Origin of the sequence: Acetobacter aceti NBRC 14818 (assembly GCF_000193495.2) — a bacterium.
Classification (GTDB): Bacteria; Pseudomonadota; Alphaproteobacteria; order Acetobacterales; family Acetobacteraceae; genus Acetobacter; species Acetobacter aceti.
Map to the genome: position 1 here is coordinate 3,511,730 of NZ_AP023410.1, position 57,671 is coordinate 3,569,400.

Consider the following 57,671-nt stretch of genomic DNA (forward strand, 5'->3'; position numbering starts at 1 on the left):
ACAGGCCGTGATACGCACTGTGACAGAGAGAAAGTTAAGGAATCAAGCTAAAAACGTGGTCTCTGACATTTTTTCGCCACAAAAAATTCCCGGTTGGGTCTCTGGTATTGAAACAGAACGTGAAGAAGACCTCACACTTAAGATATTCCGGCGGAATTCAGCCCTGTTTCGGTATGGATCTGGCGCTGGCCGAAGCCCGTTCCGCCGCCCGGCGCGGGGAAGTGCCGGTGGGTGCCGTCATTCTGTCGGCAACAGGTCTTCCGCTGTCTGTCGCCGGAAATGAAGTTGAGGCGCGGCACGATCCGTCAGCTCATGCCGAAATGCTCGCCATGCGAAAGGCGGCTCAGGTCATTGGCTCGACACGACTGGATGATTGCACGCTTGTTGTCACGCTGGAGCCTTGCCCGATGTGTGCGGCGGCGGCGGTGCATTTCCGTGTGAAGCGAATCATTTTCGGCGCGTATGACCCGAAAGGCGGTGGGGTCGATCATGGACCGCGTGTCATTGATCACCCAACCTGCCTGCGTCACCCGGAAATTATCGGTGGTGTGCGAGAGAGAGAGAGCAGCCTGCTCCTGAAAGATTTTTTCAGGCAGCTGCGTGGCTGAGATCAGTGTAACTTTCAGACCCCGACGTTCCGGGATGACCAAACATTAATACTTGTTCGTAACGGATCATTGTGCCCGGGGCGACCGGGTTTTCCGGGAATTTATCCCACTTTCCGGTGCAATCGCGCCCGCGGGAAGTAACGGACGTTTCATCTGGCCGTATGGATGACGTTTGGTGATCTGCGGCAATTTCCCTTTTGTATCAAGGAGACGGATTGCTCTTGCGAGCATCTCCGACCATCATCGCTCGGGGTCGCAAGACGACCCGGTTCAAGGGATTTATCGGAAAAGACATGCCAGTAAAGAATTCGTCGATCCGCCAGACCCGCAAGCGTTTCATGACGACAGCCGCCGTCATGGCGGGTCTCGGAACCATCGCGCTTGCATCACCTCTCGTTCCTGATCTGATTCCATCGGCTCTCGCCGACGCTCCCGGTCCCATCCAGCCGACCAGTCCAAACCGGACCATCCCCGATTTTGTGATGCTGGTGAAACAGGTGAAACCTGCTGTCGTGTCCATCACAGCCATGATCCGTCCGGATGCTGGCGAGGGCGAAGAGCAGGGCATGCAGCAGTCGCCTTTTCCCTTTCCTTTTCCGTTCCAGATGATGCCGCAGCAGCGTCAGACGGTGGAAGCGCGCGGCTCGGGCTTCATCCTTTCCGCTGACGGTTATGTCGTGACCAACAATCATGTGGTCAAAGGAGCGACAAAGGTCACGGCCACGCTTGATGACGGCACCACCCTTCAGGCCCGCGTGATCGGTCGTGATCCGAAAACCGATATCGCGCTGCTCAAGCTGAACAGCACCAGAAAGCTGCCGTTCATCGAGCTTGGTGAGTCCGATGATGTGCAACCGGGCGAATGGGTCATCGCCGTGGGTAACCCTTACGGGCTGGGCGGCACCGTCACGGCGGGTATCGTTTCCGCACTGGGACGCGATATCGGTGATGGACCGTACGACAATTTCTTCCAGGTCGATGCGCCGATCAATCGCGGCAACTCGGGCGGCCCGCTCATCACGCAGGATGGCAAGGTTGTTGGCGTGAACACCGCCATCTTCTCGCCATCAGGTGGGTCAATCGGCATTGGTTTCGCCATTCCTTCCGATACCGTGAAAACGGTGGTGTCGCAGCTTCAGAAGACCGGCCATGTGACGCGCGGTTATCTCGGGGTTGAGGCGCAGGTCATTTCGCAGTCCATGGCGAGCGCGCTGAACCTGACACCGGCCAGCCCGGGTGCGCCGCCTGCCGGTGCGCTTGTCGCCAACATCACCCCCGACAGTCCTGCCGCCAAGGCAGGCGTGAAAGCAGGCGATGTGATCGTCAAGCTGAACGGCAAAACGGTTGAGACGCCGCATGCCCTCGCCGTGAAGGTTGCGGCCATCACGCCGGGAACAGACGCAACGCTCACGGTGCTGAGGAATGGTGTGTCGAAAGATCTCACTGTTCATATCGTGAATCAGTCCACTGCCAACAGTGCTTCTTCTGCTGGTGCGGGGGCGCATGGTGAGAAGATCGGCGTGAGCCTGCAACCGCTGACCAGCGATATCCGCCAGCAGCTTGGGCTCGATCATTCCGTGCATGGCGTGGTGGTGTCGGATGTGCAGCCCGGCTCCCCTGCCGATCAGGCTGGTCTTCGTCCCGGTGATCTGATTCAGGCAGTCGGAGAACAGGCGGTGGAAACGCCATCCGCGACCGTTTCCGCTGTCTCGGCAGCCTTGAAGGCGCGTCACGCCGTCATGCTGCGGATTCTACGCGATGGTCAGTCGCTGTTTGTCGCTGTTTCTCTGGATGGAAACTCTGACAACAACGCCCCGTCCTCTGACGACGACGGTCAGTAAAATATAGCGGGTCTTCCCTTCTGTTTGAGGAGGGAAGGCTGGTTTTCAAAGTGGTGGGCGCATAGAGCTTTTCTGTGCGCCCATTTTTTTTTACACACCGGGATCAAAGGGACTCTGTCTCTTTGTAGGGTTCGGGGTAAAGCCCCAAAACCGTGCTCTCCGATGCGCCTGAAAGAGGTTTCGTATCGGCTTACCGTAAAACTGGCACTGCTGCCGCATCATGGGGTAGGGTCATGCCATACGTCTCGCCATAGCGTGCGGCGAAGGCCTCCCGTTCCAGTCGTTCGCAGTAATCAAGATAGCGGAGCAACGCCCGCTCGGCCCGTGGCGTGCGCCCGTAAATCCGTTTGTAGTGTCGCCAGAGGATCATCACGTTGACCGACCATGCGTCATAAGCATGTTCTGTCACGCGCCTGCGGATGCTCACTGGCAGCGCTTCGAAAGCCGCCCAGTCATCCCCGTCTTAACGACGCCACATCTCGTGGCGAAGGGTCCGTTCGTTACTGGTTGTGCTTTCAGGCATCTTCCAGTGCCTCCTGCTGCCCCCAGGTCGGGAAAGGGTCAGGCAGATGCGCGAAGAGCAGTGGATCGAACCGGTCTTCTTTCAGGTCAGGCACAAGGCAGGCGTTCAGGGCGGCGCTGATAGCGGCCTCGTCCATCTCTGCTGTGCCGATAAAGACGATTTCCTGTCGCCGATCTCCGTAAACCGGGTCCCACTTTGAAAAAAGATGGTCGCGCCAATCCGTGTCGTCAGGCCAGTGCTCTTTCGGGATGGTTGCCCACCAGCGTCCGAGCGCCTGTGTGCGCACCAGTGCGCCCGCCTGACCCAATTCGCCCACCCATTCAGGGCGTGTCGCCAGCCAGAAATGGCCTTTTGCCCGGATGACGCCCGGCCATATGTTGTCGATGAAGGTTTTGAAGCGTTCCGGCATCAGAGGACGGCGCGCCCGCCAGACAAAGGTGCGGATTCCGTATTCTTCCGTTTCAGGAATATGGTTCTGAAATCCGAACAGTTCCTTGTACCACAGCGGATGCTTGTGGGCCTTGTCGTAATCGAACCGATGGGTGTCCAGAATCTGTGCGGAGGGGACGACGCCGTGATCCGCTTCGACGATGTCGGCATCGGCGTTGAGCGCCTGAATGATCTTCCAGGCCGCATCACGCTGTTCCGGTGTGGCGCTTGAAACCTTGTTCAGCACGACGACATCGGCGAATTCGATCTGTTCGACCAGAAGATCGACAAGCGCGCGGTCATCGCCTTCGCCAGCGGTCTCGCCACGGTCGTGCAGAAAATCCGTCGAGCTGTAATCTTTCAGCAGGTTCACGGCGTCCACGACCGTCACCATTGTGTCGAGGCGGGCAATGTCGGACAGACTTTCGCCGGCTTCATCACGAAATTCGAAGGTCGCCGCGACCGGAAGAGGTTCCGCAATGCCAGTCGATTCAATCAGCAGGTAATCGAAGCGGCCTTCCTCTGCGAGCCGCCGGACTTCCTGAAGCAGATCGTCGCGCAGCGTGTAGCAGATACAGCCGTTGCTCATTTCGACCAGCGTCTCGTTCGTGCGCGACAGATCGCTGCCGCCACGCACCAGATCGGCGTCGATGTTCACGTCGCTCATGTCGTTGACAATCACGGCGACCTTCCGGCCTTCGCGGTTGTTCAGAACATGGTTGAGAAGCGTGGTTTTGCCCGCTCCCAGAAAGCCGGAAAGAACGGTTACCGGAAGTCTTTCGTCCATGACGGCCTGCCTCCTTCGATAGCAATCTGCTGATTATTATATGTTATGTTATAACATAACAATGCACGGCAGCTATCGAATTGAGATGGATCAGAGGCGGACGATTTTTTGGAAGGAAATCTGCGAACACGAACCTGCATTGGTTCGTGTTCGCAGCGGGATGGATCAAGCGGATCAGTGACTGCTGGCCAGCTTCCAGGGGAAAGCTTTCGGGCTGGCGAGGCCGATTGCGATGCCGAGCACCACGATCGAAAGTGATACAGGCGTCAGCACACTAAACCCGGCAAGTGACAGAATCTGCCCGCCTGTCGCGGAGCCCAGCAGAATACCAACGTTGCTGGCGCTGTTGACGGCCGCTCCAGCAACGTCAGCCTGTGTGGCGTTGGCGCGGATGGCCCCCGACATCACGAACGGCACGATGGCGGAGAAGCCGATGCACCAGATGGCGATAGCGACGACGCACTCCCATCCGCTCAGAATATGTCCGAACATCAATCCCATGCCGACCAGCATCAGACCGCCGGCGCAAAGCAGTCCCAGAGCGGGGCAGCGGTCCACCATCAGACTCGCCATCCACAGTCCGACGATGCTGAGGCTGCCTGTAATGAGCAGAACAACACTGAGATCGTTTTCAGCCACACCATGTTGCAGGAGGAGGGGCGTCACATAGGTGTAGAGCAGATTGTGAGCGAAGAAGAAGACGACGTTTACAAGTATGACGAGGCCGAAATTCCGGAAGGCCTGACGGGAGCGGATTGTCGGAACGCCACCGGGTACGGACGAGGATGGTGCCGCAACCGGCGGCAGTTTCAGGGCGATGAAGACCAGAAGCACAACCGCCAGACCGGTCATGATGAACATGGCGATGCGCCAGCTGGCGAAATGTCCGATCGCAGCTGAACCCGGCACACCAAGGATCGCGCCCAGAGATGTGCCACCATAGACAAAGGAGATGGCGCGTCCGGTCATGTCCGGGGAAACGAGCCGCGCCGCGTAGGCCGCGACGACGGACATCAGCACCGCATGGGCAAGACCGCCGATCATGCGCCCCAGACAGAGGACAAGAAAGGTGGGCGCCAGTGCGACAACCAGATTGGAGACGATGTAACCGCCGAGAGACATCAGCACCAGCAGCTTGCGGTCCATTTTGCCCGTAGCGATGGTCAGCGGCACGGCGCCGAAAGCCACCATGAGGGCGAAGGCGCTGACCGCCAGTCCTGCCTGCCCTTCCTGAATGTGAAAGGCCTGCGCCATGTCCACGAGAAGGCCGACAGGGGCGACTTCACTTGTCAGGGCAGTGAAGGTGCACGCGAAAAGCGCGCACAGACCAACTAGTGTCGAGCCGGAAAGCGATTTGAAGAGCATGTTGTCCTTGAAATGAATACGTACATGCCTGCGGACACAGGACCACTTTCAGCCATAACTCAGAATCAGGGACAATGTTTATATTTTATGTTGATATCCGGGCTGTTTTTACAGAAACGCCCTTCACTGTATCTTTACTGATGTTGTTCGGTCTTGACGTCGTCATGCGTCAGGGAGTGCAGGGTGTTTTTCAGGATCGTTGACGCCGGGAGAGTGTCGGGGCTGGCTGGAAAGGCTAATGTCAGGACAGCCCAGACAATCACAAGGAAGACCGCCGCAATGACAAACGGCGTAAAAGTAGGTCCCTTGCGGACAGGACGCTTTTCGGGAGCCTGCCCGTGAGAAGGCTCGAAAAGCGCATCATTCTCAGCCATGCAGCACCTTCTGGAACTCGTCCCATTCGCGCCGTGACAGGCCGGAATTTTCCTGAGTCACCGTTTCACCTGCGAGCATCTTGCGCAGCAGGACGACCATGGTGGCAGAGAAGGTCACCGCACCAACACGATACTCCTTGAACGCGGCAGCCGCGATCGGCACCCAGGCTTCCAGCATGGACAGCATGACTTCAGCATAGGCACGGATTTCGTACTGCGCGTGCGGATCAATGCGCAGGGACAGGAAATGCATCAGGTTGTGCAGATCCACCTTCCAGTACCACTGGGTGTAGGTGTTCAGTGTCAGATTCATCCGCGCCAGTTCACGCGCCAGTCCCGGCCCATTGTCTGTGTCGAGCAGGTTTTCATAAGTGTCGTAGCAGCGGATAGCGTCGTCACGCAGCAGGTGCATGACCTTTGTAGCCGTCTCGGCATCCAGCACATCACCGCGGCCCTGCCGGTTGCTGGCGCTCTGGGCGGCCATATGCTCGGGTGAGGGAAGATAGAATTCCCGGTCTAGGATCGAGTAGCGCGCAGAATATTCATTCACATTGGCCGTGCGATGGCGAATCCACTGACGGGCGATGAAGATCGGCAGTTTAATGTGGAACTTGATCTCGCACATCTCGAACGGGGTCGAATGGCGGTGACGCATCAGGTAGCGGATCAGGCCGGTGTCTTCCGACACCTTGCGGGTACCGCGTCCATAGGACACGCGGGCGGCCTGCACGATGGCGGCATCGTCGCCCATATAGTCGATTACACGAACAAAACCGTGGTCCAGAACCGGGTGCGCCCTGAAGAGAATCTCTTCCAGTGCGGGCACGGTCGGGCGCTTGGTCGTGGCTGTTGTCTGGCCATGCTCTTCGATTTCGGTGCGCTGCGCGTCGGTCAGGGGCATGGTCTTCCGGCCTTGTGTCTTGGGTCTGAATCGGATGGCTGCGAGGCCCGCAGCACTATGGGGCGAGGGTCTAGCACACGCCGGGGCTGTCCAGACAAGAACTTAGGGAAAAGGGTTTCGATCTGCCTGCAGAACGAGAGATAGATACGATAAAAAGAATGTTTGAACCTGAATTTTCCAATAAGCAGCCGGCTTCCACTTGGTGGCCTTACAAAGACCTTGCGGAAGGGAAGACATACACCTATCTTCGTGGGTGCAGGAGGGTTCGACCCTTGGCTATGGCGATAAACGGAATTTGGAATAAGCGTTGTGGACCCGGGGGCGGTACCCGGCGTCTCCACCAAGAAAACTCCCGGCCAGTCCGGGATTGTGGGGACGAAACAGGCTCGACACGCGTGGTAAAGACTTTCCTTTTGCCCGGCATTGTACCGCCGTCATCGGGCTAACTTACAAGTGCCAACGATAACTCAGAGGTGCTCGCTGTCGCTGCATAAGCGATAAGCGCGGTTCGGGAGGGCACCGGGCAACAGAAGCCCTCCCACCTCAAAGAAAATTCCATTCAGGATGCTTCACCTCTCTGTGACCAGACAGCGATGCAGGTGGGTTGCCTTCCTTCTGCCTTTGCCTCATCCATGCCGCCGCGATAACCTTTCACGGGACAGGTGTGGTATACAGGCGCCGCACTATGGAGCGGGCAGAATACAGGGGATTTTTCCATGACCGACAATCAGGATGGCGGCGGACCGGGCGGCGATCTGCCGGAGAGCATGCTGCCGTATGACGTCTGGATGGAAGACGCCTACCGCGATGTCATGCTGCGTGCGCTCGAACATGTGAGCCGGGAAGGGCTTGCAGGCGGCCATCATTTCTATCTGTCTTTCCGGACCGACTGGCCGGGCGTGGATATTCCATCGCGTCTGCGCGCCCAGTATCCGCATGAGATGACGATCGTGTTGCAGCATCAGTTCTGGGATCTGAAAGTGGACCGTGAACAGCGCTGTGTCTCGGTCGGCCTGTCCTTCGGAGGAGTCGGCTCGATACTCACGATCCCGGTGGCGGCCATCACCGGCTTCGCGGACCCGCATATCCAGCTTTCAATGCGCTTTAACCCGACGGAAAAAGCCCAGCACGAAGCAGAGGTTGCGGAGGCGGAGGCTATTCCTGAACCAGCGCCGGAAGATCTGGCCCCGAAAGGGGACGCCGCTGTCGTGAGTCTCGATGCCTTTCGTAAAAAGGGTCCCAAGCCGAGCTGACGCCGCAAGGCCCAGCCGGACGCCCGATCGGAGACTGAGACGATGACTGCTGACACCACCGCGCCGAAAGCTCCGGCGCAGAAGGCTGCGTCCAAGACACCAGCGATCAAGGATTTTTCCTATGCCCCGCTGTTTCAGCTGGGCAAGGATGAAACGCCGTACCGTAAACTCGATCTCGGTGGGGTCAGCACATCGAAGGTCGGTGACAAAACCATCCTGCATGTCGAGCCGGAAACCCTGTCCGCGCTGGCGGCGGAGGCGTTCAACGATATTGCCCACCTGCTGCGGCCCTCGCATCTCCAGTCTCTGGCCAATATTCTCAAGGACCCAGAAGCGTCTGATAACGACCGTTTCGTGGCGCTCGACCTGCTGAAGAACGCCTGCATCGCCGCTGGCGGCGCGCTGCCGATGTGTCAGGACACGGGAACGGCCATCGTTGTCGGCAAGAAGGGCCAGCGCGTCTGGGTCGAAGGCAATGACGACGAAGCCTTCGCTCGCGGCGTCTACAAGACCTACACGACGACCGCCCTGCGCTATTCGCAGATGGCGCCGCTGACGATTTTTGATGAGAAAAACACCGGTACCAATCTGCCCGTGCAGGTCGATGTCGCCGCCAATCCGGGCGATTATCATCCGGAGGAATTCGATCTTCTGTTCGTCGCCAAGGGAGGCGGCTCAGCCAACAAGACGTTCCTGTTTCAGGAAACGCGGGCACTGATCTTCAACAAGGAGACGCTGCTGAAATGGCTGGAGACCAAGCTCCGTACGCTCGGCACGTCAGCCTGTCCGCCGTATCACCTTGCCATCGTTCTGGGCGGCATGTCCGCTGAGCAGACGCTCAAGACCGTCAAGATGGCCTCCACGCACTATTACGATTCGCTGCCCGACAAGGGGAACGAAAACGGACAGGCATTCCGTGACAAGGAAATGGAAGCCGAAGTCCTGAAGCTGACCCAGAAGCTTGGCATCGGCGCGCAGTTTGGCGGCAAGTATTTCTGCCACGACGTGCGGGTCGTGCGTCTGCCTCGTCACGGGGCGTCTTTTCCGGTTGGCATCGGTGTGTCCTGCTCGGCAGACCGTCAGGCCAAGGCGAAGATCACGGCGGAAGGCGTGTTCCTCGAGCAGCTTGAGCACGATCCGGCCCGCTTCCTGCCCGAGACGACCGACGAGCATCTGGAAGGCGAGGCGGTCAATATCGACCTCAATCGTCCGATGGACGAGATCCGCAAGGAACTGTCGAAATATCCCGTCAAGACGCGCCTGTCCCTGACCGGCACGATGGTCGTGGCGCGCGATATCGCCCATGCCAAGTTCAAGGAACGTCTGGAGAAGGGCGAAGGACTGCCGCAATATCTCAAGGATCATCCGGTCTATTATGCTGGTCCGGCCAAGACTCCGGCGGGGATGCCGACCGGCTCCTTCGGTCCGACCACGGCAGGCCGTATGGACTCGTATGTCGCCGAACTCCAGAAGGCTGGCGGCTCCTACGTGATGCTGGCCAAGGGCAATCGCTCCAAGGCCGTGAAGGACGCCTGCCAGACCTATGGCGGCTTCTATCTCGGCTCAGTCGGTGGCCCGGCGGCGCGTCTGGCCAAGGACTGCATCCGCAAGGTCGAGGTTCTGGAATATCCGGAACTGGGCATGGAAGCGGTCTGGAAAATCGAAGTCGAAAACTTCCCGGCTTTCATCGTCATCGATGACAAGGGCAACGACTTCTACGCCGGTCTCACCTGATCTGCCGATAATCCGCTCTGTGCCGGGGGAGGGCTTGCTTTCCTCCGGCAACGCCGTTCAATAGACATTATGAAAGCGACGCCATGTCCTCGGCGTCGCAAGGCGGATACGCTTCAGAGTAAGGCATTGTCTCATGCGCTTCACCGTTGATCGACTGGACCACGTTGTTCTCACTGTCCGTGATATTGAGGTCTCGGCGTCCTGGTATCAGCGTGTGCTCGGTATGGAACGGGAAGAGTATGGGCGGCACAATCGAACGGCGCTGAAGTTCGGCGGTCAGAAGATCAACCTGCGGCCGGAAGGCATGGAGGGGTGGGAAACCGCACAGTTCGCGTCCTGCGGCACCAATGATCTCTGTTTCATCGCTGCCGTTGCGAGTGAAGATGTCATTGAGCATCTCAAGGGCTGCGGTGTGAAAGTGGTTGAAGGCCCGGTAGCCCGTCTAGGAGCGCTTGGTCCGGTGACATCAGTCTATTGCCATGACCCGGATCAGAACCTGATCGAAATTGCGTCTTATCAGGGGTAGTTTGCGCTGTTTGCGTTTCTGGTCGTGTTTGTGAGGTTCTAGTTGGATTTTACATCCAACAGGTCAGAAATGCTTATTTCCAGAGCCTTGCAAATATTCAGCAATTCCTCGGCGTCAGGTCTTTCCTTGCAGCTTTCGAAAATTTCCAGGCGATCTTTATCTATACCGGAGGCCACGGAAAGCTGCTCAAGCGTTAGATTGCGATCCTGACGCAGTTTTTTCATGGTCGTGCCAATAATTATTGTTAATTGGTTTTGCATCCCATTTTTTCCAATGCTTTTGATATCTCTCGGAAGCGCATAAAGAAGTACATAAGTCGCATGTTTTTTAATAGAGATACATAAAAACATCGCCATCATAAATCTATGTCTTTGGAAACATTTTTACTTCGTCTTTAAAATAAAACAAGAATATTAACGGATTTTTAACGATTTCTGTCCCGAATCGTGTAAAATATTATATAGCGTTTTGAGGCTAAAAAGCTGTTACCGGCAGCTAACGCTTAGTTGTCTCAACCGAATTTTGAAGGCTGCTAGCTTGAAGTATTTTACGAGATGCCTGATTGTTCTGGCTGATGAGGCCTATAAAAAAGGCGATCATAGAATTGCCGTAGCATGCATCAATGCAATTTATCAGTCGTATGATGGAGATACAGATATTGCTCTTCGGGTAATAAATTATCTATCTGATGGCTCTGTTATTTCAGAGTTGCAGGATGCTGCATGACTTATAAAAGAAAAACTCCAGAAATATTATCTATTATATTTCTGGAGTAAGAGCTTCTGGAGAGCAGGAGTTGTGTAAAACTACACGGGCTGCACCAGAATATGATGCTTCTTGCCTGATGAAAGCTTGATCGAGCCGTCTACGGCATCCGCCAGCGAGACGATCTGTCCTTCGTCCTTGATCTGTACATCGTTCACACGTGCGCCACCGCCACGGATCAGGCGGCGTGCCTCGCCATTACTGGTTGCGAGACCCGCTTCCGTGAAAATCCTGAATGCAGGCAGACCCGCTTCAAGATCGGCACGAGGCAGCGTGCGGGTCGGCAGGGCGGTCGCTGTCGTGCCTGCCTCAAAAACCTTGCGGGCTGTTTCTTCGGCTTCTTCTGCCGCCGCGCGACCGTGACACAGGGCCGTGGCTTCCGTGGCGAGGATCTTCTTCGCCTCGTTGATGCTCGCACCTTCAAGTGCGCCGAGACGGTCGCACTCTTCAATTGGCAGATCTGAGAACAGCTTCAGGAAACGGCCAACATCGGCGTCTTCCGTGTTGCGCCAGAACTGCCAGTATTCGAACACCGGCAATTTCGCGGCTGACAGCCAGACTGCACCCTTTGCGCTTTTGCCCATCTTCGCGCCGGAAGCCGTGGTCAGGAGTGGAGCGGTGAGGCCGAACACCTGCTTGCTGTCGGTGCGCCGGACAAGGTCTATGCCCGAGACAATATTGCCCCACTGGTCCGAGCCGCCCATCTGAAGCGTCACGCCGTAACGGCGGTTCAGTTCGCGGAAATCGAAGGACTGCAGGATGGAGTAATTGAATTCGAGAAACGTCAAACCCTGCTCACGTTCCAGACGGGAGCGGACAGAGTCGAAGGAAAGCATCCGGTTGACCGAGAAATGCACGCCTACTTCGCGTAGCAGTTCGATGTAGGAAAGCTTGTCGAGCCAGTCGGCGTTGTTGGCCAGAACCGCATCGGATGGGCCTTCTCCAAACGTCATCATCTGACGGAGACTGCCTTCGATACCTGCGATGTTTTTGGCGATGGTGTCGTCCGACATCAGCGAACGCGCTTCCTCGCGGAAAGACGGATCGCCGATCTTCGCTGTGCCGCCGCCAAGAAGGGCGACCGGACGGTGTCCGTGCTTCTGAAGCAGACGCAGCAGCATGATCTGGGTGGCGGAGCCGACATGCAGACTGTCAGCCGTCGGATCAAAACCGATATAGCCCGTGACAGGTCCGGCGAGCATGGCCGCATCAAGTGCTTCCGCATCCGTGCACTGGAAGAGGAAGCCGCGAGCCTGAGCTTCGCGCATGAAAGGGCTACGGAAATCTGTGGGAGAGGTCTGCTCTGTCATCACCGGTCCTGTTCGTCTCGCGGCGTTGCTTTACCACGAGGGACCGGCGGACGGAACCGCAGGACAGCGCCAGAGTTGCACTGTCCTGCGAAAGTTCGATCAGTCTGCGGCGAGGGCCAGACTGCGACGGGCCATGACGGTGCTGACATGGTCTTCAAGCGCGTCAACGACCTGATCGGCCTGCTTGGCGAAGATATGGTCGGCATCCGGGAAGATGCGGTAATCGACCTGTACGTTCTTCTGCGTGTTCAGCTTGTCCACCAGCTTGTGGATGGCGGGCTCAGGCGCGAGATCGTCCTTGCCACCGGCAATCATCAGACCACCGCAAGGGCAGGGAGCCAGAAAGCCGAAGTCATAATGCGCGGCCGGAGGGGCCACACTGATCCAGCCCGTGACTTCCGGCCGACGCATCAGCAACTGCATGCCGACAAACGCGCCGAAGGAATAACCGGCGATCCAGAGCGCACCAGCGTTCGGGTTGACGGCCTGCATCCAGTCGAGGGCCGCAGCGGCATCGGAAATTTCTCCGATACCACCGTCATAACGTCCCTGCGAACGACCAACGCCACGCGAGTTGTAGCGCATGACGGAAAAGCCCATTTTTTCAAATGAACGATACATCGCATAGGTGATGCGGTTGTTCATGGTTCCGCCGTGCAGCGGGTGGGGGTGGAGCACGAGGGCGAGCGGCGCATTCGGCTCGCTCGAGTGATGGTAACGTCCTTCAAGGCGGCCATCAGGGCCGGCGAACATAACCTCAGGCATTATGTTTCCGCAATTTTCTGGCTTCCGTCCCTGGGCATGACTGGAAACCTGTTTAGAGGACTCTGTCCGGAAAGAAGCGATGCCTCGCATTCCCTGCCGGGTTCGAAATCAAAAACACCCCTGATACCAGAGGTACAAACCGGCTTTTCGGAGACATTCACCTCTTCCGGAAAGCCGTCATAATGTTTTCACTTGCGTGACATGGTGGGACGCTTAATCTAGCACTATTCGGGTCGGAATGTGCGCATAACCTGCGTCAGTCGGGTAAACCGTGCGTTGCACCGGTCGCAATCCTTGTTCCTTTGCGGCGTTCAACAGCCACTCTGGTGTGTCTGGCCGACAGCCTGTCAACCAGAGTTGACTCGGCGGCAGGACCATCCATTATGGTCTCCGGGCTGCGGCATTGCTGCAACATGCGCCGGGCTTGGCGGACCCGATCAATGTTTCCCACGAATCGTGTCCCTTGAGCCACATATAGCGGTTTGAGAACGCAGTTTGCCACATAAATCGTATAATTGTGATCAAAGTCATTGAAAACGGTGGAGAAACCACTCCCGTCCCGTCTTCCGATCCTGAGTGAAAAGCCCGATTGCCATGATTTATCTTGATGCCAACGCGACAGAGCCGTTGCGTCCGGAAGGACGGGAGGCGGCCATGGAAGCGATGGCTGTTGTCGGCAATCCTTCATCGCCTCACAGCGCTGGAAGGCAGGCTCGCGCCATTCTGGATCACGCCCGCCGCAGCATCTCGACTCATCTCGGTGTGCATCCGGACAACTGCATCTTCACCTCTGGTGGCACCGAGGCTAACACGCTGGCCGTGAAAGGTTTGGGAAAAGGACGCCGCCGCCTTGTCGGCGCTACGGAACATGATGCCGTGCGCAAGGCGTCCGATGATGCGGACCGGGTGGAAGTGCTGCCCGTTCTGCCCGATGGGCGGATCGACCTCGCTGTTCTGGAAGAAAAGCTGTCAGACCGGTCTCAGGAAACGCTTGTCTGCGTGATGCTGGCCAATAACGAAACCGGCGTTATCAATCCCATGAGCGAGGTCAGCCGTCTCTGCCGCGCCGCACAGGCGAAGCTGCATGTCGATGCTGTTCAGGCTGTGGGTCGTCTGCCGGTCAGTCTCACTGAGTTGGGAGCGGACAGCGTCGCTCTCTCAGGACATAAATTCGGGGGACTAAAAGGGACCGGTGCTCTGGTGCTGGCTGGGAACGGGCCGGTTGTGGTGCCGCCCATGCAGGCTGGAGGCGGGCAGGAACGGGGACGGCGAGGCGGGACACAGGCGCTGCCTGCCATTGCCTCCATGTCGGCTGCTCTGGATGCTGCTCTGGCGCAGCCTGTCGAACTGAGTGCACTGCGCGACAGGCTTGAGGCGGCGGTTTTGCAACAGGGGGTGGTGGTCTGTGGCGCGGATGCTCCCAGACTGACAAATACAGCCTGCCTTGTGCTGCCTGGTGTTCGCAGTGAGGCGCAACTGATTGCGCTGGATCTGGCCGGATTCTGCGTCTCGGCAGGATCAGCTTGTTCGTCAGGCAAGGTTGGCGGTTCGCATGTGTTGCATGCGATGGGACTGGGTGATCTGGCGGGAAATGCGCTGCGTGTGTCTTTGCCGTGGAACGTAGAAGCCAGTCATATCGATGAATTTATCGAGGCCTACACCATGATGGTCATCCGACGGAAAGCAGACTGAGAGAAGATGTTTCTCCGCCTGTCAGCGGGAAAGATCGCTCCAGCCGATCAGATCGGTATGTGAATCGGCCAGACCGGCCCGAAAGCCGGGACTGCACAGCGCTGCCAGTTCGGCTTCATGCTCATACGTTGGCATCAGCTTTTGAAGCAGTGCGTTCTTGTGCGTGGCGGGGTGGAAATAGATTTCCGAGACGCCATCGGGGAGATGTGCCGCCAGTGCCGCGACCCGGTCCGGCGTCATGTGCCCGCTCCACTCGATGCCGAAACACCAGTCGTTCGTCACCATGCCAGCGGAGCGCGCCTGCCAGCGCAGCAGTCTTGTCCAGTGACGGAGGGCTGCCGCGCCAAAGCTGTCAACATAGGTGCCCGCCGCCATGAGTGGCTCAGACGGTTCCAGTGGCACACGCACGGCACGGAGCCCGTGCCGTTTGCCGCTTTCGATCATCAGCTTCCCGACGGTCGGGTGCAGATGCATGTGCTTGTGGGCATTGGCATGGTCGAGCGTAAGGCCCGTTCGTGCAAAAGCCGCAAACTGTGCCTCGATTTCGGCTGCGAGCTGTTTCCGGACTGCGGGCCGGAAGAAATAGTTGATGCCCAGCTTCAGCTGATCGGACGGAAACTGTCCGTCAGAAGAAACCAGCAGCGGAATTTCGGATGGGGGAAGGACGCACGGCCCTTCGATCACCACCAGATGAAGCCCGACTTTCAGTGTCGGGATTCGTCTGGCGCGTTCGATGGCATCCTCGACCGCAGGACCGGCCATCATCAGGCTGGCTGTGGAGAGAACGCCGTCGCGGTGTGCGATCTCGATGGCTTCGTTGACTTCGACGGACAGGCCGAAGTCATCGGAGGAAATGATCGCGCGCCGCATGGTGGCTGGATCAGGCCGCGTGACGGTCACGCAGGAAGTGGAAGAACTCCACACCTTCACGCAGACGACGCTTCATCATCTGCGGGCTACGCACCATTTCGCTGACGATGGAGGCGATCTTCGGAGCGCGGAAGTAGAACTTCTTGTAGAACTCCTCCACGCCATTGAAGATTTCCGTGTGCGACAGGTGCGGGTAATGCAGCGGAGCCATCTGCACGCCGTTCTCGTCGATCAGCTCAGCGTGGGATTCATCGAACCAGCCATTCTCGATCGCTTCCTTGTGCAGGGCCGTGCCTGGATACGGGGCGGCGAGAGAGACCTGCAGCGTGTGCGGGTTGATGTCCTTGGCGAACTGGATGGTTTCCTGAATAGTCTCCTTCGTCTCGCCCGGCAGGCCGAGGATGAAGGTGCCGTGGATCTTGATGCCGAGCTCGTGGCAGTTCTTGGTGAACTCACGCGCCACTTCGACGCGCATGCCCTTCTTGATGTTGTGAAGGATCTGCTGGTTGCCGCTTTCGTAGCCGACGAGCAGCAGGCGCAGGCCGTTGTCCTTCAGAATCTCAAGGGTCTTGCGGGGCACATTGGCCTTGGCGTTGCAGGACCATGTGACGCCCAGCTTGCCCAGTTCCTTGGCGATGGCCTCGGCGCGGGGCAGGTCGTCAGTGAAGGTATCGTCGTCGAAGAAGAATTCTTTCACCTGCGGGAAATACTGCTTCGCCAGACGGATCTCGGCGGCGACATGCTGCGGGCTGCGCGTGCGGTAGTGGTGACCACCGACCGTCTGCGGCCACAGGCAGAATGTGCAGCGGGATTTACAGCCACGACCCGTGTAGATTGAGATATACGGGTGCATCAGATAGCCGATGAAGTAGTCTTCGATCTTGAGGTCGCGCTTGTAGACCTCCGTCACGAACGGCAGGCTGTCCATGTTCTCGATCATGGCGCGGTCACGGTTGTTGATGATCTCGCCTTCACTGTTGCGATAGCTGATGCCGTCAACGTCCTTGAATTCGCGACCTTCGGCGATTTCCTTGATCGTGAAGTCGAACTCGTTACGGGCGACAAAGTCCACGACCGGTGCCTTGAGCAGGCTTTCTTCAGGCTGAACCGCAACCTTCGCGCCGACGAACCCGATCTTGATGTTGGGATTCACGTCCTTGATCATCTGCGCGACTTCGACGTCCTTGGTGAAGGACGGCGTCGAGGTATGGATGATGACCAGATCGCGGTTTTTCACATCCTCAAGAATCGGCTCCATGCCGATGCCAGCGGGAGGCGCGTCAATCAGGCGGCTGCCTTCGACAAGTGCGGCAGGCTGGGCCAACCATGTCGGATACCAGAAAGATTTGATCTCGCGCTTGGCCTGATAGCGCGAACCAGCGCCTCCATCGAACCCGTCGAAAGTGGGAGGCTGCAGAAACAGGGTCTTTAACATGCGCGAAATCCTTAATCTGGGCATTCGCCGAAACAAAAAGTTGCAGACGCGTATCGCCAGCGGGGACGCATGGCAAGTGTTCGCTGCGGAAAGATGCGTGGTCGAACTCTCAAAAGGCGACTGCCGGCACGACCCTCGGCTCCATGTTCATGAGGGTTTCAGGGACCGTCATTGGGAGAAAGTGGTGTGCCGACAGGCGGAACGGAAGGGGCGACGGCAGGATGGGAGGTGACATGCATGGTATGTCCTCGCCAGTCCACGCGTGACCCGGTCATGCTGCCGACCATGACGGCGGCTGAAAGCCAGTCACGGAAAGGCAGCAGAAGAAGTGGGAGAAGGGATCTCTGTCCGACAGTCCGGTCCATTGCAAACGCGCAGAGCGCCCGAAAGGCCCATCCCCATAGAAAAAATGTCAGAAAAGCAGATGCATGTGGTTGCAAAAGCACAGCGAACGAAAGCCAGAACAGCGGCAGCTGAATGGCGGAAGCCAGATAACCTGCCGGAGCAAGGGCGCGGACCGTCCGTCCCCAGCGCAGTTCGTGGACCAGCAGATCCGTGAACGTGGTTTCAGCGATTGTGGTCCATGTCATGGTTTCAGCAATTGAGATGTCCTGCCCATGAGCGCGGACAAGGCGTCCCAGAATGGCGTCATCCGCGACATGGGACACCAGGGCCTGAAACCCGCCGACCTGTTCGAGAGTCGTGCGGGAGAGAGCCATGGTAGCACCCAGACAGTCCTGTCGTCCCAGATAGCGGGACAGCAGGACGCCGGGCAGGAAATTATGATTGATCTGGCAGGCAGCGAACAGGCGCGGGATGTTCCGGCTGGCAGGCAGCCCGGCATAGATTGTGGTCACCAGCCCTGTGTCCGGCTGTACAAGCTTTTTGACCACCTGTTGCAGATAATCCGGACTCACATGAATATCAGAGTCGGAAATAACCAGCAGATCGTACCGGGCTTTCGGTAGCATGTTGATCAGATTGCCGACCTTGCGGTTGTCGCCATGCTGCGTGCCGTTGATGACAAGGCACATATCAATGTGAGGGTGCCGCTTCTGAAGATGCTCAACCATTTCGATGGCAGGATCATTGGCGCGCTGAACCCCAAAAACAATCTGGAATACCGGATAGTCCTGCGTGCAGAAACTCTCCAGAGCTTCTGCAAGAAGCGGTTCGTCACCATGAAGAGGCTTCAGGATGGTGACCGGCGGCTGACGATTATACGCAGTTGTCGCTTTCTTCTCATTCGAGCGAAAACGGATCACCAGCAATGTGCCGAGTGCAGCCTGAACAGTTCCAGCGATGCCGATGGCATCGCAGAGAATGGCGAGATCATGCAGGAGGGTCATCAGGGCTGCCGGATAGCGGTCATCTGCATCATATGAAATGCTACGGCAGAAAGACCGGTCGCAGGCAGGCTCCGAAGCATGGGAAATCAATCCTCCGAGAAGGTCTTCACTTTTTTGTTCAGGACAGTAATGAGACCGTTCACATCACTGGCTGCCAGCGTCGGGCCGAAATCGGAGCGCTGAACGACTACTTGACTGATATGCCCTTCCAGCAACACATCGACAATCTTCCAGCTGCCATTTTCCTGACGCATGACATAATCGATTTCTGTTCCCTGCGGGTTTTCATCCGAACCGATATGTGTCGTCACCTTCTGCTCGGAGGCGATGGAATACGGGCTGATCTCCGGAGAAAGGATGAATTTCGCTCCGGAACCCGGCTTGAAGCTCGAAAGATAACGGGCGACCGTATATTCACGGAATGCGGCCATCAGCTTCTGTTTGTCGTCGGCGGAAAGCTGCGCATAGCGTGATGCGCCAACGGAAGAGCGCAGAACGCTTTCCAGATCATAGGACTGATCGACAACCGGCGCGAGCTTGCTGGTCCGTACTGCGAAACTGCCCGAATTCGGCTGCTGGATTGCGTCCAGCGCCTGATTGAGAGCCTGAATCGGCGCCGTGACGGCTGCGGCGTTCTGTGCATGCGCCCCGAAAGACTGGAAGGAAAGAGAAGCACCAAGGACAAGGGCTGACAGGGCCGGGAACCGTAGTCTGGTCATTTGCTTTTATACTCCTGAAGCCATTCTCACAGATGATGGCTGTTCTTCAACGCCCCCCAGCGCATTGAGCGCTGTTTTGACGATATATGGGGCGTTGAGGTGTGCGACGTTGTATTGCTCGAACTGGCTGTCATGGTCGATGAACATATCCGGGAGCGTCATGGTGCGCAGACGGACGTTGTCGAGCAGGCCGGTCTTTGAAAGATGCTGGGCCACAAACGATCCGAACCCTCCGACCGAGCCTTCCTCGATGGTGATCAGAACGGCGTGGTCGCGGGCAAGTTGCTCGACAAGCTGCGTATCCAGCGGCTTGGCGAAGCGGGCGTCGGCGACTGTCGGCGGCAGGCCGTGCGCAGCCAGCTGGTCGGCGGCCTTGAGCACTTCCTGCAGGCGCGGACCGAGCGACAGGATGGCGATGCCACCCTTCTCGCGGCCGGACTGCTGGCCCATCTCGCGGACGATGCGACCCTTGCCGATCTGGATGATCTCGCCCTTCGCGGGCAGCTCCAGACCGTAGGTGTTGCCACGCGGATAGCGCAGGGCGATCGGGCCTTCATCGAACTCGCAGGCCGTGGCCGTCATGTTCAGCAGCTCGATCTCGTCGGACGGCGCCATGATGGTCATGCCCGGCAGGCAGCCCAGATAGGCGATGTCGAACGAACCCGCATGCGTCGCGCCGTCTGCGCCAACCAGACCGGCGCGGTCGATGGCGAAGCGGACCGGCAGCTTCTGCAGCACCACATCATGCATGACCTGATCGTAGGCGCGCTGCAGGAAGGTGGAGTAGATCGCGCAGAACGGCCGCAGCCCTTCCGTCGCCATACCGGCAGCGAAGGTGACGGCGTGCTGTTCGGCGATGCCGACATCGAAGAACCGGTCGGGGAATTTGGTGGCGAACTTGTCGAGACCCGTGCCGGACGGCATGGCGGCGGTGATCGCGGCGATGCGGTTGTCCGTGGAGGCGCGGTCGATCAGTTCGCGGGCGAAGATGTTGGTCCAGGACGGCGGTCCCGGAGGCGCCTTCTTCTGCTCGCCGGTGACGACGTTGAACTTCGCCACGGCGTGATACTTGTCGCCCGCGGCCTCGGCCGGCTTGTAGCCATGACCCTTCTCGGTGATGACATGCAGCAGGATCGGGCCCTGATCCGTGTCGCGCAGGTTGCGCAGGATCGGCACCAGCTGGGTCATATCGTGGCCATCGACGGGGCCGACATAATAGAAGCCAAGTTCCTCGAACAGCGTGCCGCCGGTGATCATGCCGCGGGCATATTCCTCGGCCTTCTTGGCGGTGCGTTCCAGACGGTTGGGCAGTTTCTTCACGAACTTCCCGGCGAGGTCACGCAGGCCCATGAACTGGCGCGAGGACATCAGGCGGGAGAGGTAGTTCGACATCGAACCGACCGGCGGCGCGATGGACATCTCGTTGTCGTTGAGGATGACGATCAGCCGTTCCGCACCCTCACCGGCGACGGCGGCGTTGTTCATCGCCTCATAGGCCATGCCAGCGGAAATCGAGCCGTCGCCGATCACCGCGATGACATTGCGCTCGCGGTAGGACGGGTCTTCCTCGGCGCGCAGATGGTGCGCAACCGCCATGCCGAGGCCGGCGGAAATGGAGGTGGAGGAGTGGGCCGCGCCGAACGGGTCGTATTCGCTCTCGGAGCGGCGGGTGAAGCCCGACAGGCCGCCCGGCTGGCGCAGGGTGCGAATACGGTCACGGCGTCCGGTGATGATCTTGTGTGGATAGGCCTGATGGCCCACGTCCCAGATCAACCGGTCGTCGGGGGTGTCGAACACGGCGTGGATTGCGACCGTCAGTTCCACCACGCCCAGCGAGGCACCGAGGTGGCCGCCTGTCGTGGAGACCGTCTCGACCGTTTCGGAGCGCAGCTCGTCCGCGACCTGCTTCAGCTGGTCAATCGACAGGTTCCGAAGGTCAACAGGGTGCGAAACACGATCCAGCAACGGAAAGCGCCCACGCGTGGGGATGTTCTTGCTGTCACCTGACGAAGGCTGGGAGGGAGGTGTGTTCTGGGCCATAACTGGTCACATCCATCGTCTGTGTATCACCGACTGGCTCGTCTGTGTGAGCCGTTGAAACGCCTGAAATTCAAAGGTGTTTGCATAACCGTTGAAAGATGGTGTCTGATGACACGCAGGCATTCGGGCGCATGAGACCCATGTGGTTGCAGACAAACAAAATGTCGGATCGATAAAAAAGTCTGGCCTGCTTGGTCGTGTTTCAGGGTGAGTTGCAAGGGTCGTTTTCCGAATGGCCGATTAGTGTGGTGTTATTGCAACAGATGTTCAATCTGCACTTGAGTGCGTTAAGGCGGTTATTATATAGGCATCAATCCGAATGCGTGGTGCCCAAGATGCACACACGCGCCATGACCTGTCCGCAGGCCTGAGCCACGAGACGGTTTCTATTCTTCTTTCCGGACATGGCCATATTATGTCCGCAACTTGATTGGATGTCGGTGTTGAGCGCCGACCTGAGGAGCAGAGCGTAATGGCGGTACCTTTGATGCAGGCTGTCCGGGTCGGCGCGTATGTTGTGAAGCAGCATATTACCCGCAGGCAGCGTTACCCCCTCGTGCTGATGCTGGAACCGCTGTTCCGCTGCAATCTTGCCTGCGCGGGCTGCGGAAAGATCGACTACCCGGCGGCAATCCTGAATCAGCGTCTTACGATGCAGGAGTGCCTTGATGCAGACGCCGAGGCTGGTGCGCCAGTTATCGCCATCGCTGGTGGCGAGCCCCTTCTCCACAAGGAGATGCCGGAGATCGTCCGGGCGCTGATCGACCGCAAGAAATACGTCTATCTCTGCACGAACGCCCTTCTTCTCGAGAAGAAGATGGACGATTTCGAGCCGAACCCGTTCTTCTCATGGGACGTGCATCTTGACGGCGACAAGGACATGCATGACGCGTCCGTCTGTCAGGAAGGCGTGTATGAGCGTGCCGTTGCGGCGATCAAGAAAGCCAAGGCGCGCGGTTTCCGCGTTTCCATCAACTGCACCCTGTTCGATGGTGCCGATCCGAAGCGTGTTGCTGCCTTCTTTGATGAAGTGATGGCGATGGGCGTAGACGGCATCATGACCGCTCCGGGCTATGCCTACGAGCGTGCGCCTGATCAGGAACACTTCCTGAACCGTCAGAAGACGAAGCAGCTGTTCCGTGAGATCTTCCGTCTCGGCAAGGGCCACAAGTGGCGCTTTACGCAGTCGCCTCTGTTCCTGAACTTCCTTGCTGGTAACGAAACCTATCACTGCACACCGTGGGGCAAGCCGCTTCGCAATGTGTTTGGCTGGCAGCGTCCGTGCTACCTGCTGGGTGAAGGTTACGCCAAGTCGTTCAACGAGCTGATGAGCGACACGAAATGGGATGATTACGGCACCGGCAACTATGAAAAGTGCGCCGACTGCATGGTTCACTCCGGTTACGAGTCCACGGCTGTGATGGATGCCGTGAAGCGTCCGTGGCACATCGCCAAGGTTGCGCTGTTCGGACCCGAGACCGAGAAGCCGATGGCACCGGAAATCTCACTGGCGAACCAGCGCCCTGCCCAGTACAACTACTCCGAGCAGGTCGAGGAAAAGCTGGAAGAAATCGTTGCCCGCAAGAAGCCGGCCAAGCCGCCGCGCGTCACGACCGTGGTGAGCGCTTCGGCTTCAGAGAAGGCCGTGCCTGTGGATGCTGCAGACTGAACTGCGGTTAGATAATCGACACAGACTGCACTATATGGGGCGGAACCGGCGGGTTCTGCCCCTTTTTTCTTTATCCATCTTGTTTCCCACGTTCGGATGTCATGACTGTTTCCATTCTGATCATTCTGCTGCTCGTCATATTGAACGGCGTTTTCGCCATGGGCGAACTGGCGTTGATTTCACTGAAACGGCCACGTCTAGTGATGCTTCAGAGCCAGGGTGTGAGGGGGGCTGAGCGGGCGCTCAAGCTGGCGGATGATCCCCAGCGCTTTCTGCCGACCGTGCAGATCGGCATGACGCTGGTGTCGATTCTGGAAGGCACGTTCGGTGGCGTAAAGATCGAAGCTGCCCTGACCCCCTGGCTGGCCCAGTTTGCTGCCTTGCAGCCGTTTGCCGAAGACATCTCCATGGTGCTGGTGGTGGTCGTGATCACCGGACTGATGCTTGTTCTGGGTGAACTGGTGCCCAAACAGCTGGCGCTCCAGTATCCTGAGCAGATCGCGGCTGCGCTGGCTGCACCGCTCGATGTGCTGGGTATAATTACCCGACCTTTTGTCTGGTTTCTGCGGCTATCCTCCAATCTGGTCCTGAAGCTTCTTCGTGTTTCTGTCGCTGACAGACAGACGCTGACGGAAGAGGAACTGCGGGCTGTTCTGCTCGAGGGGGCGCAGTCCGGCGTTCTGGAGCATGAAGAACGCACGATGATCGAGCGGCTTCTGCGTCTGGCGGACCGTCCGGTGCGTGCGATTATGACACCGAGGAACGAGATCGTCTGGATTGAGCGTCATGTGCCGCGCGACGTGCTGGTCTCGACATTGAGGGCGACCACTTTTTCCCGTCTGGTGGTTTGCGAAGGTGGTGTGGATAATCCTGTCGGTGTCATTCTGGCGAGCGACATGCTGGACCGTCTGCTTGACGGCATGCCGGTCTCGATTGAAGCAGGTCTTAGACAGCCGGTTGTCGTGCCCGATTCCATCTCCGCGCTGGATATGCTGGAACGGATGCGTTCCATTCCGCTGGGGATTGCGCTGGTCGTGGATGAATATGGATCATTCGAAGGAATCGTGACGGCGTCCGATCTGTTCGATGCGATCGTTGGCGAGGTCAATGAGCACGGCCAGCATACACTTCTGACGGTCAAACCCGGTGACGTCGTGATCCTTGAAGGATCAGAACCCGCCGATGAGGTGAAAGATCGTCTTGGGTTGGGAAAACTGCCGGGGGAAGGGGATTACCACACCCTTGGCGGCCTGATTCTTGCCTTGCTGGGTCGCGTGCCAGCCGTTGCGGACAAGGTTGTCTTTTCGGGCTGGCTCTTTGAAGTGCTGGAAATGGAAGGGCGTCGTGTCACCCGCGTCAAGGCGAGTCGTCAGGCGCTGGCGGAAAACTAGGCCGCGTTTCCTACTCAGCCGCTGCCCGTAAGCCGGCTCCTGCCGCGAGCGGACAGAGCGGGAAGGCTCCGGCAAGAATGGCCAGAAGCAGTTCCATGTCAGGTGCCCAGGCCAGTCCGATTCGGGCCGAATCGACAGCTGCGGCTCCAAAAATCAGCACGGGCGTGACGAGCGGCAGCACAAGCAGCGGCAGCAGAACACCGCCGCGTCGTGCGCCAAGCACGATCGACGCCGCCATTCCGCCAAAAAGCGACAGCGCCATGGTGCCGGGAATCAGTCCCGCCATCAGCGCCGGAAAGGCATGAGACGGCATATCGAGCATGATGGCCATCGGAACGGCTGCAATCAGCAGTGGCAGGCCTGTCGTCAGCCAATGAGCGGCCATTTTCGCCAGTGCGACAAGGGCAGGGGGCAGACCGGTCAGCAGGAGATGATCCAGTGACCCGTCTTCCAGTTCCGAGCCGAAGAGTCGATCCAGGGGCAGAAGTGCTGCGAGCAGGGCGCACACCCAGATGACGCCGGGAGCCATACGTCGCAACAGCTCGGGAGAGGGGCCGAGCGCCAGAGGGAACAGTGCGCCTGCAAGAATGAAAAACAGCACCGCGCCAAGGGTATCCGCCCCATGACGCAGGGCGAGACGCAGGTCACGTCCGATGATTCCAAGAAAAAGGCGCATCATGCGACCGTGAACTCCCCGGTCCATTCATCCGCCGGAACCCCCGACAATGTCAGGTGACGTACATCTTCCAGCGGAAGCGGGACGTGAGTGGTGACAATGATCATGCCGCCTTTCTGCCGGTGGTTACGAAGCGCTTCGCCAAGACGGTCGACAGAATGAACATCCAGTCCAAGACTCGGCTCGTCGAGCAGCCAGAGGGGCGCCTGCGCAAGAATCACGCGGGCAAGGGCGGCGCGTCGTTTCTGTCCGGCGGAAAACAGCCGCACAGGTGTGTCAGCCAGAGGGCGCAGATCGAAACTCTCAAACGCTTCATCGAGAGAATCGCCATGCGAGAAGACGGAGAGATTCTCTTTTAGGGTCAGTCCCGGCTTCAGGGCATCCTGATGACCGAGATAGGCAATGTTATGGGCGTAAGCCATGCGGTCAGAGAAGACATTCCTGTCCTGCCATAAAAGCTCGCCCGAGTCCGGTTTTCTCAGCCCGGCCAGTACACGCATGAGTGTGCTTTTGCCCGCGCCGTTCGGCCCCGTCAGCAGCATCGCCTCGCCTGCTGAGAGGGAAAGACTGACCTGATCCAGTACGAGCCGTTCTCCACGAAAGACCGTGATGTCCCGTGCTTCAAGCACTGCGGTAAGGGAGGATGTTTCAGAGATGAGCCTGTTCCCCTGTTTGTGACCACAGGAAGAGGGCTTTTCGCTCTGCTCGCGTTCTTGTGGTCGCCGGTGCGCTTGTGCGGAAGCGCGCTCCCGGTATGTTCTAGCACCGATCAGAGATCAAGCCGGTGGCCCGGGACTCTTCCCGGGTGCAGGTGCTCCCTCCATGATTGCTGGGGGTGCTGCCGGTTCGACATACCAGCGGGATGCTGTTGTCGCGGAGGGAATTTTTATGAAAGCGGTTGGGCACGATTCGCTGAAAACCGGGCGTGAGCTCAAGGTTGACGGCAAGACCTACCATTATTTCTCGATCCCAGAGGCCGAGAAAACCATCGGCAAGGTGGAGCATCTTCCGGTCAGCCTGAAAGTGCTGCTCGAAAACATACTGCGTTTCGAGGACGGTCGTTCCTATACGCCGGATGACGCGAAGGCGATCGCGGCGTGGCTGGAAAAGGCGCGGAGCACGAAGGAAGTCCCCTTCAAGCCGTCGCGTATTCTCATGCAGGACTTCACCGGTGTTCCGGGTGTGGTTGACCTCGCCGCGATGCGTGATGGCATCGTGCAGTTGAAGGGTAACCCCGATAAAGTGAACCCGCTGGTGCCGGTCAACCTTGTCATCGATCACTCGGTGATGGTGGACGTTTACGGCACGCCGGATGCGCTCCAGAAGAACATCACCATCGAATTCGACCGTAACGGCGAGCGCTATGCGTTCCTGCGATGGGGTCAGGAAGCATTCGAGAACTTCTCGGTCGTTCCGCCCGATACAGGCATCTGCCATCAGGTGAACCTCGAATATATCGCGCAGGTTGCCTGGACAGCCGAAGTCGGCGGCAAGAACTATGTCTATCCTGACACGCTGTATGGCACTGACTCCCACACGACCATGGTCAATGGTCTGGGCGTTCTGGGCTGGGGTGTTGGTGGTATCGAAGCTGAAGCCGCCATGCTCGGCCAGCCGATCGCCATGCTTATCCCTGATGTCATCGGCTTCAAGCTGACAGGCAAGCTGCCGGAAGGCGCTACAGCCACCGATCTGGTGCTGACAGTCACCCAGATGCTCCGCAAAAAGGGCGTTGTCGGCAAGTTTGTCGAATTCTACGGCCCGGCTCTCGATCACCTGCCGGTTGCTGACCGTGCGACGATCGCCAACATGGCTCCGGAATACGGCGCAACATGCGGCTTCTTCCCGGTCGACAAGCTGACGCTTGACTACCTGCACGAGACAGGCCGTGATTCCCACCGCATCAAGCTGGTTGAGGAATACTACAAGGCGCAGGGCATGTTCCGCACGCCGGAAACACCGGAGCCGGTCTTCACCGACACGCTGGAACTCGACCTCTCCACGGTCGTGCCGTCCATCTCGGGTCCGAAGCGTCCGCAGGACCGCGTTGTTCTGACCGACGCAACCTCTGCGTTCGAAAAAGAGCTGACGTCGAGCCTTGGTGTGGCCGAAGCCGACAAGAACAAGAAGTTCCCGGTTGCCAACACCAACTACGAGCTGGGCAGCGGCGATATCGTCATTGCGGCGATCACGTCCTGCACCAACACGTCCAACCCTGCCGTGCTGATTGCCGCCGGTCTCGTCGCCCGCAAGGCGCGCGCCCTTGGCCTGAAGCCGAAGCCGTGGGTCAAGACATCGCTGGCACCGGGTTCGCAGGTTGTCACCGACTACCTGAACCGCGCCAAGCTGAGCGAAGATCTCGATGCTCTGGGCTTCAACACGGTCGGTTACGGCTGCACGACCTGCATCGGTAACTCCGGTCCGCTGGCCGACAACATTGTCGACACCATCGAGAACAACAAGCTGGTCGCTGTTTCGGTGCTCTCCGGTAACCGTAACTTCGAAGGCCGTATCTCGCCGAACGTGCGTGCGAACTACCTCGCCAGCCCGCCGCTGGTCGTGGCCTATTCGCTGCTCGGCACGATGCGCAAGGATATCACCAAGGAGCCGCTCGGCACGTCCAAGGACGGCAAGCCGGTCTACCTGAAGGACATCTGGCCGACGAACAAGGAAATCGCCGCGCTGATCGGTTCGTCCATCAACCGCGAAGAGTTCATCAAGCGCTATGCCACCGTGTCCAAAGGCACGAAGGAATGGCAGGATCTCAAGATCGCGACCGGTTCCGAGACCTACAAGTGGGATCCGAAGTCCACCTATGTTCAGGATCCGCCGTACTTCAAGGATATGCCCGCCGAGCCTTCAAGCACGACGAGCAACATCAAGGGTGCGCGTCTCCTGGCCCTGCTTGGTGACAACATCACGACCGACCACATCTCTCCGGCCGGCGCCATCAAGAAGGACTCGCCAGCAGGCAAGTACCTGATGGAGCATGGTGTGGAGCCGAAGGACTTCAACTCCTACGGTTCGCGTCGTGGCAACGACCGCATCATGGTGCGTGGCACATTCGCCAACATCCGCATCAAGAACGAGATGTGCCCCGGAACGGAAGGTGGTCTTTCCAAGCACTATCCGGACGGCAAGCAGGGCTTCATCTATGATGTGGCCATGGAGTACAAGAAGGAAGGCACGCCTCTCGTCGTCATCGGCGGCAAGGAATACGGCATGGGGTCGTCCCGTGACTGGGCTGCCAAGGGCACACTGCTTCTGGGCGTGAAGGCGGTTATCGCTGAAAGCTTCGAGCGTATTCACCGTTCCAACCTTGTGGGCATGGGCGTTCTGCCGCTGCTCTTCAAGGAAGGCACGGATCGTAAGACGCTGAAGCTGAAGGGTGACGAAACCTTCGACATCATCGGACTTGAGAAGATCACGCCGCGCATGGACGTGACGCTGGTCATCACCCGCGCCGATGGGACGAAGGAAGAAGTGCCTGTGCTTTGCCGCATAGATACGCTGGACGAGGTGGAATATTACCGTCATGGTGGCATTCTCCAGTACGTCTTGCGTGGGATGCTGAAAGCTGCCTGATACAACTCCGTCTCTTTATGACGATGGCAAAATGGCTGGTCCGGATAATTCCGGGCCAGCCATTTGCGTTGAAACGGTGCTTTGTGCTGAATCGATCAGCAAATCGTTCGATTCAAACAAGGTGCTCAATGGGGTGTCTCTGACCGTCGAGCGGGGAGACCTCATCTCGATCATCGGTCCTTCGGGATGCGGGAAATCAACCTTTCTGAGGTGTCTGAATTTCCTGGAAATTCCCGATGAAGGCACGGTGACGATCGCCGACGACAGTATTCGTCGTTCGGGCGGTCCCTGGAAGGCTTCCGACGAAGCGCTGGCGCACAGGTTGCGCGCGCATGTCGGCATGGTGTTCCAGTCCTTCAACCTTTTCCCTCATCGCACGGTGCTCGACAACGTGATGCTTGCGCCGCGTGTGGTGAAGAAGGTCTCACCCGCAGTCGCCGAGGCCGAGGCGCGTGAACTGCTCGCCAAGGTGGGGCTGGAAGCGGCCTGCCTGCGTTATCCGGTCACGCTTTCCGGGGGACAACAGCAGCGTGCGGCCATTGCGCGTGCGCTCGCCATGCGTCCAGACGTGATGCTGTATGATGAGCCGACCTCTGCACTTGATCCCCGCGTGGCGGAAGAAGTGCTTGAAGTCATGCGGGCGCTCGATCGTGAGGGCATGACGCAGATTGTCGTGACCCACGACATGAGTTTCGCCCGCGCCGCCTCAGACCGGATTGTGTTCATGGATGGCGGCGAGATCATCGAGATCGGTGATCCGGACGAAATGTATGACAACCCGCGCGATCCCCGGACGCGGCGCTTTCTTCTGGGAGCCTCGGCATGACTTCCGTTCTTTCGCGGCTTCGTGCGCGCTTTCTCGTCGGCTTCGCTGTTGTGGGGTTTGCCTTTCATGGCGTGTCGGCCTGGGCGGAGAATGCGCCCGCTGAACCCATCCAGCCGGAGCCCGTAACCGCGCCTGCTACGGCAGACGCATCTGCCACAGCGTTGAAATGGGGGGCCGACGGCACTTCCAACGTGCCGTACACTTTTCATGATCCGTCAGACGAAAACCGCATGAGCGGCTTTGAATATGACATCATGGAGGAAATCGGCCGTCGTCTAGGACGTGACGCCCAGTTTGTGCAGAACGACTGGGATGGATTGATCCCCGGTCTTGAACGCAATTTCTATCTGATGGTCATCTGCGGCATCGAAATGACGCCGGAGCATATCGAGGCCGTCGATTTCAGTCAGCCTTACTACATGACCTCTGAACGCATCGTGGTGCGTCGCGATCAGGCAGGACTGGATTCTTACGAGCGGCTCGGCGGTCATACCATCGGCACGGTCAAGGACACGCTGGCCGAGCGGATGATGGGTGAACGGCACGACATCACCGTGCGCGGTTACGACGAAGAATCAAACATGTTCGAGGATCTGCGTAACAAGCGCCTCGACGCGATCCTCATCGATGGGCCGATTGCACTCTATTACGGGGAGGCCGATCCGGCCTTCCGTATCGTTGGTACGCCGGTTGGCCACCTGTCATACGGCATCGCTTTTCCGAAAGGGGGCAATATTGAACTGCGCAAGCAGGTCGACGGCGCTCTGAAATCGATGATCGCGGACGGCACGTTGCACCGGATTCTGGCGCGCTGGAATCTGTGGACGCCGGAAATGGCAGCTTGGACGGGCGATTATTCGCAGCCCGGTATCGCTCCGACCGAGTGGGAGCGATACATCGCTGCGACCGCACCGGCCAAAGGCTGGAAAGCCCGCTTTGACCGCTATGTCAGCTTCCTGCCGCTGATAGGCAAGGGGGCCGTCATGACGCTGGCGGTTTCTGCCTGTGCAATGGTGCTGGCGGTGGCGCTGGGGCTCATTCTGGCGCTGACGCGGCGATATGGCCCGACTTGGGCCGCGGCTTTGGCGACGCTCTATATCGAGGTCATTCGTGGCACGCCGCTGCTGATTCAGGTGCTGTTCATTTTCTATGGCCTGCCCGGTATCGGCATTCGCCTTTCTCCCTTTGTCGCTGGTGTGATCAGTCTCGGACTGAATTACGCAGCGTATGAGGCAGAGAATTATCGTGCCGGTCTGCAGTCCGTTGCTCGCGGGCAGATGGAAGCGGCCACGGCGCTCAACATGACCCACTCGCAGGCGTTGCGTTATGTCGTCGTGCCGCAGGCCTTCCGGGTTGTGGTGCCAGTGATGACCAACGATTTCATCTCCCTGCTGAAAGATTCGTCGCTGGTCAGCATCATCACCCTGACGGAACTCAGCCAGACCTATGTGCGGCTGTCTTCGACCTATTTCGACTATTTTGGAACAGGGATGATGGTGGGCGGAGCCTATCTGCTGCTGGGACTGCCATTTGTGCGTCTTGCCAAAATGGCTGAGCGTCGTCTTGCTGTCAGTGAACGACGCGGCGGCTGACAGGGTGATTGCCGGGTGTGAGAGATTTTTTTCACACCCGGTTGGCCTTGGATGGCTGAATCCTGTTTCGGAAATGCCTATTTAATCGACATCTTTCCGGCCAATGCATTTTTGGTATGTGCGCCTCACACTTCAACGCATTGTGCATAAATGAACATACGGTCATCATTACTCCGCAACTTATAATATGATTGCGCGATGGATCTTCTCTCTGCTCTTCACAGCTTTGTTCGCGTTGCCGCGACGGGCTCATTTTCAGCTGTCTCCCGCGAAACAGGAGCCAGTCAGCCGACCATTTCACGGCATATCGCCCTGCTGGAAGCGCATTACGGCACGACACTGTTCGCCCGCACGACCCGCAGTCTGATGATGACGGAAGATGGTCGCAGCCTTCTGCCTCATGCCTACGAACTGCTGGAGATTCTTGAGACTGCCGAAACAGTGCTGGGGCGGCGTCGGGCTTCGGTGTCCGGCCTTGTCAGGCTGGGCGTCACTACGGCTTTCGGCCTCTGCCTGACCAACCGGATCAAGGATCTGCTGGGCAAACATCCTGACCTGTCCGTCGAACTTATCATGAGAGACGGGTTCGGTGATCTGGTGGAAGAGGGGCTCGACCTCGCTATCCGGGTTGGCGAGATTGCCGAAGGATCGCTGATCGCGCGCAAGCTTGGGGCCGTTCATCGGTCTCTGGTGGTTTCCCCGCGTCATTTCACGGCCAAATCGTCCCTGAAGCATCCCAATGACCTGACCGGCGAGCCATGTGTCGTCTTTACATATGGCGGCGGTCGTCAGGACTGGCATTTCTTCAATCAGGAAGGTGAGGAGAGCGTGGTTGCTCCGGCGGCGGTGTTCCGGGCCAATTCCAGTGAAGCCGCTCTTCATGCCGTGCAGGCTGGAGTGGGCGTGGGTTTGCTGCCGGAATTTCAGGTCAGACATCTGGTGGAATCCGGAGAACTGGCGGAAGTCATTCCTGACTGGAAAGTACCGCCGATGCCGCTTTATGCGGTGCATACCGGCCCCAGAACACTCCCTTTACGGACACGTACGGTGCTGGATTTCCTGATCGAGATTTCCTCGACCGTCCTCACACCGACCTGAACGGGATCAGGTCGGTGGCGCTCCTGCCGATCCGTGCCAGGCCGGATCGGCGGCTTCCGAGCGGATTTTATTGGGGGAGGGCTGTAATGTTCCCTCATAGCCCTGTTGCAGGATGGGCGCCCAGCGTACAAGCCAGTCATTCACGTTCTGCATGAAGCGCCCTGAAAAGGGCGAGGTTCCCAGTCCCTGTGGGCTCCAGTCTGAAAGAGGTGTCTTGACGTGGGCTGTTCCCGGATCGGCTGGGCTGAGCGCCATTGAGACCACTTCAAAATTCTTGCCGCCGTCTTCCGCGTTCACGGCGTAAGTCCAGGAAGCCAGCGCCCAGACGGGCGGCATGGGAAATCCCAGAAGCGTGAGCCGACCAAAAGCCCAGCCAATATCATCTTTCGAGTGAATATCGCCCTTGGGAGTGAAGCCCACGTTTGTGGCGATGCACTGAACTGCGCCACCTGGAGCGGCGAGCTTCCGTTGAAAGAAGGCTCCATCCAGATGACAGGGCTGGTCGGTCATGGCGGAGGTCGGTACACTTGCAGTTGTCGCCTGCACGAGGATCACGCCGGTCACTACGCCGCGATCTGTGCGCACCAGAATATTGCTGGAAATTTCCCCGTGCGGTCCGCTCGTCTCCGTCAGAACCGGATGCCATATTCCGGCCGGGAGCGGGAACTGGCGACCAGCCATGGGCATGAGATCGACCAACTGGGCGTCAATCGGCGGAACAGCACCCTGCGCTGTCGTGTAATCACCGCCCTGTGCCTTACCTCCAGCTGAGCCGGATTGCGCAGGAGGGGAAGGGCTCTTCTGCTCATTATCGGACACAGAGTCATCGTCCTGCGCGGCAGGGGCTGTGTGGTGGGCGAATTTCCCCAGCGGAGGATAAAGGCTGACAAGCCAGTTCGGCGGATACAGGACGGTGATGCCGCTGAACGCGACCATGCTGACGAGAGACAGTCGCCATAGAGGAGCGCGACGCCACAGACGCGAAAAAGCAGACATAAAATACCGTCAGGCTGTCAGGTGAGGGCGGGTTGGTGAAAGCGAGTCATTGACCACCTGAGCTGTAACCCCGTCTTCCGTCTGCGTAATACGCACCATTTTTGCCCCCTGCTGACGCGCAACGATCAGGGACTCGCTGACCATATCCTCGATGGAGCGGGCAAGGTCACGGGCCGACGCTCCGTCACCCAGCCGGTTCTGGCGTCGCATGACGTCGAACAGGATCGCAGGTTCGATACCGCCCGGCTCGATGGCCAGTCCGTAGCTTTCGATCATGGTCTCGATTTCCAGCGCAGCCACGCGGGCGATATCCAGCCCGCGCAGAGGGCGGAACACAAAGATGCGATCGATCCGGTTCAGGACTTCAGGAGCGAACCCGGCCTGACGAAGAGCTTCCACAGACTCGGCGCGCATCCGGTCAGGATCATCGCCAAGACGGTTGGCAATATCGGTCAGGGCTTCGGTCGCGATGTTTGAGGTCAGGATGAAGATGGCCTGAGTAGCGGAAACATGCGCCCCGGTGGAGGCTTCCGTGACGTAGCCATCGTTCCAGGCGACCAGGAACTGTTTGAATACATCCGGGTGAGCCTTTTCGATCTCATCGAGAAGAACCACCGAGTCCGGCTTCTCCTTGAGGCCGCCGGTCAGTTTTCCGTAGGTGTCCGAACCGACATAGCCTTTGGGCGATCCGAAAAGCTGCGTGGCGGCATGGGCGCTGGCCATCTGTGTCATGTCGAAATGCATGAGCGGCCTGTCGAGCTGACGCGCCAGCTGTTTGGCGAGGTAAGTCTTGCCGGTGCCGGGCGGCCCCGCCAGCAGGAAGATGCCGACCGGTTTGCCGCGGACCTGAAGGGCGAGACGTCGGCGGAGCTGGTTGGCCATGTCCTCGCATACCTGATCCTGCCCGATGACCCGGGCTCGCAGGTTGGCGGCAAGCTCCTCCGCGTCGATGGCTGAGTCGCGCTGTTCCCGCGCCATCAGCTCTTCAAGTGCCTGTCTGTTGGTCAGTCGCGCCAGAACGTCCATCATCCACCCCCGTCTGCGGAGCAGGCCCTTTCGGGCCAGCTTTTCCGAGCGTACTTCAAAAAGAAGACCCATCAGTGTGAAAAAGGCTCCCGCACCGGCCAGAACGGGCCAGAGCGGAGAACACCATTTCATGAAATGATCCAGAGTTGCGAGCGAAAGATGCAGGCTAACCGCAGCCTGAATGCTCGCAAGGATCAGGAAGATCACCATCATGACCGGCATGAACCGGTTGAGCATGGGAATCAGGCCCTTCATGGGGCAATTCTCCGAAAATACGGGGCAGGACGATCGTTAACAGGAAGCTCTGTCATTGGACGATGACCGTAAGAAGGAGATTGTCGCCCTGCTGAAGGGTAGGAAGGGCTTCCGGCCCCAGAACCGTGACTGCCCCGGTGGTGAGGCCAGTTGGACCGGTTGGCGACATGGCGGCGACGGTGACTTCCCCGGCAATCGTGATGGGAAGCACGATCGGTTTGGGCTTTGGAGTAAGATGCACAATCCGTCGCACTGGGCCGGAGGCAATGGCGATGGTGCCTCCCGTTCCGCCAGCATCGAAAACCGGCATCACGGCCAGCCGGTAGTCGCGGCGTTTGATCCCTGCGAGGATCGAGGCCTGCTCTGATTCCGAATATCCCGCCCGTCGGAGGGCTGCGGGCGCATTTTCGGGCGAAATGTAGGCAAATTGACCGGCAACCGTAAGCCGTCCGTTTGGCGTTTCGTTTTGTGTGTTCCGGGGTGCTGCAACAGGTGGCGGCGTATTCTGGTCGTTCCTGGCTCCATTTCCGTTCGCCATCCAGGACGCTCCGCCAGCCACAACCATAAGCGCCGCGATTGCTGCGATCATTGGGCCAGATCCCCGATTCTCGGGATCTTTCTCTGGCTGCCGCTGAGGGGTGTAGGGAGAGTCTGCTGTCATTGCCGGTTCTAACTAAGGCATGGGGTGTTGCAGCGATGCAAGAGGCAAACGAAAAAGATACAAAGCTTTATGCACCGTAATAAATCCGCTTGCGCAAGGACAATCAATTTCACCTTGCGATTTTATGGTCAGTGACTTAAACGGGTGTCATTCCTTTCATTTTCGCTCTTTTTTGGGGGGTGGCCGGTTCGGTCGCCTTTTTTGCTGTGGACGAAGACCATTCGACTCATGTCGGCCTTGAAGGGCGGATTGCTGCGCTGATCACGCCCTCTGTAGAAGATCTCGGGTTCGAGGTCGTCAGGGTGTCCGTGCTTGGACGTGAAGTGCCGACCGTGCAGATCATGGCTGATCGTGCCGATGGCACACTGATCACGGTTGAAGACTGTGAGCAGATCAGTCACGCGGTGGGCGCTGTCATGGACGTGGAAGACCCCATTCCGGGCAACTGGACGCTGGAAGTGTCCTCGGCCGGAATCGATCGTCCACTGACGCGTCCAAAGGACTGGGACCGCTTCGCAGGGCATCTGGCGAAAGCCGAGGTGCTGATCCCGCTCAATGGGCGTCGTCGCTTCTCGGGAATTGTGCTCGGCGCTTCGGAAGAGGGCGGTCGGATGCGTCTCGATGATGGAGAGGAAGTCGTTCTTCCGTTCCGTGAGATAAAGAAAGCCAGACTGGTGCTGACGGACGCCCTGATCGCTGCGACACAGGCGATGATGAAGCCTTCGGCGCAGGCTGATGAAGGGGCAGAAGAGGCTCCGGCCGAAAAAAAGAAGTCTAAAACCCGCCATTGAGGCGGTCAGGGGTGGTAAAACCCGGCCTTTGATATCATATGCAGGCCTGAGATTGTCTGAAGCACTGTCTTCAGGTGGGTTTCGGCTTGCGGGATTGGGCTGATGTCCTGGGATGTCGGCGTCTGGTCTGTCGTGGAGTTGTGATGAGTATGGATACCTCTGTTGCACGTCCCGAGCTGCTTTTGGTGGCTGACGCGGTTGCGCGTGAGAAGCTGATCGATCGCGAGGAAGTTCTCGAGGCGATGGAGCAGGCCATTCAGAAGGCCGGTCGCGCCAAGTATGGCCACGAGAAAGATATCCGTGCGACGATCGATCGTCGGACTGGTGAGGTGCGTCTTTCCCGCTGGACGGAAGCCGTCGAGGCTGTGGAAAACGAAGAGACCCAGATTCCTCTTCACATCGCCCGCAAGTTCAAGCCTGAAATTCAGCTTGGCGAGCATCTGATCGATCCGCTGCCGCCGATTGATTTCGGTCGCATCTCCGCTCAGACCGCCAAGCAGGTGATCGTCCAGCGCGTGCGTGAATATGAGCGCAAGCGTCAGTATGACGAGTTCAAGGATCGCGTGGGCGAGATCGTCAACGGCACGGTCAAGCGCACGGAATACGGCAACCTCATGGTTGAGATCGGTTCGGCAGAGGCGCTGCTGCGTCGTGATGAACTGATCCCCCGTGAGACGTTCCGTAACTCGGATCGTGTTCGCGCCTACATCTACGATGTGCGCGACGAGCCGCGTGGTCCGCAGATTTTCCTTTCCCGCACGCATCCCGCCTTCCTTGCAAAGCTGTTCGCTCAGGAAGTGCCGGAAATCTATGACGGTATCATTGAGATCAAGGCTGTGGCCCGTGATCCGGGCTCGCGCGCCAAGATGGCGGTGATTTCCCGTGATGCGTCCATCGATCCTGTCGGTGCCTGCGTTGGTATGCGTGGTTCCCGCGTACAGGCTGTTGTGGCCGAATTGCAGGGCGAGAAGATCGACATCATTCCGTGGAGTCCGCAGGCGGCGACCTTCGTGGTCAATGCGTTGGCTCCGGCTGAAGTCAGCAAGGTTGTGATGGATGAGGAAGCTGGTCGGGTTGAGGTCGTCGTGCCTGACGATCAGCTCAGCCTTGCCATCGGTCGTCGCGGTCAGAACGTGCGTCTGGCCAGCCAGCTGACCCGCTGGGATATCGATATCCTCACGGAAGCAGAAGAATCCGAGCGTCGTCAGGAAGAATTCCGTCGTCGCACCGCGCTCTTTGTTGAAGCGCTGGATGTGGATGACGTGATCGCTGGCCTGCTGGTGACAGAAGGCTTCGACACGATCGAAGAGCTGGCTTACGCTGATCAGGACGAACTTGTCGGGATTGAAGGCTTTGACGAGTCGGTGGTTGAAGAGCTGGTGCGTCGCGCAGAGACCTATCTGACCCGCAAGGAAGAAGAGCTCGACGAGAAGCGTATTGCTCTTGGTGTGACGGATGACATCGTCGCGCTGAACGCTTTCACGAATCAGATGCTTGTGACGCTTGGTGAAAAGGGCGTGAAAACGCTTGATGATCTGGCTGATCTGGCTGGTGACGAACTGGTGGAAATCCTCGGCGCGGAAGCGATTGATGAGGATGCCGCCAACGAAATCATCATGCTGGCACGTGCGCACTGGTTCGAGGATGAAGCTGCGCCAGCAGAGGCCGTTGCGGAAGCGCCGGCCGAGGAGGTGTCTTCTGAACACGACACCCACCAATGAGCGCTCTTCTGAACTAATTACTGCAGATAGCGGGTTCACAGCGGAACTGAACGGGGATAATCATATCCCCGACAGTGACGATGTTTACGAAGAAGATGAGCGTGGTTCTCTGCGTCGTTGTCTCGTAACGCGTGAGCGTCTGGCGCCTTCCAGCATGATACGATTTGTTGTGGCGCCAGATAAAACTGTGGTGCCCGACCTGGACGCGCGTCTGCCCGGACGGGGAATCTGGTTGAGTGCGCGCCGGGATGTGCTAGAAACCGCACGGACTCGCGGGGGTTTTGCCCGGGCTGCACGATGTCAGGTTGTCATTCCTTCTGATCTGGTTGGTTTGATTGAGGCAGGGCTTCTCCGTCGTGTGACGGATACGCTCGGTCTCGCGCGTCGGGCCGGTCAGGCGGTAAGTGGATATGCCAAGGTTCGTGAGTGGATCGTGGCGGGTGCGGCAGGGCTTGTCGTGCAGGCATCGGATGGAAGTCCGGATGAATGTGTCAGGCTTCTGTCTGGCGCGCGCAGTCTCCCGGTGGTGAAGCCACTGGATGCTGCGCAATTGGGAAAAGTATTTGGTCGTGAGCACACGGTGCACGCGGCTCTGCGGACTGGCGCATTAGCTGACCGGTTGAGGCAGGATAGTAAACGTTTTGCAGGGCTTGCCGATGTGGCAGTGCTGCGGACGCCGGAAGTTTCCGGCGAGCGGGTTGAACAGGCGGATAGATGAGCGAAGGCAACGATCAGGATCAGGGTAAGGGACGTTTGTCCCTGCGGCCAGCAGGCCGTTCTGAAGTAGGACACACGGTCGATGCCGGATCTGTGCGTCAGAGCTTCAGCCATGGTCGCTCGAAGGTAGTGCAGGTCGAGGTCCGAAAAAAAGCGCGGCCAGGCCCAAGTGCTCCCAAAGCCGGTGTATCCGGTGGGCGTGGCGCTGGCGGTGGACGTCAGCCGGGCAAAAGAGGTTTGACGGAAGCGGAACTCGCTGTCCGTCAGCGTGTTCTCGAAGAGCAGCGCAGGGAAGCTGCTCTCAAGGAAGCGCAGCGTATCGAACAGGAAAAGATCCAGATTCTTTCCGCTGCCGAGGAAGCGCGTCGACGTGAAGAAGATGAACGTCGTGCTGCCGAGGAGCAGGAAGCCAGGCAGCGCGCCGAGCTTGATGCTCAGGACGCAAAAAGCAAGGCTGCCGAGCCTGCGAAGAAGCCTGTTGCGCCGCCGGTAGAAGAGCGTGGCCCGATAGTTTCGGATAAGCCAATCCCCGGCACAGTTACTCTTGCGCCGCCTCCGGGCCGTCTGCGCCCGCTGGCCGAACGTGCGATCATGCCGAGCAAGCCGCTGGTGCAGACGCGTCCGGCTCCGTCTTCGCAGCCTTCCGGTGGTGAGGGTGAAACCCTGCGTCTGCGCGGTGGTCGTGAGGGTGAGGATGATCGTCGTGGTCCCGCTCGCAAAGGGGCTGTGCCTCCTCCGAAGAGAGGGGCTGCTGCGAAAAAGGATGGTGGCGGTCGTCGTTCCGGACGGATTGACGTTCAGGCCGCTATCGAGGGTGATGACGACAAGACCCGTTCATTGGCGTCTGTGCGTCGTCAGCGTGAACGTGAGCGTCGTCAGGCTGAACTCGAACGACTGCGTACCGATCAGGTGCGTGTCGTCCGTGATGTGATCCTGCCTGAGACCATTACGGTTCAGGAACTCGCCAACCGTATGGCGGCCCGTCAGGGCGAAGTCATCAAGGCGCTCATGAAAATGGGTGTGATGGCGACCGTTACGCAGTCAATTGATGCTGATACGGCCGAACTGATTGTCGAGGAATTCGGCCATCGTGTTCGTCGCGTCGCTGAAAGTGACGTCGAGATCGGCATTGAAGGTGTCGAGGATGAAGAGGGTGACCTCCAGCCTCGTCCGCCTGTCGTTACCGTCATGGGTCACGTTGATCACGGCAAGACGTCTCTTCTGGATGCCCTGCGGACCACTGATGTGGCCGCTGGTGAGGCTGGTGGCATTACGCAGCATATCGGTGCGTATCAGGTGAAACTGGCTTCCGGTGCGAAGATCACATTTATCGATACACCGGGTCACGAAGCCTTTACGGCCATGCGTGCCCGCGGTGCCTCGGTGACGGACGTGGTCGTGCTGGTTGTGGCTGCAGACGATGGTGTCATGCCGCAGACAGCAGAAGCGATTAAGCATGCGAAAGCGGCCAACGCACCGATCATCGTGGCGATCAACAAGATCGACAAGCCGGGAGCCAATCCCGATCGCGTGCGTCAGGATCTGTTGAGCCACGAGCTTGTTGTCGAATCCATGGGCGGTGACGTTCAGGATATCGAGGTTTCCGCCCTAAAGCGGACAAATCTTGATAAGCTTGAAGAGGCCATTCTGCTGCAGGCAGAAATCCTCGACCTGAAAGCCAACCCGGACCGTGCGGCTGAAGGTGCGGTTATTGAAGGCCGTCTTGATCGTGGTCGGGGGCCGGTGGCGACGGTGCTGGTCCAGAAAGGTACATTGCGCAAGGGTGACATCGTTGTCGCCGGAGCGGAGTGGGGACGTGTGCGTGCGCTGGTCGATGACCGTAATCGTCAGGTCGCTGAGGCGGGTCCGTCGATGCCGGTTGAAGTTCTTGGTATTGCCGGTGTGCCGGAAGCAGGCTCCTCCTTTGTTGTCGTGGATAACGAAAATCGCGCTCGCGAGATTTCCGAATTCCGTCAGCGTAAGATCAAGGAGCATACAGCTGCAGGCAAGACCGCAGCGCGAGGAACGCTCGATCAGATGCTTGCCCGTATTCAGGCGGGTGTGCAGAAGGAAGTTGCGGTTCTCATCAAGGCCGACGTGCAGGGATCAGCGGAAGCGATCAAGGCAACTGTCGAAAAGCTTGCTCATGAGGAAGTCGATGTTCGCGTCCTGAATGCGACTGTCGGTCAGATCACCGAGAGTGATGTGCAGCTTGCCAAGGCATCTGATGGCGTGATCATCGCCTTCAATGTCCGCGCAACCTCGCAGGCCCGTGAAATGGCGCAGCGTGATGGTGTGGACATTCGCTACTACTCGATCATCTATCAGGTTGCTGATGACATCGAGCAGTTGGTGAAGGGCAAGGTTGCTCCGAAGCATCGCGAGAAGTTCCTTGGCTACGCCGAGATCCGTCAGGTGTTCAACATCACCAAGGTTGGCAAGGTCGCGGGTTGCTACGTCACCGAAGGCGTTGTCAAACGTGGTTGCGGTGTGCGTCTGCTGCGTGACGGTGTGGTCATCCATGAAGGTGATCTCAGCCAGCTCAAGCGCTTCAAGGACGACGTCAAGGAAGTCGCTCGTGGCTATGAGTGCGGTCTCTCCTTCGCAGGTTACAACGATCTGCGTGAGGGAGATGTGGTTGAGTGCTTCGAGATGGAACTGGTGCCAGCGTGAGCCGGGGTTCCAACCGACGTTCGGATGGAAAGGGGCCGGCGGGGAGACTCGCCGGCCTCTCCGCATCCGGTCCCTCTCAGCGGCAGCTTCGCGTCGCGGAAGAGGTTCGGCGTGTGCTGGCGGAAGTGTTCGCTCGCACTGAATTTCGTGATCCTGAACTTTCCGGTGTGACCATTACCGTCACGGAGGTGCGTATTTCTCCTGATCTGAAGCACGCTACGGCATTTGTCTCTGATCTGGGGAAGGGAGATGTTGAAAAGCTTCTTCCGGCCTTGAAGCGTGTGGCTCCTTATTTACGGACCCAATTATCGCACACACTCCGCTTGCGTATTGCTCCGGAAATCCACTTCCAGCCTGATACGGCTCTCGACTATGCAATGGAAGTCGATGCCCTGCTGCGTCGACCAGAAGTTCAGAGAGACCTGGATGAAGACGAAGAAGGCTGAACTGTTTTCTTGTGTCTGATATTTTAAAATTATAAAGCCCGGCAGCTTGGTTTGCCGGTTTTTCAATGAATTCTTATTGGGGCCTGTTGGAGTTATGTTTTTCTGAGGCTTCTGGATGTGATTAAAGGTCTGTATGGATCGCTTCATACTGACGGATGCCCAATAGGCGAAGATGGAACCGCTGTGCCTTGGCAAGAAGACGGATCGGGGCCGCAGCGGGAAGGATAATCGCCTTTTCATTGAGGTAGTCTTATGGATTGCGCGGACCAGCAGTCCATGGTGGGATTTTCCAACGTATTTCGGACACTGGAATTCGGTCTACTCGCGCTACAGCGACTGGATGGAAGCTGGGGTTTTTCAGTGGCTTTTTGAGGCTGTCTCTGACGATGCGGATATGGAATACGCGATGACGACGGCACGGTGGTGCGGGTTCATCGCCACGGCCAAGGCGCAAAAGGGGGACTCGGAACCCGACGATCGGACGTACTGTGACAGGATGGTCTACCAAAATCATCACCATGACCGACACTCTGGGTAAACTGGTCCACTTCACCCTTATCCCCGGCCAGCATTACAACACGGTTGGGGTTGCTCCCTTATTGAGCTGGCGGATTTTGGGGGCTTTCTTGCCGATAAGGCTTTCGATGTGCACTGGGTTGTGGACAGTCCCCAGTGCAAAAACCGCCTCGACAGACGCCCGTTCGATAAAGCCCTGTTCAAAGCGCGCCATCTTATCGAAAACTTCTTCTGCAAACTCAAGGAGTTCAAGCGGGTCGCCATGCGCAGCGACAAGACAGGCCATTCTCAGCCATGATCTATCTCGTTGCTGCAGTCATCAATTCACGATAATTCCCAACAGGCCCTGAAGAGAGTTGTTGGAACAGAATGTTAAATGTACCGAATTAAATGAATACGCTGAAGACAGATCGGGTTTGCCGCTATTTTTTATCAATTTAAGAAAACTTCTATATTCTTCAGGTGTAATTCAAAAGAGATTCTTTTCCTTAAGCTGTGGACACGACGTAGCTGACAGACGAAAATGACCGATCATTTTCGGAGTTCTAACGCCTGGACCTGACCAATTGGTCAGGATAGATAGTTATTCTCAATAGCATGGTTTACGTGCTGCTGACAGATTGCCTATGGAATTCTGTCTATGTGAGGTTCCGTAGGTGTCAGAACCGGATGTTGGCGATGCCTCTTTATTCCGGTACTGATGGATGCTCCCTTGGATCTACCTGTTGCGACATGATTACGCTGATTTTTGACTGATAAGGAGTATAGTAATAATAGGATAAGAGACACCTGATTTTTCGAGGTTATTATTCCCATAATTCCATTGTGCTCAAATCGCGCAGGGGAGATCCCCTATGTTTTATTGTTTTTATAAAGAGAACAAATATATCAAGTCTCTGTTCAACTCTTGACCTTGTAGCTGTGAAATTATGGCTGCCCTCTTTTGTGATAGCCTCGATAGTGTTGAAAATAACCCTCTTAACAGTCACCAACTGCTCTATGTAGTCACCACAATTGATCGATTAAACGCTATTTTAAATAGGATGGTGAATGCATATAATACTTATTTTAAGCTGTCGAAAGCTTGAAATTATTTATTTCAGAAGGTGGATTATGAGTATTGTTGTTTTGTCTTAACCCATCCAACATATCTTGATTTATATCAATTAGAGGATTTAGTGGAATATCATGCAGCATGGCACGAATACTGTACCGTGTTGACCAAATTGCTAAATTAAGAAGGTCTTTTCTCATTGTGTCTGGAATACCGTTGTCTTCAACACTGGTTTCCAAAATAATTGAAGACCATAATTTTTGATTCATACTAAGAGCATGGATGCGTTCTTTTTGATTTTGTGCGTTTTTCAAAAGAAGAATAGTTTGGCCAAAAGCCATGACTTCAATTTGTCTCGAAGTCATTTGTATTGCTGAATTTTGATTGTAGCGCTTAATGCCGTAGCTCATGAGACATACCTTTAGATAAGGAGTTCTGCTGCCAAGTGTTAACAAAATCAGGAAGAGAGACTGCTACGAGTTCTATTGCATGTTGAAGACTGCCAGGCTGAGAACGAAAGATTCTCATGGTAGGATACCACGCGGTGTCTTCCCGATCTTCTAACCATCGCCAGCAGCAATCGCTTCTTGTGATCATCCAGACAGGTTTGCCAAGGGCCCCTGCCAAATGAGCAACGGAAGTATCAACGCTGATTATTAAATCAAGATTAAAAATCAAGGCTGCCGTATCTTCCATATCGGCAACATTGTTCATGGGATCAAAAATCTCTTTTCCATGCCATTCAAGGAGTTCTTTTTGAGGGTTTCCCAATTGTAGATTTATGAAATCGATATTTTCTATATTGATAATTTTTGAAAACATATTGAGAGAGGCGGATCGGTTTCTATAATTCAGGCCATGTCTGGGGCGGTTCTCTCCCGACCATACCAGACCTACACGAATTTTCGTTTTTTCTTTGAGTATTAAAGAGAATTTATCAATATCGTTCTGTGATGGAGTGAGGTAGGGAGTAAAAGAAGGTATCTCATAACCAATCTGAGGAGCCAGAGCCAATGGCAGAGATAGAAGTGAGCAACTGAAATCATAATCTGTATTCGAAAAATCCTCACCGATAATCTTGATAGTATGAAATGATGATTGTGAAATCCTTCTTAGATTTTCAGGAATAGATAGAATGATATTGGCTCCGAGACCTTTTAGGTAGGGGATATAACGTAAAAACTGGAGCATATCGCCCAGCCCTTGTTCCCCGTAGATCAAAAGCGTTTTTCCTTTTATAGGAAAATCACCTTTCCAAGGGTTTTTGGCGTCTTCTTGCTTAAACTCTGCTGGTGCGAATTCAGCTAATTTCCAGCCTTCTTCGTATTGACCGTCTTTTAGGAGCGCATGACTCAAATTATATTGTACGGTACGAACATCTGGTCTGAGACGCAGATATTCCCGAAAAGCAGACTGCGCTTCTCGGGAACGATTCAGGGCGATTAATGCAATGCCGTATTCATTAAGCATGGATAGTGCAATATCTGGAAATTGTAATTGTGTTGCTTCGATAATATCTGCGCAAGCCTGAAAAGCGCCGATGCGGATTAAAGCCTGCGAGAGAGATGGAGCATATACAATTCCCTGACGCGATGACTTGAATAGCTGGAAGTAAACTTCACAGCCTTCCGATATAAGACCTGCTTCAAGGAGTTGTTGGGCGAGTATCCCCGTAAGTATCTCACTGTTATGATAGTTTTGTGCACGCCATTTAATGGCAGCGATAATTATTTTTGGAGATTTTGCAGCGACCATGACGGTTGCTATTTTTAAGCAAATATCCTCATTTGCAGCATTCTGTATAAATAGGATGAGTAATTCATTGAGAGCGGTATTGATCTCTCTTCCTATTTCAAGCTTGCAGAAGAGTTTCTGTATCTTCCAAGTGATATTTGTTGGTTCTAGTTCAACAGCCTGAGAGTAAGCTAAGTAGCCGTCTTCATACTCGGTTATATTTTTATATATATCTCCGAGGAGCGCATAACCATCAGCCCAGTCAGGATGTTTGCGAAGGTTTATTTTTATTTCTTCTATGGTTTTTGTGTAATTATTGTTTTCAGCTGCTTTCTTTAGCTTGTTTCCAATTTTTTTTATTTCTTTAGCAGTTAAAATATTTGTCATAATATGTACCCATATAAAAATAGGGAGGCAAAAGCCTCCCCATTCCCGATCTTAGCGGAAAAGGCTAAGAATGTTCTGAGACGAAGATTTCGCAACGCTCAGAGAAGAAATTGCCAACTGCTGCTTCGTCTGCAGAGACGTAAGCTTCGCGCTTTCTGCAGCCATATCAGCATCTGTCAGTGCACCCACGCCCGAGGTTAGGGAGTCCGACAGGTTGGAAGAGTAAGAAGACATGCCATCAACAACTTTGGCATTTGTTGCCAGCGTTGAGGCTGCATCTGTCATTGCAGTGATTGCATTCTGAACGATCAGGATCAGTGCCGGCAGACTTGTGCCCGAAAGAGATGTGGCCGTACCTGTGCCGGATACGAAAGCATTGATACCGGTACCGGAGCCGCCGACGAAAGATTCGCCTGCAGTCATTTTGCTGGAAAGACCGAGCACATCCGTCAGCGTGGTTGTGTCTGAGCTGGCAGTGCCGACCAACGTCTTGATGACAGAACCTACACCTGCAGTCCCGTTTGTGACGTTAGTGATGGTGTTGGTTGAACCCTGGAGACTGGTGACATAAATCATGCTGCTGGCAGTGACCGGGCCTGATGTGCCGGTGCCGCCGTTGGCATTGTTCGAATCAGACTGGGTTGTCAGCAGGTTAACGCCATTGACGGTTGCGTTTCGTGCAAACGTATTGATCTGATCGAGGTAGCCATTGATTTCGTCAGATGTCTGCGTCAGGGCTGTCGGGTCACCCTGATTGTCACCAAGACCGGTGACGGCAGTCTGCAGAAGCTGCAGTGTGCTGAGAATGTTGCTGACAGCCGAAGCCGTGGTGCTCAGCGTGCTCGCAGCAAAAGACAGGCCATCAGACACCGCGGAAAGACCCGCAATGTTGCCGTTCATCTGCTGTGCAATGGCGTAAGTGGCCGGGCCGTCTTTGGCTGTGGCGACTTTCTGGCCGGTTGAAACCGTGTTCTCGGTGGCATCCAGCGAAGAGGTCGTTGCATTGAGGCTCTCAAGAGCGACCATTGCTGAATTGTTGGTATTGATCGAAAGTGACATGTGGATTTTCTCCGTTTGGTTTACTGCATTTTTTTGCAGTGGTTCTATAAAATTATAAAAATCCTAATTTTGAGTTAACCTGCTTCTGATTCGTTCGGACCATCCGGTGCGACGGTCGCCTGGCCGATCACGGCGTCTTCATGGCGGATGATTCTGCGGGCGATTTTCAGCGCCTGATAAAAATTACCTCCAGAAGCGGCCTTCATGGCTTCGCTGAGGATCAGTCGCGCCGATACAGACGTGGTTTCCTGCATGAAGGTGGTGATGTGATATGTCGCTTCGGCAAGAGCCGTCATTTTTTCTTCCGGAGTGCCGACATAGGCTGTCTGCAACGCGTAATAGATGAGGCGTGCCGGGCTCGTGGCTTCTTCCGGAGGCATGATCTGACGTCCGAACAGAAAATTCGCCCGGTTTGTCAGCCGGATCTGTGCGGCCGTGAGAAAGTGGATGCCTGCACCGTTGAGGATCATCCGGTCGCCGGCTTCAAGTCTGATACCTAACCCTGCCATTTTAAGCCCTTTTCATTGCGTGTTTCGCGATGAAGGCAGGGTGGCATCGAATTATGTATAAATAGTTATCCAGGAATAAATGTCGTTACCCAATAAGGGTTTGGTAAAGTTTTACCCAAGACCGCTTCTGGCAATTACTCGATTTTCTGGCTGCGCTCCACCCACTCGCCACAGGCATCTTTCAGCGCGGCGATGAATCGTCCGACAAGAGGAGCCGGACGTCCTTTCAGCACGGCAATGGCCAAAGTGGCGCTTGGAGCGGGTTCCTCAATGCGATGGAATGTGACGCCGCCTGCGTGAATCTGAGACAAGGACTGGGGCACGACTGAAACACCCAGTCCAGCAGCGACCAGAGGAACTGTAGCCGCAATCTGTGGAGCCTGCTGACCCATGCGGGGCGTAAAACCGGCGTGCTGGCAGGCAGACAGAATGGCGTCATGAAAACCCGGCCCCAGTTCTCTGGGGAAAATGATCAGCGGTTCATGTGCGAGCATTTCCAGTCGGATGGCGCCGCTGCCTTCATAGGCATGGCCACTCGGGAGGGCGGCCACGGTCGGCTCATCAAGCAGCGGATAGACAGCCAGTTCGCGGTCATCCGTGACAGGAGGGCGCACGATCGCCACATCGACGCGACGGTCATGCAATGCCTCGGACAGGGCAGGGGTGTTGCTTTCCTCGAACGAGACGACAACTTCTGGCCACGCTTCACGAAAGCGCCGGATGGTCTGGGGGATAATCGGGAGAAGTGAGACCGCGCCAGCCAGCCCAACCCGGAGATGGCCCCGCTCACCGCGGGCGAGACCTTGTGCAAAGCCGAGAAAATCCTCTTCCATCGCAAGGATGGCTTTTGCCTGTCCGATCAGGGCGGCTCCGATATCGGTCAGTTCAACGCCGCGTGTGAGGCGATGAAATAAGGTCACACCAAGGGCGCGTTCAAACTGTTTGATCTGCTGACTTAAAGGGGGCTGTTCCATGCCGATGGCCAGTGCCGCCTTGGTGAAGCTGCCGTGTTCGGCAACGGCCACGAAGTATCGTAGCTGCCTCAACTCCATGATGCGTCTCCCTGCCAGTCAGGCGGGATCAGTAGCACAGATCGTTCTTTAGGAAGGTATTTCGGGTAAAATCCGCGATGATCCTGAGGAAAACGGCAATCTGATTGACAATGAGGCTAATTTCACTTAGGCCGCACTCCATTGCCGGGAAAGTGGACGGACCGGCTGGCCGATGGGGTGTATGCTCCCCCGGGCCAGTAATACGGGACGCGCCCGCTTCAGTCTGTTCCGGACTGGGGACTATCGGCGTCACAAGCCATATCAGGCCGCAAGGTCGGGTGTGGCTGTTTTATGAAAGTAGAGCGCGCCCATGAGCAAGCGCCTTGAGAGCAAGTACAAGATTAATCGCCGCCTTGGCGTAAACCTGTGGGGCCGCGCCAAGTCGCCGGTCAACAAGCGGGAATACGGTCCGGGTCAGCATGGCCAGCGTCGTAAGGGCAAGCCTTCCGACTTCTCCGTCCAGCTGATGGCGAAGCAGAAGCTGAAGGGTTACTACGGTAACATCAGCGAGAAGCAGTTCCGTAAATACTACGAAGAGGCTGTTCGTCGTAAGGGCGATACCTCCGAGAACCTGATCGGTCTGCTGGAGCGTCGTCTGGACGCCGTTGTTTACCGTCTGAAGTTCGCAGTAACGCCGTTTGCTGCACGTCAGTTCGTGAACCACGGTCATGTGCTGGTTAACGGCAAGAAAGTGAACATCCCGTCCTACCTCGTTCGCGAAGGTGACGTGATCGAAGTTCGCGAAAAGTCCAAGCAGCTTGCCGCTGTTCTGGATGCCTCGCAGAGCGGCGAGCGCGATGTTCCGGAATACATGGAAGTGGACCACCGTCAGATGAAGGGCTCGTTCCTGCGCGCTCCGAAGCTGTCCGATGTGCCATATCCGGTGCAGATGGAACCGAACCTGGTGGTCGAGTTCTACTCTCGCTGATTTCAGGACGCTCTGGCTCTTGCGGGCCAGGTGCTTTTTCAGACGCCGGGCGGAGACACTCTCTGTCCGGCGTTCCTGTTTTTTCTCCCCCAGTCCAGAGCCTCTCTCGCCATGACAGACATCAATGACGGCCCCGCGCCCCAGTCTTCTCTTGCCGGAGCCATCAGTCGGCGACGTACCTTTGCCATCATTTCCCATCCTGACGCCGGTAAGACGACGCTGACAGAACGGATTCTCCGAGCGGGCGGAGCCATCCAGATGGCGGGTAACGTCAGGGCGAAAGGGGAGAGGCGTCGGACGCGTTCTGACTGGATGGGCATTGAGCGTGATCGTGGCATTTCTGTCGTCACGTCCGTGATGACCTTTGAATATGGTGGCTGCGTTTTCAACCTGCTGGACACGCCGGGCCATGAAGACTTCTCGGAAGACACCTACCGGACGCTGACCGCCGTTGATTCCGCCGTGATGGTGATCGATGCCGCCAAGGGTATTGAGGACCGGACACGCAAGCTGTTCGAGATCTGCCGTCTCCGCGACATTCCCATCGTCACGTTCATCAACAAGATGGACCGTGAGTCGCGTGACCCGTTCGAGATACTGGACGAAATTTCTTCCTCGCTGGCGCTCGATACGACCCCACTGACATGGCCGATTGGTCGGGCCGCGACCTTTATCGGCACGTATGACATCCGAAATGGCGAGGTCCACACGACGGTGCCGGTCGAGGAGAGCGATCCGCGTATGGTGCAGGTGCGGGAAGAGCTTGAGCTTGTCGAGGCCGCTCTTCCTGAATTTGACCGTGAGTCGTTTGATGAAGGTCATCTGACACCAGTGTTCTTCGGTAGCGCCATGAAAGAGATTGGCGTCACCGATCTGCTGGATGCGCTGGTCGCCTTTGGCCCAGCGCCGCGTGCCCAGAACACGGAAAACCGCACGGTCACGGCGGACGAGGCGCAGATGACGGCGCTGGTGTTCAAGATTCAGGCGAACATGGACCCGAATCACCGGGATCGCATCGCTTTCGCCCGTGTCTGTTCAGGCAAACTGACCCGCGGGATGCGGCTGCTGAATACGCGCACGGGCAAGAGCTTCGTGCTGCATACGCCGCAGTTCTTCTTCGCCCGTGATCGTCAGTTGGCTGAAGAGGCGTTTGCTGGCGATGTGGTAGGTATTCCCAACCATGGCACCCTGCGGATAGGCGACACGCTGACGGAAGGGGAGTCCATCCGCTTTACGGGCGTTCCGTATTTCGCACCGGAAATTCTGCGTCGTGTGCGGCTGGATGACGCGATGAAGGCCAAGAAGCTGCGGCAGGCCCTGAGCGAGCTTGCCGAAGAAGGTGTCGTGCAGCTTTTCAGGCCGCAGGATGGCGCTCAGCCTATCGTTGGTGTGGTCGGAACGCTTCAGCTGGACGTGCTTCAGGAGCGCCTGAAAGGCGAATACGGTGTGGCCATCGGGTTCGATTCCACGCCGTTCTCACTGGCTCGCTGGGTGACAGGTGACCGGACGAAACTTGAGACGTTCATGATGGCGAACCGCTCTTCGATGGCGGATGATCTGGATGGCGATCCGGTGTTTCTGGCCAGCTCAGGCTTCATGATGCGGCGCACTGAGGAAATGAACCCGGATCTGTCGTTCCATGACGTCAAGCAGATCGGTATCGAAATCGGATAAGTCCGACGGGCAGCGCTCTTTCGTCAGTTTCAGTCATGATTGCTGAAGGAAGGGTGCTGGCGCGTGCAGGATATATCTTCCTGTTGTGGGCATAGCGAAACTCTTGGAGCCTTGTCCGCAGAGGAGGACCTTCAGAATCTGATAGGCTGGACGGGCCGCCTGACGTCTCCGGTCAGCAGGCAGGACTGCAAGCGGGACGGGGAGGAGATGATCGCTCTTTGGTCTGAAATCGGCTGATCTGTATCAGGGAAGACAGCTGCTTCTGCAGTCTTCTATCAGCGTATTAGACGAGACCGTGTTCTGGTTTTTATTGTTCATTATATTGAACACGATCCCGTATCTCGGATATATCCGATTCTTGAGAGCGACGTCAAGGACACTCATGGGTGATAATGATGAAAGAGAGTGAGTCGGTTCCGGCTCTCAGGCGTGCAGTGAAAATTCTGGACCTTGTCAGCACGCAGGATACGCCCCCCAATGCCGCGGCGATCGCCCGTCTCCTCGATCTTCCCCGCAGTTCGGCGCATGGGCTGGTGACAGTGATGGCCGAACTGGGGCTTCTGGAAACCACCGGAGGATCGGGTGGAGGGGGTTTCCGGCTTGGCTCCAGATTGCTCGACTGGGCGGTGCAGGTCAGTCCCAGACAGGATCTGCTGAATGCGTTTCATCAACTGATTGGTGAAAGGCCGGAACTGGGTGCCTACACTGTCAGTCTGAGCGCGCTGGAAGGTGAGGACGTCGTGTATGTCGCCAGCCGTGCAAACGAGAAGGGATTTGGCATCCATTACAATGTCGGGCTTCGTCTGCCTGCCATGTACACCGCAACGGGCATGGCCCAGCTTGGGGCGATGGAGGGAGCCGCACTGAGAAAATGGCTCACGCTTTACCCGATGTCGTCCTGGCCTGCCCCTCCAACCACGACGGGTGCCTCCGCTCCTGTCGCCGTGATGGACGAAATCGCCGGGGTGCGGCGTCGGGGATATGCGGTGGATGACGAGCAGGTGCAGGTGGGCGTCTGGTGCTTTGCCGCACCGGTCCATGATCTTGCCGGGAACGTCGTGGCGGGCTTGGGGATCAGTCAGCCCAAACCGAAAGATACCCTGAAACAGGCAGAGGCGATGGGACGGCTTGTGGTCTCGATTGCCCAGACCCTGTCAGGGCGGCTGGGATACCGTGGACGCTGGGGCGGACTTGGCGAATGAAAGATTCTGGTTTTATGTAAAGGAAAGTTTTCCATCACAGCACTCGGTGAACAGTTTGAGCGACAATCATCCCCGAACCGGCAGCCTTTTCCTGCGCAACAGGATGACGGCGAGACGATTGCTGCTGTCCGCGTGCTGTCTGTGTTTTCTGGTCGGTGGCTCTGCCCGTGCGCAGGAGGCATCGCAAGCCAGTTCTCCCGCTGCTAATAGCGCAATCCACATCAAATATACGATTTATACGCATTGGTTTCCGGTGATGAAGCTGGAGACCAGCTTTCTGCTCGAACAGACACATTATAACGTTGCCATGCAGGCGCGGGCCGAAGGACTGCTCAGTATCTTCACCAGACTGCGTATCCAGTCTGTCGCGACCGGTGCCATTCAGAACGATGTCGTGCTGCCGTCCCGCTATGACAGTCAGGGACTGAGTCGATCGGCCCAGCGTCACGTTGTTCTTGATTATCCGCAGGGCCAGCCTGTTGTCACTTTGCTGGAGCCGACAGAGACGGATCGCGAGCCGGTACCAGATGAACTGCGACAGCGCGGAACGGATATTCTGACCACCATGGCGAAGGTCATTCTGACGGTTCGGAAGACGGGCCTTTGTGATGGCACCTATGATGTGTTCGACGGGATCAGGGTGTCACACTTCACGCTGAAGACGACGGGACAGGACATGAAACCCGACGTCTTTGAGGACCGAAAGGTTCCGGCGATGCGCTGCGAATTTTCCGGATATCAGACCGCAGGCTTCATCAAGGGGCATCAGGCGAAAGCCTTGCGCGAACCTCATGGTGGAACAGTGTGGTTCATCAATGTGGACGGGTATGGGCCGGTGCCGGTGCGAACGGAAATCGATCATCCCAAGGTGGGGCATCTGACCGTCAAGCTGGATAAGCTTGAAAAAGGCGCAGGCTGAAAACTGTGACGTCCTGCGCCAGATGTTTGATCTGACGCAGGTGCCGAAGGTTTTGAGCCTTAACGCGGACCGTTTTCCAGAAAATCAGCCGCTTCCTGAACAACGTCGGCCAGTACGCCGGAGGCGAACGGTGAGACAAGCCCGGCCCTGGCGATCAGTCCGGTGAACGGGGCTGATCCTCCCTGCGCGCACAGCCCTTCATAGGCTTTCATCGCTGCCGGCTCGTCGCGCCGGGACTGAAGCCAGAGCTGCATCGCGCAGCAGAGCGCAAGCGTATAGTCGATGTAATAGAACGGGTTGCGGTAGATATGCCCCTGCGCCTGCCAGCGTCCGCCGTGCGCCGGATAGGACAGGTCGCCGTAGTCACGCCACGGCATGTAATGGCGCTCCAGACGCCGCCATGTTTCGTGACGCTCCTGCGCTGTCATGGTCGGGTTGGCATATACTTCATGCTGGAAGTGATCGACGCACACGCCATAGGGCAGGAAGCTCAGCGAGCCGATCAGATGCATCCGACGGAAACGGTCGGCAGCGCCATCTTCAACCATTAGCTCCATGTGCGGCCATGTCAGAAACTCCAGCCCCATGGAGTCGATTTCCGCCGCTTCCATGGTCGGCCACAATTCGTCGATGGTCGGCAGATCGCGGCTGCGCCAGTTCTGGTAGGCGTGTCCCATCTCATGGGTGAAGACATTGATATCGCCATGCGTGCCGTTGAAATTGGCGAAGATGAACGGCATCCCGACATCAGGGAAAGCGGTGCAGAAACCGCCGCCAGCCTTGCCGTCCCGGTTCTTGAGATCGACGTAACCACCCGACACCATGCTCTTGAAGAACGGTCCGAGATCACCTGACATGCGGTCGAACATGGTCTGGGCGCGCTCGATGAGCAGGTCATAATCTCCGGCGGGCTTCGGGTTGCCTCTGGGGTCGACGAAGCTCTCGTCCCAGTAGTTCAGGGTGGGCCAGCCCATTTCTTCGCGGCGTTGTTCCAGCAGCGACGCGACCAGCGGTGTGACGTGGGTGACGACTTCTTCGCGGAAACGGGCGACTTCTTCCGGGCTGTAATCGACGCGGCGCAGGCGACGGTAGCCAAGCGGCGTATAGGTCTCGAAGCCAAGCGTGCGGGCCATGTCCGTGCGCAGCTCGACCAGTCGCCCGAAGAGCGTGTCGAGCGTCTCTCCATGTTCGGCGAAGAACGCCCATCTCGCCTGCTCGGCGGCGTGGCGTATGGCGCGATCAGGATGCTCCATCCAGGGCGCAAGACCGGACAGGTTGACGGTTTGACCTTCGATTTCGATTCGGGCCGAGGCGAGCAGGGCAGTGTATTCGCTTGTCAGACGCGCTTCTTCTTCGAGCGCGTTTTCGATCCGTGGGTCGAATGTCGTGATGTCGCTTTTCCAGAGGGCGATGACGTGTGGACCGACAATGGCGGCTGTCGCGTCATGGAACTGTTCGGAGAGGAAACGCTTTTTCAGTGTGACTTCGTGCGCCGTCGCCTTGGGTGTCAGGCGATCCGCGTAATCGCGATCCTGCTTTGCTTCTTCGCTTGTCGTATCCTGAGCAAAACGCAGATAGACAAGCGCCGCCCAGCTTTCAAAGCTGCGGCGCTCACGGTCGAAGCGTGATAGAGCGCCCTTGAGGTCATTTCTATCAAGAAGGACAGTTACAGAACCAAAACCTTCTGCGAGGCTGGCTTCTGTTGGGCGGGGGAAAGACAGGGATGCGAAGCTTTGGGTCATGGTGTAATCGTGCATGGATGAAGACCTGACGTCCATCCTGATTTTTATTGGCTATTGATGTGATCGTTTACGTTCTCTTTTAATATCTTTTGTCTAAAAAATATTTGCGGTGATGCCAATCAGGACGGGATGTTCGTCTCTGAAGGAAAGCCCGTGCAGAAATGATAAGGCCGAGAGGCGGGCGTACATGAATACGATTTTATCCGCAGCAGAGTACAGCAAGATCAGGAACAGTCTATGGACACCGCCTGACCCGGCTTTGACCACTGCATATGCGCAACAGTTTCGGTCAGCCCGGCCTTACCCGCATCTTGTGATGGATCGCCTGTTTGATCCGGCTCATCTGTCAGCCGTTCTGAAGGAAAGTCCGGATATCCGGCATGAAGCGTGGGAGCCGCATTATACGCGCCTGCAGAGCAAGAGAATTCTGAATAACCTTGAAGATATGCCGCCTGCGATGCTGGCTTATTTCGAGACCCTTCATTCCGCCGCCTTTGTCTCTTTTCTTGAAACGCTGACCGGCCTTTCCGGCCTTCAGCCTGACCTGACGCTGTTTGGTGGCGGCCTTCATGAAGCTCGACACGACGGGCATTTCGAAATTCACGTTGATTTTCAGAAGCATCCGGACACCAAACTGCGGAATGTGTTGGTGGTGATTACCTATCTCAACGAAGGATGGCGGGAAGGAGATGGGGGAGAACTGGAACTCTGGGACGCTTTTGCCTGTCGGCCGGAGGTGCAGGTTGCTCCCCTGTTTGGTCGCACGCTGATCATGGAACAGTCAGAAATCGCGCTTCACGGTTATCCCCGTCCGCTGATCACCGGATCACGACGCGCTTTGATCACGTATTTTTACAAACACGATCTGCAGGTGTTTGAACGACAGTTCGAAAGCACATATTATCTGCGGCGACCGGGCCTGCCTGCGGATCGACGGTTACAGATGGCGCTCCGTGATTATCTGCCGAAGCCTGCCGTGTCGGCGCTCCGTCGTCTTCGCTCACACCTTGTCTACCGCAAGTTGAAATAACAGGAATATTGTCTCAGGGCGTATGCTGTCAGCAACTCGTCAGGAGAAGGGGGCTTGTCAAACAAGGCTTGGTCGGGTCGTTATGGGCAGCCTGAGCAGGGCTGATTACGTCGTCATTGGCGGGGCACAGAGAGTAGCCCGCTGTCGTTGCTCTATCGCCATTTCAGAATATTGGGCTTATAAAAGATTATTCCCTTGAGCAGAGGGTCATGTGACGACCTTTTGTCAGGATGTTGCCGGTCGGACTTCCTGAGCCGACGCCGATAAAAGGCGTTCGCGGCATACCAATTTCCTAAAACTGAACGAGGCCGTTTCGCGGTCCGGCATGCTTTCGCTCAAAATGGGCAATCTCCCGCTTTGAGCGTGATCAGCTGTTTTATCAAAGGATCTCTCCGTGATGACCGACAGCTGCAAGGTCCTGATGATCTTTCCGCTTTTTAACGCCGGTTCATTCTGGAATTACAAGGAAGCCTGTGATCTGGCTGGCGCCCGCTATCCGGCAGCGCCGCTTGGGCTGATCACCGTCGCGGCATTGCTCCCGAAAAATTGGGAGATCAGACTGATCAATCGTAATACCGAGCTCCTGACGGATGCGGATTTCGCCTGGGCCGACATGGTGATGACCGGAGGGATGCTCCCCCAGCGAAACGACGCCGTGCAGATCATCGAGAAATGTCGCGCCGGTGGAAAACCGGTGGTGGTGGGCGGCCCGGATGTTACATCCAGCCCGGATATCTATGCCGCCGCGAACTTTCAGGTTCTCGGAGAAGCCGAGGAGATTATGGTCGACTTCATCGCGGCATGGCGGAGTGGTCTCAGACAGGGCGTTTTCAAGGCCCCTATGGGCAAGACGGATGTGACCCTGAGTCCGCTGCCGCGTTTTGATCTGCTGAAGCTGGATCAGTATCTGCATGTCGGGGTTCAGTTCTCGCGCGGCTGCCCGTTCAGCTGCGAATTCTGCGACATTATCGAACTGTATGGCCGGGTGCCGCGCACCAAGACGAATGAACAGGTTCTGGCCGAGCTGGATGCTCTGTATGCGCTCGGTTATCGCGGGCATGTCGATTTTGTCGATGACAATCTGATCGGCAACAAAAAGGCGCTGAGGAAATTTCTGCCTGATCTGAAGCGCTGGCAGGACGAAAAACGCTTTCCGTTCGAGTTCTCGACCGAAGCGTCGATCAATCTCGCCGACGATCCCGATCTGCTGGAAGACCTGGCCGAAAGCAATTTCTTCGCTGTCTTTGTCGGAATCGAAAGTCCCGACACAGACACGCTGGTCATGACGCAGAAAAAGCAGAATACCCGCCGCAGTCTGCAACAGAGCATCGCCACGATTCACAGAGCCGGGATTTTCGTGAACGCGGGTTTCATTGTCGGTTTCGACAGTGAGAAGGGCAGCGTTGCGGCTGGCATGATCGACTGTATCGAAGACACGGCGATCCCGGTCTGCATGGTCGGCCTGCTTTATGCGCTGCCAACGACCCAGCTCACGCGTCGTCTGCTGGATGAAGGACGGCTCTTCTCAGACGACGGACAGCCGCAATCCGGGGATCAGTGTACCGCAGGGTTGAACTTCGAGACAAAACGGCCTCGTCGGGATGTGCTTGATGATTACAGGACGGTGCTAAAGGCAATTTACGAACCGGCTGCTTATTTCGATCGTGTCCGCAGGCTGGGCCGGATGCTCGGTCGCAAGCGTACTCACCGGATGATACGGGGTGATCTTCGCAGCTTCGTTCGCCTGCTCTTCCGCATTAATCGCGCCGGACCGGGAACAGGACGGCAGTTCTGGCGTATGTTACTGGACTGTGCCCTGCATAACCCAAAAGCGTTGCCCTATGTGGTCATGACAAGCGCTCTCTATCTGCATCTCGGCCCGTTCTCACGGCAGGTCATTGGCGATATTGACCGGGAAATCATCAATATTGATCAAGGACGTTGGCAGACTCCGCCACTTCAGCAGAAGCCTGACGAGTTGGAGCTTCTGCCCGCCGCCTGATTTATGGTCCGGATTCTATTCTTCGGATAGCTATCGGGGTAGGCAAACGCCCGTCTGGCACATCGCCATCCTGAAAACGGACCGTCTGCCTATCCCGCACGGCATCTGCCATTATTTCAACGTGCGGATAAATCCTTCTATACGGGCGCATGCCTCTTTCAGTGCTGCATCCGTCGTTGCGCAGGACAGCCGCAAATAAGGCGCAAGCCCGAACGCGCTGCCCGGTACAGTAGCGACATGAGCCTCTTCCAATAACGCCATGGCGAAATCAGTATCCGTGTCCAGTCTGCGTCCTCCGGCAGTGACGCGACCAAGGCACCCGGCAATACCCGGATAAACATAGAAAGCGCCCGCAGGATTGGCGCAGGTCAGGCCGGGAATGTTGCGCAAAGCAGCGACCATCAGATTACGGCGGCGTTCGTAAGTGACGACCATGTCCCGGATCAGGTCTGGC

At 57.0% G+C, this 57,671-nt stretch carries 48 protein-coding genes, 1 other RNA gene and 2 pseudogenes (1 of these 51 cut by a window edge); 26 read left to right on the forward strand and 25 right to left on the reverse strand.

Features of this window, described 5'->3' with window-relative positions; translation table 11 throughout:
• Positions 1-173: 173 nt before the first annotated feature.
• Together EMQ_RS16090 and EMQ_RS16095 are read left to right on the forward strand one after the other, a co-directional pair.
• Positions 174-608: a nucleoside deaminase gene (locus EMQ_RS16090; RefSeq protein WP_010667385.1), complete on the forward strand. Its 435-nt coding sequence runs from the start codon at positions 174-176 to the stop codon at positions 606-608.
• 293 nt (positions 609-901) lie between these two features.
• A complete protein-coding gene (locus tag EMQ_RS16095) occupies positions 902-2,449 on the forward strand; it encodes a trypsin-like peptidase domain-containing protein (RefSeq protein WP_081617521.1) in 1,548 nt (515 codons plus the stop codon).
• Between the two features lie 190 nt (positions 2,450-2,639).
• Here EMQ_RS16095 and EMQ_RS16100 read toward each other — a convergent pair.
• The 5 genes and pseudogenes from EMQ_RS16100 to thyX all read right to left on the reverse strand — a co-directional run bounded on the left by EMQ_RS16100 (position 2,640) and on the right by thyX (position 6,828).
• A pseudogene (locus tag EMQ_RS16100) lies at positions 2,640-2,972 on the reverse strand (DUF6525 family protein).
• Positions 2,965-4,188, reverse strand: a complete 1,224-nt coding sequence (locus tag EMQ_RS16105) for a GTP-binding protein (RefSeq protein WP_010665916.1) — start codon at positions 4,186-4,188, stop codon at positions 2,965-2,967. The pseudogene EMQ_RS16100 and the gene EMQ_RS16105 overlap by 8 nt, the downstream one beginning before the upstream one ends.
• 174 nt (positions 4,189-4,362) lie before the next feature.
• Positions 4,363-5,553, reverse strand: a complete 1,191-nt coding sequence (locus tag EMQ_RS16110) for an MFS transporter (protein ID WP_010665915.1) — start codon at positions 5,551-5,553, stop codon at positions 4,363-4,365.
• Positions 5,554-5,687: 134 nt separating this feature from the next.
• Entirely contained in the window at positions 5,688-5,927 is a 240-nt protein-coding gene (locus EMQ_RS16115; protein WP_010665914.1) for a hypothetical protein, read from the reverse strand.
• The gene (thyX, locus tag EMQ_RS16120; RefSeq protein WP_010665913.1) at positions 5,920-6,828 is read right to left on the reverse strand and encodes an FAD-dependent thymidylate synthase; all 909 of its coding nucleotides are present in this window, start codon (positions 6,826-6,828) and stop codon (positions 5,920-5,922) included. Before thyX ends, EMQ_RS16115 begins: the two co-directional genes overlap by 8 nt.
• Before the next feature lie 215 nt (positions 6,829-7,043).
• Between thyX and ssrA the strand changes: the two genes are divergently transcribed.
• From ssrA to EMQ_RS16140, 4 genes are all read left to right on the forward strand, one after another.
• Positions 7,044-7,369, forward strand: a transfer-messenger RNA (tmRNA) gene (gene ssrA, locus EMQ_RS16125).
• Positions 7,370-7,544: 175 nt separating this feature from the next.
• Positions 7,545-8,081, forward strand: a complete 537-nt coding sequence (locus tag EMQ_RS16130) for an SspB family protein (RefSeq protein ID WP_010665912.1) — start codon at positions 7,545-7,547, stop codon at positions 8,079-8,081.
• Positions 8,082-8,123: 42 nt separating this feature from the next.
• Positions 8,124-9,815, forward strand: coding sequence for a fumarate hydratase (locus EMQ_RS16135; RefSeq protein ID WP_010665911.1), 1,692 nt, complete (start codon positions 8,124-8,126; stop codon positions 9,813-9,815).
• Positions 9,816-9,948: 133 nt separating this feature from the next.
• Positions 9,949-10,341 (forward strand): VOC family protein, encoded by a 393-nt coding sequence (locus EMQ_RS16140; RefSeq protein WP_010665910.1) that lies wholly within the window; start codon positions 9,949-9,951, stop codon positions 10,339-10,341.
• Between the two features lie 38 nt (positions 10,342-10,379).
• On the opposite strand, the gene EMQ_RS16145 is transcribed toward EMQ_RS16140, so the two are convergent.
• Positions 10,380-10,700, reverse strand: a complete 321-nt coding sequence (locus tag EMQ_RS16145; RefSeq protein WP_018307697.1) for a helix-turn-helix domain-containing protein — start codon at positions 10,698-10,700, stop codon at positions 10,380-10,382.
• A gap of 178 nt (positions 10,701-10,878) precedes the next feature.
• Here EMQ_RS16145 and EMQ_RS16150 point away from each other — a divergent pair, with 178 nt between their 5' ends.
• Positions 10,879-11,067, forward strand: a complete 189-nt coding sequence (locus EMQ_RS16150; RefSeq protein WP_132012049.1) for a hypothetical protein — start codon at positions 10,879-10,881, stop codon at positions 11,065-11,067.
• A gap of 80 nt (positions 11,068-11,147) precedes the next feature.
• Here the strand turns inward: EMQ_RS16150 and tyrS are convergent, their stop codons facing one another.
• Positions 11,148-12,416 carry a tyrosine--tRNA ligase gene (gene tyrS / locus EMQ_RS16155; RefSeq protein WP_010666970.1) on the reverse strand — a complete coding sequence of 423 codons (1,269 nt, stop codon included), beginning with the start codon at positions 12,414-12,416 and terminating at the stop codon, positions 11,148-11,150.
• A gap of 99 nt (positions 12,417-12,515) precedes the next feature.
• A complete protein-coding gene (locus EMQ_RS16160) occupies positions 12,516-13,181 on the reverse strand; it encodes an alpha/beta hydrolase (RefSeq protein ID WP_010666971.1) in 666 nt (221 codons plus the stop codon).
• A 594-nt stretch (positions 13,182-13,775) separates the two neighbouring features.
• On the opposite strand from EMQ_RS16160, the gene EMQ_RS16165 reads away from it, so the two are divergent.
• Positions 13,776-14,873 carry a cysteine desulfurase family protein gene (locus EMQ_RS16165; RefSeq protein ID WP_010666972.1) on the forward strand — a complete coding sequence of 366 codons (1,098 nt, stop codon included), beginning with the start codon at positions 13,776-13,778 and terminating at the stop codon, positions 14,871-14,873.
• 21 nt (positions 14,874-14,894) lie between these two features.
• Here the strand turns inward: EMQ_RS16165 and hpnK are convergent, their stop codons facing one another.
• The 5 genes from hpnK to dxs form a co-directional block, all read right to left on the reverse strand.
• Entirely contained in the window at positions 14,895-15,743 is an 849-nt protein-coding gene (gene hpnK / locus EMQ_RS16170) for a hopanoid biosynthesis-associated protein HpnK (protein ID WP_026199949.1), read from the reverse strand.
• A gap of 10 nt (positions 15,744-15,753) precedes the next feature.
• Positions 15,754-17,178, reverse strand: a complete 1,425-nt coding sequence (hpnJ, locus tag EMQ_RS16175; RefSeq protein ID WP_010666974.1) for a hopanoid biosynthesis associated radical SAM protein HpnJ — start codon at positions 17,176-17,178, stop codon at positions 15,754-15,756.
• Positions 17,179-17,336: 158 nt separating this feature from the next.
• A complete protein-coding gene (gene hpnI, locus EMQ_RS16180; RefSeq protein ID WP_048874192.1) occupies positions 17,337-18,527 on the reverse strand; it encodes a bacteriohopanetetrol glucosamine biosynthesis glycosyltransferase HpnI in 1,191 nt (396 codons plus the stop codon).
• 86 nt (positions 18,528-18,613) lie between these two features.
• Entirely contained in the window at positions 18,614-19,246 is a 633-nt protein-coding gene (locus EMQ_RS16185) for an ABC transporter substrate-binding protein (RefSeq protein WP_010668636.1), read from the reverse strand.
• 6 nt (positions 19,247-19,252) lie between these two features.
• The gene (dxs, locus tag EMQ_RS16190; protein ID WP_018307695.1) at positions 19,253-21,286 is read right to left on the reverse strand and encodes a 1-deoxy-D-xylulose-5-phosphate synthase; all 2,034 of its coding nucleotides are present in this window, start codon (positions 21,284-21,286) and stop codon (positions 19,253-19,255) included.
• A gap of 472 nt (positions 21,287-21,758) precedes the next feature.
• On the opposite strand from dxs, the gene hpnH reads away from it, so the two are divergent.
• Both hpnH and EMQ_RS16200 read left to right on the forward strand, forming a co-directional pair.
• A complete protein-coding gene (gene hpnH, locus EMQ_RS16195) occupies positions 21,759-22,955 on the forward strand; it encodes an adenosyl-hopene transferase HpnH (protein ID WP_010667608.1) in 1,197 nt (398 codons plus the stop codon).
• A gap of 101 nt (positions 22,956-23,056) precedes the next feature.
• Complete coding sequence (locus EMQ_RS16200) at positions 23,057-24,346, forward strand: hemolysin family protein (protein WP_010667609.1); 1,290 nt, start codon at positions 23,057-23,059, stop codon at positions 24,344-24,346.
• A gap of 10 nt (positions 24,347-24,356) precedes the next feature.
• On the opposite strand, the gene ccmB is transcribed toward EMQ_RS16200, so the two are convergent.
• A complete protein-coding gene (gene ccmB / locus EMQ_RS16205; protein WP_010667610.1) occupies positions 24,357-25,025 on the reverse strand; it encodes a heme exporter protein CcmB in 669 nt (222 codons plus the stop codon).
• Positions 25,022-25,651, reverse strand: a complete 630-nt coding sequence (gene ccmA, locus EMQ_RS16210) for a heme ABC exporter ATP-binding protein CcmA (RefSeq protein ID WP_010667611.1) — start codon at positions 25,649-25,651, stop codon at positions 25,022-25,024. The genes ccmB and ccmA overlap by 4 nt, the downstream gene beginning before the upstream one ends.
• 259 nt (positions 25,652-25,910) lie before the next feature.
• On the opposite strand from ccmA, the gene acnA reads away from it, so the two are divergent.
• The 4 genes from acnA (at position 25,911) to EMQ_RS16230 (ending at position 32,123) form a co-directional block, all read left to right on the forward strand.
• Positions 25,911-28,607, forward strand: coding sequence for an aconitate hydratase AcnA (gene acnA, locus EMQ_RS16215; protein ID WP_010667612.1), 2,697 nt, complete (start codon positions 25,911-25,913; stop codon positions 28,605-28,607).
• Between the two features lie 31 nt (positions 28,608-28,638).
• Positions 28,639-29,433 (forward strand): amino acid ABC transporter ATP-binding protein, encoded by a 795-nt coding sequence (locus EMQ_RS16220; protein WP_010667613.1) that lies wholly within the window; start codon positions 28,639-28,641, stop codon positions 29,431-29,433.
• Positions 29,430-31,025 (forward strand): ABC transporter substrate-binding protein/permease, encoded by a 1,596-nt coding sequence (locus tag EMQ_RS16225; RefSeq protein ID WP_010667614.1) that lies wholly within the window; start codon positions 29,430-29,432, stop codon positions 31,023-31,025. The genes EMQ_RS16220 and EMQ_RS16225 overlap by 4 nt, the downstream gene beginning before the upstream one ends.
• 198 nt (positions 31,026-31,223) lie before the next feature.
• A complete protein-coding gene (locus tag EMQ_RS16230; protein ID WP_010667615.1) occupies positions 31,224-32,123 on the forward strand; it encodes a LysR family transcriptional regulator in 900 nt (299 codons plus the stop codon).
• Positions 32,124-32,129: 6 nt separating this feature from the next.
• Here EMQ_RS16230 and EMQ_RS16235 read toward each other — a convergent pair whose 3' ends face one another.
• From EMQ_RS16235 to EMQ_RS16245, 3 genes are read right to left on the reverse strand one after another with little or no spacing between them, the layout of a single operon-like run.
• The gene (locus EMQ_RS16235; protein WP_010667616.1) at positions 32,130-33,119 is read right to left on the reverse strand and encodes a hypothetical protein; all 990 of its coding nucleotides are present in this window, start codon (positions 33,117-33,119) and stop codon (positions 32,130-32,132) included.
• Between the two features lie 9 nt (positions 33,120-33,128).
• Positions 33,129-34,400, reverse strand: coding sequence for an AAA family ATPase (locus EMQ_RS16240; protein WP_010667617.1), 1,272 nt, complete (start codon positions 34,398-34,400; stop codon positions 33,129-33,131).
• A 52-nt stretch (positions 34,401-34,452) separates the two neighbouring features.
• The gene (locus EMQ_RS16245) at positions 34,453-34,989 is read right to left on the reverse strand and encodes a hypothetical protein (RefSeq protein WP_010667618.1); all 537 of its coding nucleotides are present in this window, start codon (positions 34,987-34,989) and stop codon (positions 34,453-34,455) included.
• Positions 34,990-35,240: 251 nt separating this feature from the next.
• On the opposite strand from EMQ_RS16245, the gene rimP reads away from it, so the two are divergent.
• The 6 genes and pseudogenes from rimP to EMQ_RS16275 all read left to right on the forward strand — a co-directional run bounded on the left by rimP (position 35,241) and on the right by EMQ_RS16275 (position 42,258).
• The gene (gene rimP / locus EMQ_RS16250) at positions 35,241-35,852 is read left to right on the forward strand and encodes a ribosome maturation factor RimP (protein ID WP_010667619.1); all 612 of its coding nucleotides are present in this window, start codon (positions 35,241-35,243) and stop codon (positions 35,850-35,852) included.
• Between the two features lie 149 nt (positions 35,853-36,001).
• On the forward strand, positions 36,002-37,573 hold the full coding sequence (gene nusA / locus EMQ_RS16255; protein ID WP_010667620.1) for a transcription termination factor NusA: 1,572 nt from the start codon (positions 36,002-36,004) through the stop codon (positions 37,571-37,573).
• A 64-nt stretch (positions 37,574-37,637) separates the two neighbouring features.
• Complete coding sequence (locus tag EMQ_RS16260; RefSeq protein ID WP_026199945.1) at positions 37,638-38,291, forward strand: RNA-binding protein; 654 nt, start codon at positions 37,638-37,640, stop codon at positions 38,289-38,291.
• Positions 38,288-40,963 carry a translation initiation factor IF-2 gene (gene infB, locus EMQ_RS16265; protein ID WP_018307691.1) on the forward strand — a complete coding sequence of 892 codons (2,676 nt, stop codon included), beginning with the start codon at positions 38,288-38,290 and terminating at the stop codon, positions 40,961-40,963. Before EMQ_RS16260 ends, infB begins: the two co-directional genes overlap by 4 nt.
• Complete coding sequence (gene rbfA, locus EMQ_RS16270; RefSeq protein WP_010669055.1) at positions 40,960-41,409, forward strand: 30S ribosome-binding factor RbfA; 450 nt, start codon at positions 40,960-40,962, stop codon at positions 41,407-41,409. Before infB ends, rbfA begins: the two co-directional genes overlap by 4 nt.
• 172 nt (positions 41,410-41,581) lie before the next feature.
• Positions 41,582-42,258 (forward strand): annotated as a pseudogene (locus EMQ_RS16275) (IS5 family transposase).
• Positions 42,259-42,993: 735 nt separating this feature from the next.
• Here EMQ_RS16275 and EMQ_RS16280 read toward each other — a convergent pair.
• The 5 genes from EMQ_RS16280 to EMQ_RS16300 form a co-directional block, all read right to left on the reverse strand.
• The gene (locus tag EMQ_RS16280) at positions 42,994-43,389 is read right to left on the reverse strand and encodes a flagellar biosynthesis regulator FlaF (protein WP_018307690.1); all 396 of its coding nucleotides are present in this window, start codon (positions 43,387-43,389) and stop codon (positions 42,994-42,996) included.
• Entirely contained in the window at positions 43,373-45,100 is a 1,728-nt protein-coding gene (locus EMQ_RS16285) for a glycosyltransferase family 9 protein (protein ID WP_018307689.1), read from the reverse strand. Before EMQ_RS16285 ends, EMQ_RS16280 begins: the two co-directional genes overlap by 17 nt.
• 51 nt (positions 45,101-45,151) lie before the next feature.
• Positions 45,152-46,159 carry a flagellin gene (locus tag EMQ_RS16290; protein WP_010666347.1) on the reverse strand — a complete coding sequence of 336 codons (1,008 nt, stop codon included), beginning with the start codon at positions 46,157-46,159 and terminating at the stop codon, positions 45,152-45,154.
• Positions 46,160-46,233: 74 nt separating this feature from the next.
• A complete protein-coding gene (locus EMQ_RS16295) occupies positions 46,234-46,668 on the reverse strand; it encodes a flagellar biosynthesis repressor FlbT (protein WP_010666346.1) in 435 nt (144 codons plus the stop codon).
• Between the two features lie 134 nt (positions 46,669-46,802).
• Positions 46,803-47,720, reverse strand: a complete 918-nt coding sequence (locus EMQ_RS16300; protein WP_026199944.1) for a LysR family transcriptional regulator — start codon at positions 47,718-47,720, stop codon at positions 46,803-46,805.
• A gap of 310 nt (positions 47,721-48,030) precedes the next feature.
• Here EMQ_RS16300 and rpsD point away from each other — a divergent pair, with 310 nt between their 5' ends.
• The 4 genes from rpsD to EMQ_RS16320 all read left to right on the forward strand — a co-directional run bounded on the left by rpsD (position 48,031) and on the right by EMQ_RS16320 (position 52,443).
• Positions 48,031-48,648: a 30S ribosomal protein S4 gene (gene rpsD, locus EMQ_RS16305; RefSeq protein ID WP_010666343.1), complete on the forward strand. Its 618-nt coding sequence runs from the start codon at positions 48,031-48,033 to the stop codon at positions 48,646-48,648.
• A gap of 111 nt (positions 48,649-48,759) precedes the next feature.
• Positions 48,760-50,322: a peptide chain release factor 3 gene (locus tag EMQ_RS16310; RefSeq protein WP_026199943.1), complete on the forward strand. Its 1,563-nt coding sequence runs from the start codon at positions 48,760-48,762 to the stop codon at positions 50,320-50,322.
• Between the two features lie 392 nt (positions 50,323-50,714).
• A complete protein-coding gene (locus EMQ_RS16315) occupies positions 50,715-51,524 on the forward strand; it encodes an IclR family transcriptional regulator (protein ID WP_010666341.1) in 810 nt (269 codons plus the stop codon).
• Positions 51,525-51,579: 55 nt separating this feature from the next.
• A complete protein-coding gene (locus tag EMQ_RS16320) occupies positions 51,580-52,443 on the forward strand; it encodes a DUF3108 domain-containing protein (protein ID WP_231367897.1) in 864 nt (287 codons plus the stop codon).
• A 59-nt stretch (positions 52,444-52,502) separates the two neighbouring features.
• Here the strand turns inward: EMQ_RS16320 and EMQ_RS16325 are convergent, their stop codons facing one another.
• A complete protein-coding gene (locus EMQ_RS16325; RefSeq protein WP_026199942.1) occupies positions 52,503-54,185 on the reverse strand; it encodes a M3 family oligoendopeptidase in 1,683 nt (560 codons plus the stop codon).
• Between the two features lie 187 nt (positions 54,186-54,372).
• Between EMQ_RS16325 and EMQ_RS16330 the strand changes: the two genes are divergently transcribed.
• Complete coding sequence (locus EMQ_RS16330; protein ID WP_196800542.1) at positions 54,373-55,215, forward strand: 2OG-Fe(II) oxygenase; 843 nt, start codon at positions 54,373-54,375, stop codon at positions 55,213-55,215.
• 397 nt (positions 55,216-55,612) lie between these two features.
• Positions 55,613-57,217 (forward strand): B12-binding domain-containing radical SAM protein, encoded by a 1,605-nt coding sequence (locus EMQ_RS16335; protein WP_010667401.1) that lies wholly within the window; start codon positions 55,613-55,615, stop codon positions 57,215-57,217.
• Positions 57,218-57,328: 111 nt separating this feature from the next.
• On the opposite strand, the gene EMQ_RS16340 is transcribed toward EMQ_RS16335, so the two are convergent.
• A protein-coding gene (locus EMQ_RS16340) for a pyridoxal phosphate-dependent aminotransferase (RefSeq protein WP_018307686.1) crosses the window boundary here: on the reverse strand, positions 57,329-57,671 show its final stretch. The gene runs 878 nt beyond the window's last position; 343 of the gene's 1,221 nt are visible here — the last part of the coding sequence; its start codon lies beyond the right edge, outside the window — the gene reads right to left on this strand; the stop codon is at positions 57,329-57,331.

What these genes read in the sequence shown, in the direction of transcription:
- hpnI (WP_048874192.1), bottom strand. Translation starts at nt 18,527, where the DNA reads ATGACCCTCCTGCATGATCTCGCCATTCTCTGCGATGCCATCGGCATC.
- EMQ_RS16330 (WP_196800542.1), top strand. Translation starts at nt 54,373, where the DNA reads ATGAATACGATTTTATCCGCAGCAGAGTACAGCAAGATCAGGAACAGT.
- hpnK (WP_026199949.1), bottom strand. Translation starts at nt 15,743, where the DNA reads ATGCGGCGCGCGATCATTTCCTCCGATGACTTCGGCCTGTCCGTCGAA.
- EMQ_RS16130 (WP_010665912.1), top strand. Translation starts at nt 7,545, where the DNA reads ATGACCGACAATCAGGATGGCGGCGGACCGGGCGGCGATCTGCCGGAG.
- EMQ_RS16235 (WP_010667616.1), bottom strand. Translation starts at nt 33,119, where the DNA reads ATGTCTGCTTTTTCGCGTCTGTGGCGTCGCGCTCCTCTATGGCGACTG.
- acnA (WP_010667612.1), top strand. Translation starts at nt 25,911, where the DNA reads ATGAAAGCGGTTGGGCACGATTCGCTGAAAACCGGGCGTGAGCTCAAG.
- thyX (WP_010665913.1), bottom strand. Translation starts at nt 6,828, where the DNA reads ATGCCCCTGACCGACGCGCAGCGCACCGAAATCGAAGAGCATGGCCAG.
- infB (WP_018307691.1), top strand. Translation starts at nt 38,288, where the DNA reads ATGAGCGAAGGCAACGATCAGGATCAGGGTAAGGGACGTTTGTCCCTG.
- EMQ_RS16300 (WP_026199944.1), bottom strand. Translation starts at nt 47,720, where the DNA reads ATGGAGTTGAGGCAGCTACGATACTTCGTGGCCGTTGCCGAACACGGC.
- EMQ_RS16290 (WP_010666347.1), bottom strand. Translation starts at nt 46,159, where the DNA reads ATGTCACTTTCGATCAATACCAACAATTCAGCAATGGTCGCTCTTGAG.
- dxs (WP_018307695.1), bottom strand. Translation starts at nt 21,286, where the DNA reads ATGGCCCAGAACACACCTCCCTCCCAGCCTTCGTCAGGTGACAGCAAG.
- EMQ_RS16245 (WP_010667618.1), bottom strand. Translation starts at nt 34,989, where the DNA reads ATGATCGCAGCAATCGCGGCGCTTATGGTTGTGGCTGGCGGAGCGTCC.
- EMQ_RS16315 (WP_010666341.1), top strand. Translation starts at nt 50,715, where the DNA reads ATGATGAAAGAGAGTGAGTCGGTTCCGGCTCTCAGGCGTGCAGTGAAA.
- ccmB (WP_010667610.1), bottom strand. Translation starts at nt 25,025, where the DNA reads ATGATGCGCCTTTTTCTTGGAATCATCGGACGTGACCTGCGTCTCGCC.
- EMQ_RS16295 (WP_010666346.1), bottom strand. Translation starts at nt 46,668, where the DNA reads ATGGCAGGGTTAGGTATCAGACTTGAAGCCGGCGACCGGATGATCCTC.
- hpnJ (WP_010666974.1), bottom strand. Translation starts at nt 17,178, where the DNA reads ATGTTAAAGACCCTGTTTCTGCAGCCTCCCACTTTCGACGGGTTCGAT.
- EMQ_RS16230 (WP_010667615.1), top strand. Translation starts at nt 31,224, where the DNA reads ATGGATCTTCTCTCTGCTCTTCACAGCTTTGTTCGCGTTGCCGCGACG.
- EMQ_RS16220 (WP_010667613.1), top strand. Translation starts at nt 28,639, where the DNA reads ATGGCTGGTCCGGATAATTCCGGGCCAGCCATTTGCGTTGAAACGGTG.
- EMQ_RS16135 (WP_010665911.1), top strand. Translation starts at nt 8,124, where the DNA reads ATGACTGCTGACACCACCGCGCCGAAAGCTCCGGCGCAGAAGGCTGCG.
- EMQ_RS16225 (WP_010667614.1), top strand. Translation starts at nt 29,430, where the DNA reads ATGACTTCCGTTCTTTCGCGGCTTCGTGCGCGCTTTCTCGTCGGCTTC.
- EMQ_RS16090 (WP_010667385.1), top strand. Translation starts at nt 174, where the DNA reads ATGGATCTGGCGCTGGCCGAAGCCCGTTCCGCCGCCCGGCGCGGGGAA.
- EMQ_RS16185 (WP_010668636.1), bottom strand. Translation starts at nt 19,246, where the DNA reads ATGACCAGACTACGGTTCCCGGCCCTGTCAGCCCTTGTCCTTGGTGCT.
- EMQ_RS16325 (WP_026199942.1), bottom strand. Translation starts at nt 54,185, where the DNA reads ATGACCCAAAGCTTCGCATCCCTGTCTTTCCCCCGCCCAACAGAAGCC.
- tyrS (WP_010666970.1), bottom strand. Translation starts at nt 12,416, where the DNA reads ATGACAGAGCAGACCTCTCCCACAGATTTCCGTAGCCCTTTCATGCGC.
- EMQ_RS16335 (WP_010667401.1), top strand. Translation starts at nt 55,613, where the DNA reads ATGACCGACAGCTGCAAGGTCCTGATGATCTTTCCGCTTTTTAACGCC.
- EMQ_RS16165 (WP_010666972.1), top strand. Translation starts at nt 13,776, where the DNA reads ATGATTTATCTTGATGCCAACGCGACAGAGCCGTTGCGTCCGGAAGGA.
- EMQ_RS16110 (WP_010665915.1), bottom strand. Translation starts at nt 5,553, where the DNA reads ATGCTCTTCAAATCGCTTTCCGGCTCGACACTAGTTGGTCTGTGCGCG.
- rpsD (WP_010666343.1), top strand. Translation starts at nt 48,031, where the DNA reads ATGAGCAAGCGCCTTGAGAGCAAGTACAAGATTAATCGCCGCCTTGGC.
- EMQ_RS16160 (WP_010666971.1), bottom strand. Translation starts at nt 13,181, where the DNA reads ATGCCTGAGGTTATGTTCGCCGGCCCTGATGGCCGCCTTGAAGGACGT.
- hpnH (WP_010667608.1), top strand. Translation starts at nt 21,759, where the DNA reads ATGGCGGTACCTTTGATGCAGGCTGTCCGGGTCGGCGCGTATGTTGTG.
- EMQ_RS16310 (WP_026199943.1), top strand. Translation starts at nt 48,760, where the DNA reads ATGACAGACATCAATGACGGCCCCGCGCCCCAGTCTTCTCTTGCCGGA.
- EMQ_RS16145 (WP_018307697.1), bottom strand. Translation starts at nt 10,700, where the DNA reads ATGATGGCGATGTTTTTATGTATCTCTATTAAAAAACATGCGACTTAT.
- EMQ_RS16240 (WP_010667617.1), bottom strand. Translation starts at nt 34,400, where the DNA reads ATGAAGGGCCTGATTCCCATGCTCAACCGGTTCATGCCGGTCATGATG.
- nusA (WP_010667620.1), top strand. Translation starts at nt 36,002, where the DNA reads ATGGATACCTCTGTTGCACGTCCCGAGCTGCTTTTGGTGGCTGACGCG.
- EMQ_RS16095 (WP_081617521.1), top strand. Translation starts at nt 902, where the DNA reads ATGCCAGTAAAGAATTCGTCGATCCGCCAGACCCGCAAGCGTTTCATG.
- EMQ_RS16105 (WP_010665916.1), bottom strand. Translation starts at nt 4,188, where the DNA reads ATGGACGAAAGACTTCCGGTAACCGTTCTTTCCGGCTTTCTGGGAGCG.
- EMQ_RS16140 (WP_010665910.1), top strand. Translation starts at nt 9,949, where the DNA reads ATGCGCTTCACCGTTGATCGACTGGACCACGTTGTTCTCACTGTCCGT.
- EMQ_RS16200 (WP_010667609.1), top strand. Translation starts at nt 23,057, where the DNA reads ATGACTGTTTCCATTCTGATCATTCTGCTGCTCGTCATATTGAACGGC.
- EMQ_RS16280 (WP_018307690.1), bottom strand. Translation starts at nt 43,389, where the DNA reads ATGAGCTACGGCATTAAGCGCTACAATCAAAATTCAGCAATACAAATG.
- EMQ_RS16115 (WP_010665914.1), bottom strand. Translation starts at nt 5,927, where the DNA reads ATGGCTGAGAATGATGCGCTTTTCGAGCCTTCTCACGGGCAGGCTCCC.
- EMQ_RS16285 (WP_018307689.1), bottom strand. Translation starts at nt 45,100, where the DNA reads ATGACAAATATTTTAACTGCTAAAGAAATAAAAAAAATTGGAAACAAG.